The sequence below is a fragment of the Streptomyces barringtoniae genome (assembly GCF_020819595.1).
GTDB classification, from domain to species: Bacteria; Actinomycetota; Actinomycetes; order Streptomycetales; family Streptomycetaceae; genus Streptomyces; species Streptomyces barringtoniae.
In genome coordinates this window covers 459,441-517,111 of sequence record NZ_JAJHNP010000001.1, presented here as the reverse complement: position 1 = coordinate 517,111, position 57,671 = coordinate 459,441, and the positions used below count along the sequence as shown (strand labels likewise).

At 70.9% G+C, this 57,671-nt stretch carries 47 protein-coding genes and 1 pseudogene (2 of these 48 cut by a window edge); 29 read left to right on the top strand and 19 right to left on the bottom strand.

The features are described from left to right. Positions 1 to 444 carry the 3' portion of a response regulator transcription factor gene (locus LMU33_RS02145; protein ID WP_228616778.1) on the top strand. Its footprint begins 243 nt before the window's first position, so the window shows 444 of its 687 coding nt (coding positions 244–687); its start codon lies off the left edge, out of view; the stop codon is at positions 442 to 444. 9 nt (positions 445 to 453) lie between these two features. Beyond that, positions 454 to 1,857, top strand: a complete 1,404-nt coding sequence (locus LMU33_RS02140; RefSeq protein WP_228616776.1) for a sensor histidine kinase — start codon at positions 454 to 456, stop codon at positions 1,855 to 1,857. A gap of 194 nt (positions 1,858 to 2,051) precedes the next feature. On the opposite strand, the gene LMU33_RS02135 is transcribed toward LMU33_RS02140, so the two are convergent. Further along, a complete protein-coding gene (locus LMU33_RS02135) occupies positions 2,052 to 3,050 on the bottom strand; it encodes a TAXI family TRAP transporter solute-binding subunit (RefSeq protein ID WP_228616774.1) in 999 nt (332 codons plus the stop codon). 106 nt (positions 3,051 to 3,156) lie between these two features. Between LMU33_RS02135 and LMU33_RS02130 the strand changes: the two genes are divergently transcribed. Next, positions 3,157 to 3,585, top strand: a complete 429-nt coding sequence (locus LMU33_RS02130) for a pyrophosphohydrolase domain-containing protein (RefSeq protein ID WP_228616772.1) — start codon at positions 3,157 to 3,159, stop codon at positions 3,583 to 3,585. Here the strand turns inward: LMU33_RS02130 and LMU33_RS02125 are convergent. The 3 genes from LMU33_RS02125 to LMU33_RS02115 all read right to left on the bottom strand — a co-directional run bounded on the left by LMU33_RS02125 (position 3,582) and on the right by LMU33_RS02115 (position 6,088). Then, on the bottom strand, positions 3,582 to 5,021 hold the full coding sequence (locus tag LMU33_RS02125) for a hypothetical protein (protein WP_228616770.1): 1,440 nt from the start codon (positions 5,019 to 5,021) through the stop codon (positions 3,582 to 3,584). The genes LMU33_RS02130 and LMU33_RS02125 overlap by 4 nt on opposite strands. Before the next feature lie 219 nt (positions 5,022 to 5,240). Beyond that, entirely contained in the window at positions 5,241 to 5,684 is a 444-nt protein-coding gene (locus tag LMU33_RS02120) for a MarR family winged helix-turn-helix transcriptional regulator (RefSeq protein ID WP_228616768.1), read from the bottom strand. Between the two features lie 44 nt (positions 5,685 to 5,728). Further along, the gene (locus tag LMU33_RS02115; RefSeq protein ID WP_228616766.1) at positions 5,729 to 6,088 is read right to left on the bottom strand and encodes a DUF6204 family protein; all 360 of its coding nucleotides are present in this window, start codon (positions 6,086 to 6,088) and stop codon (positions 5,729 to 5,731) included. A 165-nt stretch (positions 6,089 to 6,253) separates the two neighbouring features. Here LMU33_RS02115 and LMU33_RS02110 point away from each other — a divergent pair, with 165 nt between their 5' ends. Then, a complete protein-coding gene (locus LMU33_RS02110) occupies positions 6,254 to 7,585 on the top strand; it encodes a cytochrome P450 (RefSeq protein WP_228616765.1) in 1,332 nt (443 codons plus the stop codon). 196 nt (positions 7,586 to 7,781) lie between these two features. Further along, positions 7,782 to 8,531: a PP2C family protein-serine/threonine phosphatase gene (locus tag LMU33_RS02105; protein WP_228616763.1), complete on the top strand. Its 750-nt coding sequence runs from the start codon at positions 7,782 to 7,784 to the stop codon at positions 8,529 to 8,531. 51 nt (positions 8,532 to 8,582) lie between these two features. Here LMU33_RS02105 and LMU33_RS02100 read toward each other — a convergent pair whose 3' ends face one another. Further along, complete coding sequence (locus LMU33_RS02100) at positions 8,583 to 9,257, bottom strand: protein-L-isoaspartate O-methyltransferase family protein (protein WP_228616761.1); 675 nt, start codon at positions 9,255 to 9,257, stop codon at positions 8,583 to 8,585. 34 nt (positions 9,258 to 9,291) lie between these two features. Between LMU33_RS02100 and LMU33_RS02095 the strand changes: the two genes are divergently transcribed. Beyond that, positions 9,292 to 9,582, top strand: coding sequence for a hypothetical protein (locus tag LMU33_RS02095; protein WP_228616759.1), 291 nt, complete (start codon positions 9,292 to 9,294; stop codon positions 9,580 to 9,582). 97 nt (positions 9,583 to 9,679) lie between these two features. Here the strand turns inward: LMU33_RS02095 and LMU33_RS02090 are convergent, their stop codons facing one another. After that, positions 9,680 to 10,105 (bottom strand): SRPBCC family protein, encoded by a 426-nt coding sequence (locus tag LMU33_RS02090; protein WP_228616757.1) that lies wholly within the window; start codon positions 10,103 to 10,105, stop codon positions 9,680 to 9,682. 112 nt (positions 10,106 to 10,217) lie between these two features. On the opposite strand from LMU33_RS02090, the gene miaB reads away from it, so the two are divergent. The 3 genes from miaB to LMU33_RS02075 are packed head-to-tail and all read left to right on the top strand — an operon-like array spanning position 10,218 to position 12,833. After that, on the top strand, positions 10,218 to 11,747 hold the full coding sequence (miaB, locus tag LMU33_RS02085) for a tRNA (N6-isopentenyl adenosine(37)-C2)-methylthiotransferase MiaB (RefSeq protein ID WP_228616755.1): 1,530 nt from the start codon (positions 10,218 to 10,220) through the stop codon (positions 11,745 to 11,747). 58 nt (positions 11,748 to 11,805) lie between these two features. Further along, entirely contained in the window at positions 11,806 to 12,093 is a 288-nt protein-coding gene (locus LMU33_RS02080; protein WP_228616753.1) for a hypothetical protein, read from the top strand. 26 nt (positions 12,094 to 12,119) lie between these two features. Continuing rightward, positions 12,120 to 12,833, top strand: a complete 714-nt coding sequence (locus tag LMU33_RS02075) for a class III extradiol dioxygenase subunit B-like domain-containing protein (RefSeq protein ID WP_228616751.1) — start codon at positions 12,120 to 12,122, stop codon at positions 12,831 to 12,833. Between the two features lie 187 nt (positions 12,834 to 13,020). Here the strand turns inward: LMU33_RS02075 and LMU33_RS02070 are convergent, their stop codons facing one another. Continuing rightward, entirely contained in the window at positions 13,021 to 13,305 is a 285-nt protein-coding gene (locus tag LMU33_RS02070) for an antitoxin (RefSeq protein WP_228616749.1), read from the bottom strand. Between the two features lie 24 nt (positions 13,306 to 13,329). Beyond that, positions 13,330 to 13,623 (bottom strand): hypothetical protein, encoded by a 294-nt coding sequence (locus tag LMU33_RS02065; protein ID WP_228616747.1) that lies wholly within the window; start codon positions 13,621 to 13,623, stop codon positions 13,330 to 13,332. A gap of 182 nt (positions 13,624 to 13,805) precedes the next feature. Between LMU33_RS02065 and miaA the strand changes: the two genes are divergently transcribed. From miaA to hflX, 6 genes are all read left to right on the top strand, one after another. Further along, positions 13,806 to 14,744 (top strand): tRNA (adenosine(37)-N6)-dimethylallyltransferase MiaA, encoded by a 939-nt coding sequence (miaA, locus tag LMU33_RS02060; protein WP_228616745.1) that lies wholly within the window; start codon positions 13,806 to 13,808, stop codon positions 14,742 to 14,744. Positions 14,745 to 14,851: 107 nt separating this feature from the next. Beyond that, positions 14,852 to 15,529, top strand: coding sequence for a hypothetical protein (locus LMU33_RS02055; protein WP_372477854.1), 678 nt, complete (start codon positions 14,852 to 14,854; stop codon positions 15,527 to 15,529). A 130-nt stretch (positions 15,530 to 15,659) separates the two neighbouring features. After that, positions 15,660 to 16,535 (top strand): diaminopimelate epimerase, encoded by an 876-nt coding sequence (dapF, locus tag LMU33_RS02050; RefSeq protein ID WP_228616743.1) that lies wholly within the window; start codon positions 15,660 to 15,662, stop codon positions 16,533 to 16,535. A 282-nt stretch (positions 16,536 to 16,817) separates the two neighbouring features. Next, entirely contained in the window at positions 16,818 to 19,058 is a 2,241-nt protein-coding gene (locus tag LMU33_RS02045; protein WP_228616741.1) for a RelA/SpoT family protein, read from the top strand. Between the two features lie 836 nt (positions 19,059 to 19,894). Further along, positions 19,895 to 21,463, top strand: coding sequence for a M1 family metallopeptidase (locus tag LMU33_RS02040; RefSeq protein WP_228616739.1), 1,569 nt, complete (start codon positions 19,895 to 19,897; stop codon positions 21,461 to 21,463). 166 nt (positions 21,464 to 21,629) lie between these two features. After that, a complete protein-coding gene (hflX, locus tag LMU33_RS02035; RefSeq protein ID WP_228616737.1) occupies positions 21,630 to 23,120 on the top strand; it encodes a GTPase HflX in 1,491 nt (496 codons plus the stop codon). 151 nt (positions 23,121 to 23,271) lie between these two features. On the opposite strand, the gene LMU33_RS02030 is transcribed toward hflX, so the two are convergent. Then, positions 23,272 to 24,495 (bottom strand): trypsin-like serine peptidase, encoded by a 1,224-nt coding sequence (locus LMU33_RS02030; RefSeq protein ID WP_228616735.1) that lies wholly within the window; start codon positions 24,493 to 24,495, stop codon positions 23,272 to 23,274. A gap of 405 nt (positions 24,496 to 24,900) precedes the next feature. Here LMU33_RS02030 and LMU33_RS02025 point away from each other — a divergent pair, with 405 nt between their 5' ends. The 4 genes from LMU33_RS02025 to LMU33_RS02010 all read left to right on the top strand — a co-directional run bounded on the left by LMU33_RS02025 (position 24,901) and on the right by LMU33_RS02010 (position 31,639). Then, positions 24,901 to 26,337, top strand: a complete 1,437-nt coding sequence (locus LMU33_RS02025) for a diaminobutyrate--2-oxoglutarate transaminase family protein (protein WP_228616871.1) — start codon at positions 24,901 to 24,903, stop codon at positions 26,335 to 26,337. Between the two features lie 281 nt (positions 26,338 to 26,618). Further along, on the top strand, positions 26,619 to 28,574 hold the full coding sequence (locus LMU33_RS02020; protein WP_228616733.1) for an IucA/IucC family protein: 1,956 nt from the start codon (positions 26,619 to 26,621) through the stop codon (positions 28,572 to 28,574). A gap of 67 nt (positions 28,575 to 28,641) precedes the next feature. Further along, positions 28,642 to 29,478 (top strand): GNAT family N-acetyltransferase, encoded by an 837-nt coding sequence (locus tag LMU33_RS02015; RefSeq protein ID WP_228616731.1) that lies wholly within the window; start codon positions 28,642 to 28,644, stop codon positions 29,476 to 29,478. Between the two features lie 169 nt (positions 29,479 to 29,647). Next, a complete protein-coding gene (locus LMU33_RS02010; protein ID WP_228616729.1) occupies positions 29,648 to 31,639 on the top strand; it encodes an ATP-dependent DNA helicase in 1,992 nt (663 codons plus the stop codon). A gap of 167 nt (positions 31,640 to 31,806) precedes the next feature. Here LMU33_RS02010 and lexA read toward each other — a convergent pair whose 3' ends face one another. Beyond that, entirely contained in the window at positions 31,807 to 32,586 is a 780-nt protein-coding gene (gene lexA, locus LMU33_RS02005; RefSeq protein ID WP_055710152.1) for a transcriptional repressor LexA, read from the bottom strand. 564 nt (positions 32,587 to 33,150) lie between these two features. Between lexA and nrdR the strand changes: the two genes are divergently transcribed. Next, positions 33,151 to 33,702, top strand: a complete 552-nt coding sequence (gene nrdR, locus LMU33_RS02000) for a transcriptional regulator NrdR (protein WP_228616727.1) — start codon at positions 33,151 to 33,153, stop codon at positions 33,700 to 33,702. A gap of 165 nt (positions 33,703 to 33,867) precedes the next feature. Continuing rightward, the gene (locus tag LMU33_RS01995) at positions 33,868 to 36,771 is read left to right on the top strand and encodes a vitamin B12-dependent ribonucleotide reductase (RefSeq protein WP_228616725.1); all 2,904 of its coding nucleotides are present in this window, start codon (positions 33,868 to 33,870) and stop codon (positions 36,769 to 36,771) included. Between the two features lie 59 nt (positions 36,772 to 36,830). Here LMU33_RS01995 and LMU33_RS01990 read toward each other — a convergent pair whose 3' ends face one another. Next, positions 36,831 to 37,361 carry a TerD family protein gene (locus LMU33_RS01990; RefSeq protein WP_228616724.1) on the bottom strand — a complete coding sequence of 177 codons (531 nt, stop codon included), beginning with the start codon at positions 37,359 to 37,361 and terminating at the stop codon, positions 36,831 to 36,833. 152 nt (positions 37,362 to 37,513) lie between these two features. On the opposite strand from LMU33_RS01990, the gene LMU33_RS01985 reads away from it, so the two are divergent. The 3 genes from LMU33_RS01985 to LMU33_RS01975 all read left to right on the top strand — a co-directional run bounded on the left by LMU33_RS01985 (position 37,514) and on the right by LMU33_RS01975 (position 39,847). Next, the gene (locus LMU33_RS01985) at positions 37,514 to 38,119 is read left to right on the top strand and encodes a YdbC family protein (protein ID WP_228616722.1); all 606 of its coding nucleotides are present in this window, start codon (positions 37,514 to 37,516) and stop codon (positions 38,117 to 38,119) included. A gap of 151 nt (positions 38,120 to 38,270) precedes the next feature. Then, positions 38,271 to 38,930, top strand: a complete 660-nt coding sequence (locus tag LMU33_RS01980) for a histidine phosphatase family protein (protein ID WP_228616720.1) — start codon at positions 38,271 to 38,273, stop codon at positions 38,928 to 38,930. 11 nt (positions 38,931 to 38,941) lie between these two features. After that, positions 38,942 to 39,847 carry an ADP-ribosylglycohydrolase family protein gene (locus LMU33_RS01975; RefSeq protein ID WP_228616718.1) on the top strand — a complete coding sequence of 302 codons (906 nt, stop codon included), beginning with the start codon at positions 38,942 to 38,944 and terminating at the stop codon, positions 39,845 to 39,847. A 193-nt stretch (positions 39,848 to 40,040) separates the two neighbouring features. Here LMU33_RS01975 and LMU33_RS01970 read toward each other — a convergent pair. From LMU33_RS01970 to LMU33_RS01960, 3 genes and pseudogenes are all read right to left on the bottom strand, one after another. Continuing rightward, a pseudogene (locus LMU33_RS01970) lies at positions 40,041 to 40,199 on the bottom strand (MFS transporter); the annotation flags it as partial. 78 nt (positions 40,200 to 40,277) lie between these two features. After that, a complete protein-coding gene (locus LMU33_RS01965; RefSeq protein WP_228616716.1) occupies positions 40,278 to 41,750 on the bottom strand; it encodes an MFS transporter in 1,473 nt (490 codons plus the stop codon). A 531-nt stretch (positions 41,751 to 42,281) separates the two neighbouring features. Beyond that, positions 42,282 to 42,629: a CU044_2847 family protein gene (locus tag LMU33_RS01960; protein WP_228616714.1), complete on the bottom strand. Its 348-nt coding sequence runs from the start codon at positions 42,627 to 42,629 to the stop codon at positions 42,282 to 42,284. A 466-nt stretch (positions 42,630 to 43,095) separates the two neighbouring features. On the opposite strand from LMU33_RS01960, the gene LMU33_RS01955 reads away from it, so the two are divergent. Then, positions 43,096 to 45,030 carry an HEXXH motif domain-containing protein gene (locus LMU33_RS01955; RefSeq protein WP_228616712.1) on the top strand — a complete coding sequence of 645 codons (1,935 nt, stop codon included), beginning with the start codon at positions 43,096 to 43,098 and terminating at the stop codon, positions 45,028 to 45,030. A gap of 37 nt (positions 45,031 to 45,067) precedes the next feature. Here LMU33_RS01955 and fxsT read toward each other — a convergent pair whose 3' ends face one another. The 4 genes from fxsT to LMU33_RS01935 all read right to left on the bottom strand — a co-directional run bounded on the left by fxsT (position 45,068) and on the right by LMU33_RS01935 (position 53,278). Continuing rightward, positions 45,068 to 49,462, bottom strand: a complete 4,395-nt coding sequence (gene fxsT, locus LMU33_RS41315; protein WP_228616710.1) for an FxSxx-COOH system tetratricopeptide repeat protein — start codon at positions 49,460 to 49,462, stop codon at positions 45,068 to 45,070. An 86-nt stretch (positions 49,463 to 49,548) separates the two neighbouring features. Further along, positions 49,549 to 50,832 (bottom strand): AAA family ATPase, encoded by a 1,284-nt coding sequence (locus LMU33_RS01945; protein WP_228616708.1) that lies wholly within the window; start codon positions 50,830 to 50,832, stop codon positions 49,549 to 49,551. 33 nt (positions 50,833 to 50,865) lie between these two features. After that, positions 50,866 to 52,356: a VMAP-C domain-containing protein gene (locus LMU33_RS01940; protein ID WP_228616706.1), complete on the bottom strand. Its 1,491-nt coding sequence runs from the start codon at positions 52,354 to 52,356 to the stop codon at positions 50,866 to 50,868. Next, positions 52,349 to 53,278 (bottom strand): effector-associated domain 2-containing protein, encoded by a 930-nt coding sequence (locus LMU33_RS01935; RefSeq protein WP_228616869.1) that lies wholly within the window; start codon positions 53,276 to 53,278, stop codon positions 52,349 to 52,351. Before LMU33_RS01935 ends, LMU33_RS01940 begins: the two co-directional genes overlap by 8 nt. Before the next feature lie 731 nt (positions 53,279 to 54,009). Here LMU33_RS01935 and LMU33_RS01930 point away from each other — a divergent pair. The 4 genes from LMU33_RS01930 to LMU33_RS01915 all read left to right on the top strand — a co-directional run bounded on the left by LMU33_RS01930 (position 54,010) and on the right by LMU33_RS01915 (position 56,597). Continuing rightward, positions 54,010 to 54,342 carry a hypothetical protein gene (locus LMU33_RS01930; protein ID WP_228616704.1) on the top strand — a complete coding sequence of 111 codons (333 nt, stop codon included), beginning with the start codon at positions 54,010 to 54,012 and terminating at the stop codon, positions 54,340 to 54,342. Between the two features lie 147 nt (positions 54,343 to 54,489). After that, positions 54,490 to 55,113, top strand: coding sequence for a TetR/AcrR family transcriptional regulator (locus tag LMU33_RS01925; protein WP_228616867.1), 624 nt, complete (start codon positions 54,490 to 54,492; stop codon positions 55,111 to 55,113). An 81-nt stretch (positions 55,114 to 55,194) separates the two neighbouring features. Beyond that, entirely contained in the window at positions 55,195 to 55,896 is a 702-nt protein-coding gene (rnhB, locus tag LMU33_RS01920; RefSeq protein WP_228616702.1) for a ribonuclease HII, read from the top strand. Positions 55,897 to 55,964: 68 nt separating this feature from the next. After that, on the top strand, positions 55,965 to 56,597 hold the full coding sequence (locus LMU33_RS01915) for a hypothetical protein (protein ID WP_228616700.1): 633 nt from the start codon (positions 55,965 to 55,967) through the stop codon (positions 56,595 to 56,597). A gap of 578 nt (positions 56,598 to 57,175) precedes the next feature. On the opposite strand, the gene LMU33_RS01910 is transcribed toward LMU33_RS01915, so the two are convergent. Continuing rightward, on the bottom strand, positions 57,176 to 57,671 hold the 3' portion of the coding sequence (locus LMU33_RS01910) for a hypothetical protein (protein ID WP_228616699.1). Its footprint extends 125 nt past the window's final position; the window shows 496 of its 621 coding nt (coding positions 126–621); the start codon falls outside the window, past its right edge — the gene reads right to left on this strand; the stop codon is at positions 57,176 to 57,178.

Below are 57,671 nucleotides of genomic sequence, written 5' to 3'. Positions count from 1 at the left end.
CGCTCCGACGTCCGCTCCCGCATCCACGGGCTCAACCTGGGTGCCGACGACTACGTGGTGAAGCCCTACGACACCGGGGAACTGCTCGCCCGTATCCACGCCGTCAGCCGGCGCACCGTCCACGAGGACCCGGCGACCGGCGGCGAGGGCGCCCTGCACCTCGGTCCCGTACGCATCGAACTGCCCACCAGGCAGGTCACCGTGGACGGTTCGGTTGTCCAACTGACCCGCAAGGAGTTCGACCTGCTCGCCCTGCTCGCGCAGCGCCCCGGAGTGGTCTTCCGGCGGGAGCAGATCATCAGCGAGGTCTGGCGTACCAGCTGGGAGGGCACCGGCCGCACCCTGGAGGTGCACGTCGCCTCCCTGCGCGCCAAACTGCGCATGCCCGCACTCATCGAGACCGTACGCGGCGTCGGCTACCGGCTCGTCGCCCCGGCCGCCTAGCGGGGACGGGTGCGCGCACGTCTGCTGCCGCTGCTCATCATCCTGATGGCGGCCGTCCTCCTCGCCCTCGGGCTGCCGCTCGCCATCAGCCTGGCCGCCGCGCAGCAGCAGAAGGTCGTCGTCGACCGCATCGACGACACGGCACGCTTCGCGGCACTTGCCCAGTTCGTCACCGACGGGCCCAGCGGATCGCGCCGCACCAGCACCGACGAGCGCCTGGAGGCCCTGCGCAGCGAACTCGGCAGCTACTACGGCGTCTACGGCATCCGCGCGGGCGTCTTCTACCGCAACGGCTCGGCGATGGTCAACGCCCCCGACGACTGGTTCGTACCGCGGACGGGGGAGGTGCGGGAGGCGTTCGAGGAGGCGCTGCTCAGCCGGCGCAGCCATGACCCGCGGCAGGTGTGGCCCTGGCAGCGCAGTCGGCTGATCGTGGCCTCCCCGGTGATTCGGGACGGCGACGTCGTGGCGGTCGTGGTCACCGACTCGCCCACCGGGCAGATGCGGTCGCGGACCCTGCGCGGCTGGCTGATCATCGGGGCCGGTGAGATCGCGGCGATGCTGCTCGCCGTCGGCGCGGCGCTGCGGCTGACCGGCTGGGTGCTCAGACCGGTACGCGTCCTCGACGCCACCACCCACGACATCGCCACCGGACGGCTGAAGTCGCGGGTCGCGGTCGGCGGCGGACCGCCGGAACTCAGACGGCTCGCCCGTTCGTTCAACGAGATGGCGGACAACGTCGAGGACGTGCTGGAACAGCAGCGCGCCTTCGTCGCGGACGCCTCGCACCAACTGCGCAACCCGCTCGCGGCGCTGCTGCTGCGTATCGAACTGCTCGCCCTCGAACTCCCCGAGGACAACGAGGAGATCGCCTCGGTCCGCACCGAGGGCAAGCGCCTCGCACAGGTCCTGGACGACCTGCTGGACCTGGCGCTGGCCGAACACGCCGAGGCGGACCTGGGACTGACCGACATCGGCGCCCTCGCCGAGGAGCGGATCGCCGCCTGGTCTCCGGCCGCCGAGAGCAAGGGGGTCCGGCTGACCGGTCAGTGCCCGCCCACGACCGCCTGGGCGGACCCGATCACCCTGTCCAGCGCGCTGGACGCGCTGATCGACAACGCCGTGAAGTTCACCCCCGAGGGCGGCACGGTGGAGGTCGCCGTCGCCGCCGACGGCGACAGATCCACGGTCGTCGTCACCGACACCGGGCCCGGCCTCACCGACGAGGAACTCGCGCGCGTGGGCGACCGGTTTTGGCGCAGCGGCCGTCACCAGAACATCAAGGGCTCGGGCCTCGGCCTGTCCATCGTGCACACGCTGCTCACGGCGGGCGGAGGCTCGATCGACTACGCCCACCATGAGCCGCGGGGGCTGCGGGTGACGGTGACGGTGCCCAGGCACGCGGAGCCGTGACCGGGGGCCGGGGCTGAGCCGGGGGTCGGGCACGGGGTACGGCGCGGCGGCGGGACTCGAGAGGCACGGCTCGGCGGCGGGACTCGTGGGGAACGGCCACCGGGCCCCACTGTCCGTGCCCGGCTCGGCCCGCTCGGCACGGTGCGCTTGGCATGGCCCGCCTGGCACGGCCGGTGGGAGGTCGTCCGCCCCCGCTACGGCTTCATCGAGACGTAGTAGCGGCGCGCACCCTCCTGGAGGGGCAGCGGATCGGTGTAGATGGCGGTGCGCAGATCGACCAGTTGGGCGGAGTGGACATGGGCGCCGATGTCGTCGCGGCTCTTGATGACCGTGCGGGTCACCCATTCGGTGAGCCTGGGGTCCATGTCCGCGCGGGTCATCAGGAGGTTGGACACGGCGATCGTCGGGACCTCGTTGCCCTGCTGCACGGCCGGGTAGGCCGACTCGGGGATGTTGGTGGCCCGGTAGTGGCGCGCCTCCTCGCCCTGGCCGTGCAGCTTGGTGACCAGGTCGCCCTCGATCGGCACGAACTTGAAGGCCGACTTCTGGGCCAGCGCGACAAGTCCCTTGGTGGGCAGGCCGCCCGACCAGAAGAACGCGTCGATCCTGCGCTGCTCCAGGCGGTCGGGCCCGGTGTCGATGCCGTCCGCGACCGGGGTGATGTCCTTGTGGGGGTCGATGCCGGCGGCCTTGAGCACCCGGTCGGCGATCAGCCGTACCCCGGAGTCGGGCAGCCCGGTCGCCACCCGCTTGTGCCGCAGGTCCGCCACGTTCTTGATGTCCGAGTCACTGCGCACGACGAGCTGGACGTAGTCGTCGTAGAGCCGGGCCACCCCGCGCAGCCGCCCGGCGCCGCTGCCGTGCCGCAGCTCGTACGCCTCCACCGCGTCGGCCGCCGCGATGGTGAAGTCGGCCTTGCCGGTCGCCACCCGCTGCACGTTCTCCTGCGAGCCGGCGCTGTTCAGCAGCTTCACCTTCAGGTTGGGCATGTCCTTGGCGAACTCGGCGCGCAGCCGCTCGCCGTACTCCTGGTAGACCCCACGGGGCGTGCCCGTGCTGAAGACGATCGTCCCGCTCGGCGGCGTCTCGCCCAGTGGCAGCAGCCACCACAGCAGCAGCCCGAGCACCACGGCACCGGCGGCCGCGGCCGGCAGCACCCGGCGCCTGCTGATACGGGGGAACACCTTGGACATGCGGCGATCCTGCCAGGCCGGGCGGGACGCTGACCAGGCCGGGGTCACTCCGTGGTCCGGAGGCGGACGGAGGGCTCTGTCAGTGGTGGCCGTTAGAGTCGTCGGCATGAGTACTTCGCCCGCCGACCTCGTCCGGGAGTTCCACCTCGCCTTCGGCCTGGACGCCCGCACCACGCCGACCGAGGTGGGTCCCGAACTGGCCGCGCACCGTGGGGAACTGCTCGCCGAGGAGGCCGCGGAGGTCGCCGAGGTCGCGGTCGACGGCCCGCTGGACAAGCTCGCGCACGAACTGGCGGACGTGGTCTACGTGGCGTACGGCACGGCGCTGGTCCACGGCATCGACCTCGACCAGGTGATCGCCGAGATCCACCGGGCCAACATGAGCAAGCTCGGCCCGGACGGACAGGTCGCCCGCCGGGCCGACGGCAAAGTACTCAAGGGGGAGCACTACCGGGCGCCGGACGTGTCGTCCGTCCTGCGCCGCCAGGGCTGGATACCGGCGGCGCAGGACAGTTCTGCGCAGGCGAGCGCCTAGAAGGTTCCGCCCGCCAGCTTCCACTCGCGGTTCAGGGCGCCCAGCGGAATGCTTCGCTGGATGACCGGTGTGCCGAAGACGGACAGCTGGAGCCGCAGGGTCCCGGACAGGTCGACCCCGCCGTACACGCCCCAGGCGCCCTCGGCCTTCGCCCCGCCGCCGTCGGAGGAGGCCGTGACCGTGCCGGAGGCCTCGCCGCGCAGATACGGAGCCAGGTCGGCGGTGACACCGACGGCGCCGTAGAGGCCGACCGAGGCCTCGGCCCCGAGCGCCGTCTTCACGGTCCCCGCGGTGGTGACGGAGGCGCGCACGGGCGTGCTCTTCATGTCCGACGAGCTGACCGGCGTCCAGCCCTTGGACAGACCGAAGGTGCCGCCCGCCCTGAAGTCGCCCTTGAGGTTCTGCTCGACGTCGACGGTGACCCGCCCGTCGCCGCTGATCTGGACGTAAGCGGTCAGGTCGAGGTTGACGACGACGGGCACGGGCCCGACCTGGAGGACGGGGTCGGCGTGCAGCTTGGCGAACGGGATCCGCAGCGGGGTGCCGGTGGCCGCGGCGGCGCGGCCCTTGACCGCCCAGCCGGAGGTCCAGTCGCCCGACACGCCGAGGTAGGCGGAGCCGGGCGGGGCGTCGCTGCCGGCGCCGCCGTAGGCGAAGTCGACCTGCGGGGCGACCTGGACGAAGCCGTTCACCGAGGCGGCGGCGGAGACCGGCGTGTTCTGGGCCGTCGGGATGTCGGCGCTCACGTCGAGCCGGAGGCTGCCGAGCGGCACCGTGGCACCCTTCGGCCCGGCGTGCGCGTGACCGGTCTTCGCCCAGGACACCTTCACACCGGGCAGCAGCTTGTCGACGGTGAAGGACGAGGGGTCGACCGGTACGGCGCCCTTCGCCGTCTCGTCGCCGAGCAGCGCGTTGAGGGTGGACGGTTCCGTCTGCACCTCGGTGCCGCCGTCCGTCCGGCCGATCACCTTGGTGACCTTGGCGAGCAGCCCGTCCGGTGCCCCGGGCGCGGGCGCACTGGCGATCACGTCGCCGACGGCGGCCTTGTACGGGGCGCCGGAGGGGGTGGGGGAGGCCGCGGGGGAGGAGGCAGCCGAACTCCCGTGCCGGACGGGCTTGTCGGCAAGGACGGCCCGCCGGGTGCGGCTGTCGTACGAGCCGATGGCGAGTGCCGTCCTGTGTGCCCGCGGCCCGGAGCCGGCCGGCCCCGCCGTGGCGGTCGTGGCGGTCGCGGTGGTGGCGGGCGCGGCGGCGACGGCGAGCGAGTGGTCCGTGCCGTCGGCGGGCCGGTCGGCGGCCTCGAGCTGCCGGCCGTGCCCGGCGGTCGCCGAGGGCCCGGCCTGTGCGGCGGGCGAGGAACAGGCCGCGGCGAGGAAGAGGGTGGTCACGGCGAAGGCGGGCAGCAGGGCACGTCTGTGCCGCATGCGTCTGCGCATGGTCGGTCCTGTGTGAAGTGGGGGGTGGCAGAGAGGTACCGGACGAACTGGCTACTTGGCGGTAGAACCGGCCGGTAACTCGTGAACGAGCCATGAGCATGCCATGTCTTTACGTAGGGACCCCACACAATCCGGCCACATCTCAAGGTGACCTGCGCCACGGCGAGTTCGCGTCAGGGTGAGGCTCAAAGCCGGTGATGCCAGGAGCCTCGCCCGGGCTCAGGGGCCGGCCAGGCCGGTGCCGCCGAGGCGGGTCAGGAGGGACGACAGCTGTGTGATGTCCTCGGCGTTCAGCGCGGGGGCGGCGAAGGCCTCGGTGGCGGTCTCCTCGGCCGTCGCGAGCATCTCCTTCAGCCGCCGTCGGCCCGTCCCGGTCAGCGACGCGTAGGCCACGCGCGCGTCCCGCGCATCCGCCTCGCGGGTCACCAGCCCGATCCGCTCCAGCGGCGCGAGCCCGCGCGTGACCCCGGAGGCCGTCAGACCCAGTGCCTCGGCGAGGTCGACCCGCCGCATACCGCCGCCGGGCGCCCGGCTCAGCCGCAGCAGCAGGGTGAAGTCGGCGAGGCTCACGCCGTGCAGCGCGCTCAGCCGGGAGTCGAAGCGCCGCACGAGCGCTGCCTGGGCCCGCAGCAGTCGCAGTGCCGCGTCCAGGGCGTCACTCACGGCCGCTCACCCCCGCTCATTGCCCACTCCTTGAGTACTCAAGTTTATGCCCCGCTCGAACGCGCCGCACGTCGCTGCCGCTTGCCCATCGGCGCCTGGGAGAGGTCCTCGGCGGTGGAGCGGAGGTTCTTGAAGCCGTAGCCGCGCTCGGTCAGCCAGACCTTCGCCGCCTCCTCGGCCCGTTCGGTCGCCTCAAGAATGTCCTCCTCTTCCTCCCCGGTGTCGGAGAAACGGAAGACGAAGGCCGGCCGGGCGGCGATGTCGTAGGTGAGGCTGCCCCCGGGGGTGAACGCGGCGCGCAGTACGTCGTGTTCGGCGGCGTCGGCCAGCAGTTCGGCCCGCTGGGCGTCGGTGAGGCCGTCGAAGGCGCCGCGGACGGTGATCCGGAACGTGCGAGTGCTCATTGCGCGACCTTAGGCGTGGCGGTCTCCCGGTCTCCACCGGGTTTCCGAACGTGTCGGGGCTCCCCCTGGACGGGGTGTCACCAACTGTGCCTCCTCCCGTACAGTCCGTGTCCGTGCTGCGCGATCCGTGCGACCACGTCCGGCGATCGACCAGGAGAAGAGAACGTGGACATCGAAGCCGGTCCCGGCTCCCTTCCGCGCGTTCCGGGAACGGGGCGGCCGGTGCCCGAGGCCGAGCCTGCACTCGTCGAGGGGTGGCGTTCGGCGGGCGGCGAGCTGGTGGAGCTGCTGTCGCAGGTGCGCGAGCGCTGCGGTGGCGTCGCCGCCTTCCGCCTCGGGCCGGCCCGCACCGTTCTCGTCACCGACCCGCGGGCGGTCCAGCACGTGCTCGCCCGGCACCCCGAGCGGTACGTCAAACGCTCCCACCGCGCCCGGCTGCTGATCGGCGACGGCGTCCTCGCCGCCACGGGTGCGGCATGGAAGCGGCAACGACGCTTGCTGCAGGCCCAGTTCACCGGCACCGGGATGCGGCGTTACCAACAGCGGATCGACGAGGCCGCCCGGACCACCGCCGGACGCTGGGCAGGGTACGCGCGTACCGGACAGACCCTGGACGTCGTGCGCGAGATGCGCCGCTTCGCCCTGGACGCCATCTGGCGCTCTCTCACCGGGCACGCCCTCGACGACCGCACCGAGCGTGAACTGGCGGCCGTGACCGCCGTGGCGGCCGCCCTTCCGACGCTGCCCGCGGATGTCACCGGCGCCCAGGACGCCGTCGCCGCCGATCTCGCCCGGATCGACGCCGTCGCCCGGCACGCCATCGGCATCGCCCGCGCCGGGGCGGCCGGCCCCGACGGCCCGGGCCTGCTGCACGTCCTGATCGACGCCGCCGACGAGCACCCCGAGTACACCGACCGGCTCATCCGTGACGAGTTGGTCACGCTGCTCTCGGCCGGGCACGAGACCACCGCCACCACCCTGACCTGGCTCTACCTGCTCCTAGACCAGTACCCCGCCGCCCGTGAACAGGCTCTGGCCGCGGGCGGCGAGGGCTCGGCGCAGCGCCGCCAGGCCGTCCAGGCCCTGGTCCACGAGACGCTACGGCTGTATCCGGCCGCCTGGATCCTGCCCCGCCACGCCACCGAGGACGACACCCTCGCCGGTTACACCGTAGAGGCCGGCACCGACATCCTGGTCTGCCCCTACCTCACGCACCGCGACCCCGAACTCTGGCCGGACCCCGAGCGGTTCGACCCCCGGCGCTTCACCCTCCCGGCCGGCCGGCCCGCCCACCCGGGCGCCTACCTCCCCTTCGGGATCGGCCCCCGCGCCTGCCTCGGCGTCCAGTTCGCGCTCCGGGAATCGACCGTTCTCCTCGAAAGCCTGCTGCCGCTCCACACGCTGTCCTTCCACTCCACGCCCACCCGGGCGGAGTACGGCTTCACCGTCCGTCCCGACGGCCCCGTCACGGCGTCCTTGGCACCACCGCTCCGCTGACCTGAACAGCACCTGAACCGAACCGACCGGACCTGACCTGAAGCGGTCGGCCGGCCTTCGGCCGCCCAGGGCGCGCAAGCGCTTCGACACGGCCCGGCTCGTCCGGTGAGCGCCTACCCTGGAGCCGCGGGCAGCGAGCCGACGGGCAGCGAGCCGACCGACTGCCGTGGCCCGTCCGGGAAGGCGGTGGCGTTCCATGCGGTACGTGGCTGTGAGCGCGCTGAGTCATCCCGGGCTGCTCCGCGAACGCAACGAGGACAGCCTCGTGGCCGGGCCGTGGACCCTGTGCGCCACGGTGACGGAGAGTCCGCAGACCCTGGTCTTCCCGATCGGCACGCCTCTCGTCGTCGCGGTCGCCGACGGGCTCGGCGGGCATCCCGGCGGCGACCTGGCCAGCGCGCTGGTCGCCCGCCGGATCGCGTCCGCCGGCCCCACCCTGGGCAGCGAGGACACCCTCCGCGCTGCCCTGAACGCCTGCAACCGCGCCGTGTACACGGCCGCCGGCGGAGAGGAGGAGACCGAGCTGGCCGCCATGGGCACCACCGTCGCCGGCATCGTCGTGCAGCCCGGCTCGCTGCTGGTGTTCAACGTGGGCGACAGCCGGGTCTACGCCGCTTCCCGCGACGGGCTGCGCCAGGTGAGCGTCGACGACAGCCCCCCGCTCGAACCCGGGCAGCACACCACGTCCATCGTCACCCAGTGCCTGGGCGGCAGCCCCTCCTACCGCGCCGTTCACCCCCATGTGACGACCGAATCCCTGTCTCCCGGCGCCCGCTACCTCATCTGCACCGACGGTCTGACCGATCCGCTGCCCGCCGATGTGCTGGACGACGTGATGCGGGAGCACGACGACGGCCGTGCTGCCTTCGAGCTGTGGAAGGCGGCCATCGCCGCGGGCGGTCCCGACAACATCACGCTGGCGGTCGTACGCGTCGCCGACGAATAGCTCAAGGCCGAAGGAACACCTCAAAGATCACCTCAAGACCGACGGAACACCTCAACGCACCCCCGGCTCGTCCGGCGGGAAGCCGTACCGTCCCTGCAACCGGACGAAGTAGGCCGAGGTCAGAACCCGCAACCGCACCAGCCCCGATGCCGTGCGCTCGAAGCACACCACCTGCTCGTGTCCGCCCGGCCCGATCGGCTGCACCAGGCGGCCGACCGGGCGCACCTGTGCGGTCAGCGGCGCGGGCACCTCCGGGAACGCGGCCGACACGAGGACGGCGTCGTACGGGGCCCGGTCCGGCACACCGCCGCTGCCGTCGCCGATGCGCAGCTCCACGTTCCGCACGCCCTGGCGGGCGAGATTCGCGCGCGCCCGGCGGGCTATGTCCGGCCGCATCTCGATGCTGACCACGTCCGCGGCCAGCCGGGCGAGCAGAGCGGTCTGGAAGCCCAGACCCGTACCGATCTCCAGGACGTGCTCGCACCCGTCCAGACCGAGACCCTCGATCATCATCGCCGACAGCGAGGGCTGCGTGGTGACCTGTCCCTGCCCGATGGCAACGGGTACGTCCCGGTAGGCGGCAGCCAGCTGATCGGCCGGGACGAATCCCGCCCGGGGCGTCGCCCGCACGGCCGCGAGCAGCCGCTCGTCCCCGACCCCGGCGGCCGTGAGGGCCCGCACGAGATCGTCCGGTTCTCCGGGTACGGCGTTCACGGCCTGGTTCACCCCACCACCCGGTGACGGCGCCTACGGTGGAGGCATGAGCGAGATCGTCGTCTACGAACTCGACAGGCCGGGCGCGGCCGGCTCTCCCGTCGGCTCCTCCACCAGACCGACGGGTGGGGCGGAGCGGCGCGTCCGCAAGGTGCACGCGGCACCGGTGGCGCCGGGGTCGCACACGGCCACGGGGCCGCGGACCCTCTGCGGCAAGGACACCTTCGCCATGGAGACGGCCGACTGGAAGCCCTCCGAGGAGCCGGGAGCCCCCTGGTATCCCCCGGAGCACGCCTCCCTGGTCTGCCCGGACTGCGATGCCGTGATGGAGACCTGACCGGCGTGCGGGACCGGCGCACCGGCTGCCCGGCGGTGCCGCCCCGTGCCCACCGCCTTCGCGCCGCCCACCCGCGTTCGACTCGCCCGCGCCGGACTCACCCGCCCTCGACGTACTCCTTGAAGTGCTCCAGATCGCTGCGGACGAGCCGTTCGATCGCGTTGGTCTGGGCGAAACCCCTGGGCCCGCCGAAGGTGTCGCGGACCGTGGCGGGGTCGTACTCCAGCCGTGCCTGGATCCGGGTGTGGTTCTTGTCGATCGGCTGGACCGAGAAGGAACCCGTCAGCTCGGGAGCGCTCGTGGTGAGCCACTCCATCACGTGTTCACCGCGGTCCGTCACCTCGGCCTCGACCTCGCGGGCCGGCCCACCCGTCTCGACCTCCAGATGCGCTCGGCCCCCGGCCTCCGTACGCGCGCCCCGCACTCCTTGCACGAAACGCGGATAGTTCTCCACCCGGTGCAGGGTCTCCCAGGCCCTGTCGACCGGAACGTCGACGTCGACGTGCAGCTCGAGGGTGCTCATGGCTCACCTCCACGTGCGGCTCATGACGCATGGCCACCTGCTTACAGTGTGCGCCCGGCAGGACGGGGGCGGGCCGGGACAGGGCTCCTCCGACAGCGCCTACCCTTGACGCATGACCAGCAGCAGCGACCGGAGCCCCGCAGTGGACGTTCACGCACCAAAGACGTACGAAGTGCGCACCTACGGGTGCCAGATGAACGTCCACGATTCCGAGCGGTTGGCCGGCCTGCTCGAAGACGCCGGGTACGTGCGGGCCCCCGAGGGCTCGGACGGGGACGCGGACGTGGTCGTGTTCAACACCTGCGCCGTGCGGGAGAACGCCGACAACCGGCTGTACGGCAACCTCGGCCGGCTCGCGCCGAAGAAGGTCTCGCGGCCCGGCATGCAGATCGCGGTCGGCGGCTGCCTCGCGCAGAAGGACCGCGACACCATCGTCAAGAAGGCGCCCTGGGTGGACGTCGTCTTCGGCACGCACAACATCGGCAAGCTGCCGGTCCTGCTGGAGCGCGCCCGCGTGCAGGAGGAGGCGCAGGTCGAGATCGCCGAGTCGCTGGAGGCCTTCCCGTCCACCCTGCCGACCCGGCGCGAGAGCGCCTACGCGGCCTGGGTGTCGATCTCCGTCGGCTGCAACAACACCTGCACCTTCTGCATCGTCCCCGCCCTGCGCGGCAAGGAGAAGGACCGCCGGCCCGGCGACATCCTCGCCGAGGTGGAGGCGCTGGTCGCCGAGGGTGTCTCCGAGATCACGCTGCTCGGCCAGAACGTCAACGCCTACGGCTCCGACATCGGCGACCGCGAGGCCTTCAGCAAGCTGCTGCGCGCCTGCGGGAACATCGAGGGCCTGGAGCGGGTCCGCTTCACCTCCCCGCACCCCCGTGACTTCACCGACGACGTCATCGCCGCCATGGCCGAGACCCCGAACGTGATGCCGCAGCTGCACATGCCGCTGCAGTCCGGTTCGGACACCGTCCTGAAGGCGATGCGCCGCTCCTACCGGCAGGAGAGGTACCTCGGGATCATCGAGAAGGTGCGGGCCGCCATCCCGCACGCCGCGATCACCACCGACATCATCGTGGGCTTCCCCGGCGAGACCGAGGAGGACTTCGAGCAGACGCTGCACGTGGTCCGTGAGGCCCGGTTCGCGCAGGCCTTCACCTTCCAGTACTCCAAGCGCCCGGGCACTCCGGCCGCGACCATGGACGACCAGATCCCCAAGGAGGTCGTCCAGGCCCGCTACGAGCGGCTGGTCGCCCTTCAGGAGGAGATCTCCTGGGAGGAGAACAAGAAGCAGGTCGGCCGCACGCTCGAGCTGATGGTCGCCGAGGGCGAGGGGCGCAAGGACGGCGCCACGCACCGCCTCTCCGGCCGCGCCCCCGACAACCGGCTGGTCCACTTCACCAAGCCGGAGCAGGAGGTCCGCCCGGGTGACGTGGTCACCGTAGAAGTGACGTACGCCGCCCCGCACCACCTCCTCGCCGAGGGACCCGTCCTCTCCGTGCGCCGCACGCGCGCGGGCGACGCCTGGGAGAAGCGCAACGCCGCCGAGGCCGCCAAACCGGCCGGCGTCATGCTCGGCCTGCCGAAGATCGGGGTGCCGGAGCCGCTGCCGGTCGCCACGGCAAGCGGCTGCGGCTGCGACTGACCGGGCCCAGCCCGACTGTTTGTCGACAATCCGGACACGGGGGACGGGGGACGATCCGATGCCGCGATGGGCGCTGCTGCTGGACAAGCCGCCCGGCGAGGGGCCGTACCGCAGGCAGTACGAGCTGATGGCCACGATCGACGGCACGCGCGAGGAGGCCGAGGCCCGGTTCGCGGAGCTGGTACGCCTCTACCAGCCCAGGCATCCGCGGTATCCGGTGCGCATGCGCCGGTACCGCACCGCGGACGGCTGGATGCTGGTCGGGGACGGCTCGTCCGGCGGGGTGTACACGTACCACTTCCTGTTCACCGAGCTGGAGTGGGACTCCGGTCCGATCACCTACTGACCGCCCGGCGGCGTAACCTGCCGATCATGCTTGTCGCCGCCGCAGTCTGTCCCTGCCCGCCGCTGCTCGTGCCCGAGGTGGCCGCCGGCGCCGCTCCGGAGCTGGACGCCGCGCGCTCGGCCTGCTCCGACGCGCTCGGGGTGCTCGCCGCCGCCCGCCCGGACCTCCTGGTGGTCGTCGGGCCCGCCGGGGAGAGCGGGCGCGGATCGTTTCCGCAGGGCGCGCCGGGGTCCTTCCGCGGGTTCGGGGTCGACGTGGAGGTACGCCTGGGCCCCGTCGGGGACACCGTCTCCGAGCGGGAGCTGCCGCCGTCTCTGGCCGTCGGTGCCTGGCTGCTGGAGCGGACCGGCTGGGCGGATGCCCCGATCGAGGGAGTCGGGGTCGGGGAACCGCTCGCGCCCGAGCGGTGTGCCGAAGCCGGCAGGGAGATCGGCGCCAAGGCCCGGCGGGTGGCGCTGCTGGTGATGGGAGACGCCAGCGCGTGCCGCACGGTCAAGGCGCCGGGCTACCTGGACGAGCGGGCGGCACCCTTCGACACGGAGGTCGCGCGTGCGCTGGGCGCGGCGGACCTGGCGGCCGTCCAGGCGCTGGACGCCGGGCTGGCAGCCGAACTGAAGGCCTCCGGACGGGCCCCCTGGCAGGTTCTGGCCGGTGCCGCGGAGGGCGCGAACCTCAGCGGCGCGCTGCTGTACGAGGACGCGCCGTACGGCGTGGGGTACGTGGTGGCCGCCTGGTCCTAGCGCGGCGGGCTCCGGCGCACGCGGGCCCACGTCGGCGCACGCCGGCGCATGCGGGCCTACGCGAGCCCACGTCGGCACGCGCGGAAACGGCGGACGGCCGGGAGCCGGTGTGCTCCACGACCGTCCGCCGATCCGCATGCAGTCCGCCCGTGTGCCGAACCGTTCGGACGCATGCCGTTCAGGAGGCTCAGGATGCCGGTGGCGGGCCCTCCGGACGGGTGGGGGGCGTCGGATCTCCGGTGGTCCTGGCCGGGCCGGGACCCTCCTTGTGAGCGAGGCGGTCCATCGCCTCCTTGGCCTTGCCGGTCCCCGCCTGGATCCTGTCGCTGTACTTGTGCTTGGTCCGCTCGTCCACGGCCTTCGCGGCCTTGTCGAGACCGTGCTGCACCTTGTCCCCGTGCTGCCGCGCGAGGTCCGACACCTTGTCCCTGGCCGGGCCGAGCTTGGCCTTCATGTTGTCCATCAGCCCCATGGTCCACCTTCCCTCGCGGGCCAGTTACCTGCGGGCGCCTTCGCCGGTCTCGCTGTCGGCGGCCTCCTCGGCGGACTGCTGCTTGGGGATGCCGGAGCCCTCGGACGCGTCGTCCGCGGCGGCGTCGGACTGCTCCGCCGCGTCTTCGCTCCCGTCACCGGCCGAACCCTTCGCCTCCGTCGCACCGGCCGCCTTCGCCTCCGCCGACTCTGCTTCCGCCGCCTCGGCCCCCTCCGGCTCCGCGCCGGTCTGCGCCTCGGCGGCCGACGCCTCCGAAGTCGCCTTCGACCTGCCGAGGAGTCGTGCAAAAACGCCCATATCCACTCCATACGGTACTCGTGCGGGCGAATTCCCGCGTTACCCGGTGCGTACGGTTGCGCCGCCCGGGTCACCGCCTCCCGTGATCCGGATGGCGGTATCCGCCACGGGCAACGACCTGGGACCACGCCCGTCACGTAACTCGTTCGAGGCGGCGCCAGGGGGTTTGCGAGACTGGTGCGGTGAGCAGTGCACCCTCCACCCCCCGCGTCATCGCCGTCGTCGGCCCCACCGCGGCCGGAAAGTCCGATCTCGGCGTCTTCCTGGCCCAGCAGCTCGGCGGGGAGGTCGTCAACGCGGACTCCATGCAGCTGTACCGAGGGATGGACATCGGCACCGCCAAGCTGACGCCCGAGGAACGCGGCGGCATCCCGCACCACCTGCTGGACATCTGGGACGTGACGGTCACCGCCTCCGTCGCCGAGTACCAGAAGCTGGCCCGCGCCCGGATCGACGCACTGCTCGCCGAGGGCCGCTGGCCGATCCTGGTCGGCGGCTCCGGCCTGTACGTCCGCGGGGCCGTCGACAACCTGGAGTTCCCCGGCACCGACCCCGACGTCCGGGCCCGCCTGGAGGAGGAGCTGGCGCTGCGCGGCTCCGGCGCGCTGCACGCCCGGCTGGCCGCCGCCGACCCGGAGGCCGCCCGCGCGATCCTGCCGAGCAACGGCCGCCGTATCGTCCGGGCGCTCGAAGTGATCGAGATCACCGGCCGGCCCTTCACCGCGAACCTGCCGGGCCACGACTCCGTGTACGACACCGTCCAGATCGGCGTGGACGTGGCCCGGCCGGAACTGGACGAACGGATCGCGCGCCGTGTCGACCGGATGTGGGAGGCGGGCCTCGTGGACGAGGTGCGCGCACTGGAGGCGGAGGGGTTGCGCGAGGGGCGCACGGCGTCGCGTGCGCTGGGTTACCAGCAGGTGCTCGCGGTGCTCGCCGGTGAGTGCACCGAAGCGGAAGCGCGGGCCGAGACCGTCCGTGCGACCAAGCGCTTCGCGCGCCGTCAGGATTCGTGGTTCAGGCGCGATCCCCGGGTGCACTGGTTGAGTGGGGCCGTGGCCGACCGCGGGGAACTTCCGCACCTGGCCCTGGCGTTGGTCGAACGACCGGTCACAGCCTGATCACGTCATGGCATCGGGATGCGCCGCCGGTCATCGAGGCCTCCGGCGCCGTGCCATCATCGAGCTTCGATCGACCAAGTGGAGCCTAGTTGGGAGGGCGCGTGGCGATGGAGGCCGGCCCTCGCGACACCGCACAAAGTGCCGAACACGTCACCACCGCCGGTGACGAACCGGACCCGCGTGGCGACCGTCTGACCGACGACTGCCCGGGTGGGGACCGGCTGACCGAAGGCCGCCTGGACCGTCTGGCCGACCCCCTGCTGCCCGAGAGCCGCCATCCCGAGGACCGGCTCGTTGCGGACCGGCTCGCCGACGACCGTCTCGCTGCGGACCGGCTGACCGACGACGGCCTCATCGACGACCGGCTGACAGACGACGACCTCGACGAGACGCCGGACGGTGTGACCGACGACGGGCCGGAGCCGGAGGAGATGTACCCCGGCGGTCCGGAGGTCGAGGTCGAGCTGCGCCCGCAGCGCAGGCTGCGCCTCTGGCAGCTCGCTCCCATCGTGGGCCTGTCCGCCGTCGGCTCCCTGATGTTCGCCTTCCCGCTCGCCTTCGACTTCGGCGACAGCGGCGCCGTCATCGCCATGCTCGGCCTGCTGATCTGCTCCTGCGCCGCCGGCTGGGGCATGATGGCCGCCCGCCGCGTGGGCTACACCTGGCCCGGCCTGCCGGCCCGCGGCTCGGGCCGCCGCCCGGACTGGCGGGTCGTACTCGGATACGTGCTCCTGGTGGCCGTGGTCGCGGTCCTCGCGGTCTGGCGCGTGGCCAGGCTCCGCTGAAGCGCCCCCTGAAAGGGGCGCGGGGAACCGCGCGACCGGCCACGGACGGCCGGCACTCACCCGCCGCCCGCACCCCCCGCCTCCCATCGGCCGAACCCGGCGCAGCGCTCCCGTCCCTTACGATCGAGGAATGAGCACGCGCACGCGGATCCCCTTCCTCAAGGGTCACGGCACCGAGAACGACTTCGTGATCGTCCCGGACCCGGAGAACGCTCTCGACCTGAGCCCGGCCGCCGTCGCCGCCCTGTGCGACCGCCGGGCCGGCATCGGCGGCGACGGGGTGCTGCACGTCGTGCGCTCCGCCGCCCACCCCGAGGCCGCATCGATGGCGGCCGAGGCCGAGTGGTTCATGGACTACCGCAACGGCGACGGCTCGGTCGCCGAGATGTGCGGCAACGGAGTCCGTGTGTTCGCGCGCTACCTCCAGCACGCCGGACATGTGGGCGAGGGCGACCTCGCGATCGCCACGCGCGCGGGCGTGAAGACCGTCCACATCGCGAAGGACGGGGACATCACCGCCGGCATGGGCCGCGCCCGCCTGCCGGAGGGCGAGGTCACGGTGAGCGTCGGTGAGCACAGCTGGCCCGCCCGCAACGTGAACATGGGCAACCCGCACGCGGTCGCCTTCGTCGACGACCTCGCGCAGGCCGGCAACCTGTACGACCCGCCGCCGTTCAGCCCGGCCGCCGCCTACCCCGACGGGGTCAACGTCGAGTTCGTCGTCGACCGGGGCCCCCGTCACGTCGCCATGCGCGTGCACGAGCGCGGCTCCGGCGAGACCCGCTCGTGCGGTACGGGCGCGTGTGCCGTTGCCGTGGCCGCCGCCCGGCGCGACGGCGCCGACCCGGCCGTCACCGGAACCCCGGCCACGTACACCGTCGACCTGCCCGGCGGCCGTCTGGTCATCACCGAGCGGCCCGACGGCCAGATCGAGATGACCGGACCCGCCGTGATCGTCGCCGAGGGCGAGATCGACGGCGAATGGCTGGAAAACGCCCTCCGCTGACGCCGTGTCACCGTGAGGAGGACGCCCCGCGGCTCCCGGATCAGCGGTTTCCGGTGCCAGGGGCGTTCGAAGCCTCGGACGTTTCCGGGGCAGTTGGCGCAAACGCTAAACCTCTTTTTCGTCGCTCGAATGGGTGATCCGTTTCACGCTCGGCGAGAGGCGGTCGGTCGCACGTGGTGGGCTCGATAGCATCAAGCACCGGCACGGACGGGGGAACGTCGCCATCCCTGAGCCGCGTACGCCCTGGGGCCCCGTCCGCCGGTCCACGAGCCGGAGGTGCCCATGAGTGCGGAGGCCACGAACCCTGCGACCCCTGGCCCGGTAGCGCCCACGGCGTCCGCGGCGGCGACCGCCCCCGCGGTGCCCAGGTCGGACCGCAGGAAGTCCCGGGCCCGGATCGACCTGCGCAGGCTCGGCCGGGCCGCGCTGCTCGGCTCCGCCGTTCGCGGCAAGCTGCCCGACGCCATCGGCCATGTCGTGGAGGCGCACCGCGCCCATCACCCCGACGCGGACCTCGATCCGCTGCGCCGCGCCTACGTCCTCGCGGAGTCCTCGCACCGCGGCCAGATGCGCAAGAGCGGCGAGCCGTACATCACCCATCCGCTCGCCGTGACCCTGATCCTCGCCGAACTCGGCGCCGAGACCACGACCTTGACGGCTTCCCTGCTGCACGACACCGTCGAGGACACCGATGTGACGCTTGATCAGGTGCGGGAACAGTTCGGTGAGGAGGTTCGTTATCTGGTCGACGGCGTCACGAAACTGGAGAAGGTCGACTACGGAGCCGCCGCCGAACCGGAGACCTTCCGCAAGATGCTCGTCGCCACCGGCAGCGACGTGCGCGTGATGTCGATCAAACTCGCCGACCGTCTGCACAACATGCGCACGCTCGGCGTGATGCGCCCGGAGAAGCAGGCGCGGATCGCCAAGGTCACCCGCGACGTCCTCATCCCGCTCGCCGAACGCCTCGGCGTGCAGGCCCTGAAGACCGAGATGGAGGACCTGGTCTTCGCCATCCTGCACCCCGAGGAGTACGAGCACACACGCGAACTCATCGCGTGGAACGCCGCCCGCTCCGACGACCCCCTCGCCGAGGTCGCCGACGAGATGCGCGGGGTGCTGCGCGAGGCCGGCATCCAGGCCGAAGTCCTCATCCGGCCCCGGCACTTCGTCTCCGTGCACCGCGTGGCCCGCAAACGCGGACGGCTGCGCGGCACCGACTTCGGCCGCCTGCTGGTGCTGGTGAACGAGGACGCCGACTGTTACGGCGTCCTCGGCGAACTCCACACCTGTATGACGCCGGTCGTCTCGGAGTTCAAGGACTTCATCGCCGTACCGAAGTTCAACCTGTACCAGTCGCTGCACACCGCCGTCGCCCGCTCCGACGGCCAGGTCGTCGAAGTCCTCATCCGCACCCACCAGATGCACAAGGTCGCCGAAGCCGGCGTCGTCGCCCTCGGCAACCCCTACGCCCCCGCCTCCGACACCTCCACCTCCGACGCCCCCGCCGACGGTGAGCGTGCCGACCCCACCCGTCCCGGCTGGCTCTCCCGGCTCCTCGACTGGCAGCAGGCCGCCCCCGACCCCGACACCTTCTGGTCGACCCTGCGCGAGGACCTGGCCCAGGACCGCGAGATCACCGTCTTCCGCCCCGACGGCGGCACGCTCGGCCTGCCCGAGGGCGCCACGTGCGTGGACGCCGCGTACGCCCAGTACGGCGAGGACGCGCACGCCTGCATCGGCGCCCGCGTCAACGGCCGCCTGGCCACCCTCAGCACCGTCCTGAAGGACGGCGACACCGTCCAGCTCCTCATGGGCCAGGACCCGGCCTCCGAGCCCTCCCGCGAATGGCTGGAGCACGCCCACACCCCGGCCGCCCGCATCGCCATCCAGCGCTGGCTGGCGACGCACCCCGGCGGCGGCACCGGCACGGACGACATGACGGGCACCCGCGCCGAAGCCGCCGAGGGCACCGCCCCCGCGCGGCGCGCCGACCCGGCCCCAGGTACCGCCGCACCCCACCCGGCGGACGCGGCATCCGCCGAGGGCGGCTCCGCGGCCCGGTCCCGCGGCGCCGACGTCCTCGCGGACCGGCCAGGGGCCTCCGTACGGCTCGCCCGGTGCTGTACGCCCGTGCCGCCCGACGAGATCACCGGCTTCGCGGTACGCGGCGGAGTGGTCACCGTCCACCGGGTGGAGTGCGCCGCGGTGGCGCACATGAAGAGCAGGGGGCGCGTGGAGATCGGCGTGCGCTGGGGGGACACCACCGAGTGCCGGGTCACCCTGGTCGCTGAATCGTTCGGCCGCCCCCATCTGCTCGCCGACCTCACCGAGGCGATCTCCTCGGCGGGCGTCGACATCGTCTCGGCGACCGTGGAACCGCCCACCCAGCAGCGGGTACGCCACACGTACACCCTCCTGCTCCCCGACGCGGCCCGCCTCCCGGCCCTGATGCGCGCCATGCGGGACGTCCCGGGCGTGTACGACGTGGCCCGCGCCCAGCACCAGGCCCCGGCCACCTGAGGTCCCGGGAAGCGAGGGGGAGCGCCGGGCACGCTGAGGAGCGCCGGGCAGGCTTGGGAGCGCGGGGCACGGCCGAGGAGCCCGGGCAACGGCCGGGGAGCGCTGGGCAGGGCTGGGGAGTGCTGGGCACGGCCGAGGAGCGGGGGAGGCTGGGGAGTGCCGGGCAGGGCTGGGGAGTGCTGGGCACGGCCGAGGAGCCCCGGGCAGGGCTAAGGGGCGCCGGGCACGCTGAGGAGCGCCGGGCTTGGGAGCGCCGGGCACGGCCGGGGAGCGCCGGGCAGGGCGGAGGAGCCCCAGGCACGGCCGAGGAGCGGGCAGGGTTGGGAGCGTCGGCACGGCCGAGGAGCCCCGGGCAGGACTGAGGGGCGCCGGGCACGCTGAGGAGCGCCGGGCTTGGGAGCGCCGGGCAGGTGCTGAGGAGCGCCAGGCACGGCCGAGGGGAGCCCCCGGCAGGGCTGAGGGCAGCCTCGGGCAGGGCTGAGGGGTGCCGGGCAGGGCCGAGGAGCCCCGGACACGGCCAAGGAGCGGGCAGGCTTGGGAGCGCCGGGCACGGCCGAGGACCCGGGCAGGGCTGAGGGGAGCCTCGGGCAGGGCTGAGGGGCGCCGGGCACGGCCGAGGAGCCACGGACACGGCTGGGGAGCCCCGGGCAGGGTCGAGGAGCCAGGGCAAGGGCCGAGGAGGCCCGGACACGGCTGGGGAGCGGCGTACACGACCGAGAGGCGCCGGCGCTCGGCGGGGGCGGCTTGGATCAGAAGGACCTCGGAACCGAACCCGATCGGGTGGGCCGGGCGCGAGTCGCCGTCGCAGCACGGGAACGCACTGGTAGCGGTGGTCCATGCTGCTCACCCCCCGCGTCGGCCTCCGCGCCTCCTCCGAGTCCCGGACCCGGTCAAGGACCCGGTCCGGGACACCCCGGACCCAGCCACGGGTCTCCCGGCACCGGAAGGCGGCCCTGCTCGCCTCCGCCGTCTCCGTCTGCCTCCTCGCCGCGACGGCCCCGGCCGAGCCCCTCGGCGTCGGCGACCGGCTCTACCCGTACCTGGGCAACCCGGGCTACGACGTGGCGTCGTACGACCTGTCCTTCACCTATCCCGGCACCAACGACAAGCCGCTCCAGGCCGTCACCACCATCGACGCCCGGACCACCGCCGACCTGGACCGGATCAACCTCGACTTCGCGCACGGCACCGTGCAGTCCGTCGAGGTCGACGGGCATCCCGCGGCCTTCACCAGCGCCGGCGAGGACCTGGTCGTCACGCCGCAACACGGCCTCGCGCAGGGCAGCTGGACCAGGATCACCGTGAAGCACACCAGCGATCCCGTCTTCGCCAAGGACCAGGACGGCGGCTGGGTGCGCACCTCCGACGGCCTCGCCATGGCCAACCAGGCCGACGCGGCCCACCTGGTCTTTCCCTGCAACGACCACCCGTCCGACAAGGCGATGTTCACCTTCCACATCACCGCCCCGAACGGCTACACCGTCGTCGCCAACGGTCTGCCCGCCGGAGCGGACCGGGCCGCCCGCAGCACCACCTGGACCTTCCGCACCCAGCACCCCATGGCCACCGAACTCGCCCAGGTGTCCATCGGCCGGTCCGCGGTGCTGCACCGCGAGGGACCGCACGGGCTGCCGATGCGCGACGTCGTGCCCCGCGCCGACGCCAAGGCCCTCGAACCCTGGCTCGCCAAGACGCCCGGCCAGATCGCCTGGATGGAGAGCAAGGTCGGGAAGTTCCCCCTCGAGACGTACGGCGTGCTCATGGCACAGGCCTCCACCGGGTTCGAACTGGAGACGCAGACCCTCTCCCTCTTCGAGAAGAACCTGTTCACCGAGCCCGCCTACCCCAAGTGGTACGTCGAGTCGATCATGGTGCACGAGCTGTCCCACCAGTGGTTCGGCGACAGCGTCAGCCCGCGCAGCTGGTCCGACGTCTGGCTGAACGAGGGGCATGCCTCCTGGTACGAGGCGCTGTACGCCGAGGAGACCGCGCACCGCTCCATGGAGGACCGGATGAAGGCCGCCTACGGCGCCTCCGACCGCTGGCGCGAGGCCGGTGGCCCGCCCGCCCGGCCCAAGCCGCCCGCCCCCGAGCAGAAGATCAGCATCTTCCGGCCCAACGTGTACGACGGCGCCGCGCTCGTCCTCTACGCCCTGCGCCAGAAGATCGGACGGCCGGCCTTCGAGCAGCTGGAGCGGACCTGGGTCCGCGAACACCGGGACTCCACCGCCTCCACCGCCGACTACGTCCAGCTGGCCTCGGCGGTCTCCGGCCAGGACCTGAGCGGCTTCTTCAACGGCTGGCTGTACGGCGAGAAGACCCCGCCGATGCCCGGCCACCCCGACTGGAAGCAGCTGGCACCGGACAAGTCCGCCGGGCACAAGGCAAAGCGGAGCGCGCGATAACACGGTGACGAGACGGGCCGCCTCGTGCGACCATCATCGGGTCGGCGCGAGCCGGGGCACGGAATTTCCCGGGGTACTCGTACGTTGACCCGATTGACCCGATGAGCGGTCCCGCAGGACCGCCCCCACCGACGCCGTAAAGGCATCCCATCGACGTAAGGATCCAATGACCTCCTCTTCTTCCCCTTCCCAGGACACCAAGCGCCTCGCGTACGACTTTCCCGAGGGTCTTCGGGCCGATGCCCTGATGGAAGAGGACGTCGCCTGGAGCCACGAGATCGACGGCGAGCGGGACGGCGACCAGTTCGACCGCTCCGAGCGCGCGGCCCTGCGCCGTGTGGCGGGTCTGTCCACCGAGCTGGAGGACGTCACCGAGGTCGAGTACCGACAGCTCCGCCTGGAGCGGGTCGTGCTCGTCGGCGTGTGGACCACCGGCACCGCTCAGGACGCCGACAACTCGCTCGCGGAGCTGGCCGCCCTCGCGGAGACCGCGGGCGCGCTCGTGCTCGACGGCGTGATCCAGCGCCGCGACAAGCCCGACGCGGCCACCTACATCGGCTCCGGCAAGGCCCTGGAGCTGCGCGACATCGTCCTCGAAACGGGCGCCGACACGGTCATCTGCGACGGTGAGCTGAGCCCCGGCCAGCTGATCCAGCTGGAGGACGTCGTCAAGGTCAAGGTCATCGACCGTACGGCCCTGATCCTGGACATCTTCGCCCAGCACGCCAAGTCCCGAGAGGGCAAGGCGCAGGTTGCGCTCGCGCAGATGCAGTACATGCTGCCGAGGCTCCGCGGCTGGGGTCAGTCGCTGTCCCGGCAGATGGGTGGCGGTCGCGGCGGTCTCGCCACGCGTGGCCCCGGTGAGACCAAGATCGAGACGGACCGGCGACGGATCCGCGAGAAGATGGCGAAGATGCGCCGGGAGATCGCGGACATGAAGACCGGCCGCGAGATCAAGCGCCAGGAGCGCCGGCGCAACAAGGTGCCGTCCGTCGCCATCGCGGGCTACACCAACGCCGGCAAGTCCTCCCTGCTCAACCGCCTCACGGGCGCAGGCGTCCTGGTCGAGAACGCCCTGTTCGCGACCCTGGACCCGACCGTCCGCCGGGCGGAGACCCCGAGCGGCCGGCTGTACACGCTGGCGGACACCGTCGGCTTCGTCCGGCACCTGCCGCACCACCTGGTCGAGGCGTTCCGCTCCACCATGGAGGAGGTCGGCGACTCCGACCTGATCCTGCACGTGGTGGACGGCTCGCACCCGAACCCCGAGGAGCAGCTCGCCGCCGTGCGCGAGGTGATCCGGGACGTCGGCGCCACCGACGTGCCCGAGATCGTCGTGATCAACAAGGCGGACGCGGCCGACCCGCTGGTCCTCCAGCGGCTGCTCAGGGTGGAGAAGCGCTCCATCGCCGTCTCGGCCCGCACCGGCCGGGGCATCGAGGAACTGCTCGCCCTGATCGACAACGATCTGCCGCGCCCCTCGGTCGAGATCGAGGTCCTCGTGCCGTACACGCACGGCAAGCTCGTCGCCCGCGCCCACACCGAGGGCGAGGTGATCTCCGAGGAGCACACCGCGGAGGGCACCCTGCTCAAGGTCCGGGTGCACGAGGAACTGGCGGCGGACCTGGCGCCGTACGCACCGGTGTCCGCGGCCTGATCCAAGGCCATGTGAAAGGCCCGCTCCCTTGTCAGGGGGCGGGCCTTTCGCGCCTCGTCAGGGGCGCGGGGAACTGCGCGCATCAACCACGGTGGCCGTCAGCCGCCCGCGCGCACTCACCCCTGCGGCGAAATGGCGAAGCCAACCGCCGTCACTGCCCGGCGAACTTCTTGCTCACCGACTGATACACGCCCTTGGCCACGTCACCGAACCGCGGCCCGGCCAGCCAGCCCGACGTCACCGGGCCGATCGACGTGTTGGACACCAGCGCCGGCTTACCGTCGGAACCCGTCTCCACCCAGCCACCGCCGGAGGAACCGGCGGTCATCGTGCAGCCGATCCGGTACATCGTCGGGGCCGACTGCTCGATGGACAGCCGGCCCGGCTTGTCCTTGCACTGGTAGAGCGCCTGACCGTCGAACGGAGCCGCCTCCGGGTAGCCGGACGCCGTGATGCTGTCGACCTTCGGCACCGCCGGAGCGTTGAAGTTCACCGGCAGCGCCCCGCCGACGGTCTCCTCCAGCGACTTGCCGCCGTTGCCCTGCTCCGGCGTCACATGGATCACCGCGAAGTCGTACGGGGCACCGTTGCCGCCGGTCTCACCGCCCTGGTCGATCCACTGCTGCGAGGTCCGCGCCGCGTCGGCCCACCAGACGCCGTACGGGGCGATCTCGGACCGGCTGGCGTTCTGCAGCTGGGCCACCGACTTGCCGGAGTTGTTGTACGACGGCACGAAGGCCATGTTGCGGTACCAGCCGCCCTTCTTGCCGGCGTGCACACAGTGACCCGCCGTCCAGACCAGGTTGGACTTGCCCGGGTGCGCGGGGTCCTCCACGACCGTGCCCGAGCACACCATGTGGCCCTCGGGGGAGTCGAAGAACACCTTGCCCGAGGCGGCCGCGTTGGTGTGGTACGGCGGCGCGACCGCCTTGGCCTTCACCGGCTGCGGGGTCGGGTCCGTCACGCCCTGGTCACCGGAGATGTCGTTGTCGTTGACACCCTTGTTCGGGTCGTTGGCGTGGCGCATCCGGTTGGGATCCCACAGGCCCTTGATGATCGGGTTGATGAAGTCGTTGGCCTCGCGCAGCCAGTCCTGCTTGTTCCAGTTCTCCCAGGCGCCGTTCTTCCACTTGTCGATGTCGATCCCGTGTTCCTTGAGCTTCTGCTTGAGGTCGTCCGGGATCCTGATCTTTCCGTCGCCGCTGCCGGCCGCGGTCGCGGAGGCGGTCGGCTGGCCGTCGGCCTTGTCGTCGCCGTTGCAGGCGGTGGCGGTCAGTGCCAGCGCCGAAGCGAGGGCGACGGCCGCCAGTGCGGAGGAGGTGCGGCGGGGGCCCCTCCCTCGCCGAACGGTGGACGACGGCCGTATGGATCGCATGTTGTGACTCCCCCTGCTGTGAAGGTACTCGGCGCTTCGGCCGTGCCACCGGCCGTGAACTCATGAGGAGTTCACGCCGGTCCCACGACCGTCTAGGAACGGCACCACACACTATGCGCTCGCTGTGGGGGACTTCCGACGGAACGGCAACGGTTCGGCTACAAGCCGTCTGACCAGGCCAGTCATCCCTGGATCGCCCGATTTGACGCCCACTCACCGCTGCTGCCTTCCGGGTTGCCGCACATGCTGTCGTCCCGTCGTGGCAATGATCTTGCGCAAACCCGTAACCCGCCGAACGGACCACGGTTGTAGCGGTGGGGGGCCAGCTGCCTGTACCCGGTCCCCGTGGATCAACTCGCCTCTGGACAGCGGGGAGGACAGCGAGCCGTGGCCGTTACGGAGTCGATGGCTGGAGGCCGGCACGGGGAAGCGTGTGCGGTGCACGAGGGGATCCTCAGACGCCAGTCGGCGCGTGAGTCCTCCGCCCGCACCTATGCCCGGGCCCTGCCCATCGTCCCGGTCCGGGCACGAGGGCTCACCATCGAGGGTGCCGACGGCCGCCGCTACCTGGACTGTCTCTCGGGCGCCGGCACACTCGCCCTCGGGCACAACCATCCGGTCGTCCTGGAGGCCATCCGCAGGGTTCTCGACTCCGGTGCCCCTCTCTCCGTCCTGGACCTGGCGACCCCCGTGAAGGACGCCTTCATCACCGAGCTGTTCCGCACCCTCCCGCCCGGACTCGCCGACCGCGCCCGCGTCCAGTTCTGCGGTCCGGCCGGTACCGACGCCGTCGAAGCCGCTCTCAAACTGGTCCGGGCCGCGACCGGCCGCACCGGCATCCTCGCCTTCACCGGCGCCTACCACGGCATGACCGCCGGCGCCCTGGCCGCCTCCGGCGGAGCCCGGGACGTCCAGGTCACCCGCCTGCCCTATCCGCAGGACTACCGCTGCCCCTTCGGCGTCGGCGGACCGCGCGGCGTCGAACTCGCCGCCCGCTGGACCGAGTCCCTCCTCGATGATCCCAAGTCGGGCGTGCCCCAGCCCGCCGGGATGATCCTCGAACCCGTCCAGGGCGAGGGCGGGGTGATTCCCGCCCCGGACGACTGGCTGCGCCGTATGCGCCGGACCACGGCGGACCGGTCCATCCCGCTGATCGCCGACGAGATCCAGACCGGAGTGGGCAGGACGGGCACCTTCTGGGCCGTCGAACACAGCGGCATCACCCCCGACGTCATGGTCCTGTCCAAGGCCATCGGCGGCAGCCTTCCGCTGGCCGTGATCGTCTACCGTGACGATCTCGACGTCTGGCAACCCGGCGCCCACGCCGGAACCTTCCGAGGCAACCAACTCGCCATGGCCGCGGGCACCGCGACCCTCACCTACGTCCGGGAGAACGGCCTCGCCGAACGAGCGGCCGACCTCGGCTCCCGCATGCTGACCCAACTCGCGGAACTGGCCGACACGTTCGCGTGTGTGGGTGAGGTGCGGGGGCGCGGGCTGATGATCGGGGTCGAGCTGGTGGATCCGGCGGGCGCCGGACCCGAGCCCGTCGACCACCATCCCGCGGCCACGGATCCGGAGCCCAGCCACGCCCCGCACCCGGCCGCGCCCGAACTCGCCGCCGCCGTACAACGGGAGTGCCTCCAACGCGGCTTGATCGTCGAACTCGGCGGCCGTCACTCGGCCGTGGTCCGGCTGCTTCCCCCGCTCACGATCAGCGACGAGCAGGCGGCGGCCGTTCTGGACCGCCTGTCGGACGCGGTGGCCGCGGTCGCCCGCGGTCACGAAGAGCAGGGCCCACACCGCGACAGACACCACGGCCCCGGCCACCGCACGGGCTGAGGCCCACACCCACATCGCCCGGCCCTCGAAGCCGGCACCAGCCTTCCGACCCCTGCCTTTCCACATCCAACCGCACCTCCTGCCAAGGACGTCAGGCCGAAACGGCCTCCCATGACACACCCACAGCCCTCTCGCCCACACCCGCTCTGCCCGCCGACCCGGCCCTTCGACCCGGCCGAGCCGACCGCCGACGCCGCCGAGGCAACCGTCGGCCACGAAGGAACGGCGCCTCGGCGACGGCACGCGCCCAGCACCACCCCAGCCAGCCACGAGGAGCCGTCATGAACGCCAGTCCCACTCCCGACGGCAGCTCCGGCGCTCCCGACGAACAGGGAGACCCCGCCGCCCCGGCCTCTTCCGTGCCGCTCGCCGAGTCCGTTCCCCTGCAGAAGAGGCGCACCGCGGATCTCACCCGAGTGACCGAGCCCGGCGCAGACCTGCTGGAACATCCCGACCCGCACATCGCGGCCCAGGCCGCCGCCGTGGAGAACCTGCTGCGCTGCTGGGTACGCGAGACCGCCCTCGCAGCCCCCACCGGCAGCACCCTTGGCATCCCCCTTCCGGCCAGCGGCACCTCCCTGCTCGTGCCCGTCCGCTACTGGTCGCCGACCGGCACGCACCGCTTCGGTCCACCACGTCTGACCAGCGCCTCCGCCGCCGCCCCGGCCGTCGACGCCGTCACCTTGGCGGCGCTGCTCGCCCGGGAGACACCCGGTGACACCGGCAGCCCTTCCCGCGCCCAGTCCTCCGGCGCAGCCGCCCCGCACGACGGCGGCGATCTCACGGCCAGGGTGGCCGACTCCCTGCGCCGCACCGCGACCTTCATCCACGACCGGCGCGAGCACCCCACCGACGCCACCGACCTCTTCCTCTCCGCCGAACAGTCCCTCCTCCTCGGCCACCCCCTGCACCCGACCCCCAAGAGCCGGGAAGGACTGACCGAGGCAGAAGCCCGCCTCTACTCACCGGAGCTGCGCGGCTCCTTTCCCCTGCACTGGATGGCTGTCGCCCCCTCTCTCCTGGCGACCGACTCGGCCTGGACCGAACGCGGTCGTCCCGTCCCCGCCGACCACCTCACCCGGCGCCTCGCCGAGACCGACCTCCCTCTGCCCGACGGCCACGCCGCCCTTCCCCTGCACCCGTGGCAGGCCCGCGAGCTGCGCCACCGTGAACCCGTCGCCGCCCTGCTCGACTCCGGTCTCCTCCGGGACCTCGGTCCCCTCGGCGCCGGCTGGCACCCCACCTCCTCGCTGCGCACGGTCCACCGATCCGGCGCCCCCGCGATGCTCAAGCTGTCGCTGGGCCTGCGCATCACCAACTCGCGCCGGGAGAACCTGCGCAAGGAACTCCAGCGAGGAGTCGAAGTGCACCGGCTGCTGCGCACCGGCCTGTCCAAGCAATGGCAGGCGGTACACCCCGGCTTCGACATCGTCCGCGACCCGGCCTGGCTCGCCGTCGACGCCCCGGACGGCCGGCCCGTGCCCGGACTCGACGTGGTGATCAGGCACAACCCGTTCAGCCCGACCGACAACGTCGCCTGTGTCGCCGGACTCGTCTCGCCCCGGCCCGATCCCGAACCCGGCGGCAATTCCTCGATCCGGCAGGCGGCCCGGCCCATGCGCTCCCGGCTGGGCCGGCTCGTGGCGAGGCTCGCCGCAGGCACCGGGCGGCCCGTCGGAGCCGTTGCCGCGGAGTGGTTCCTGCGCTACCTGGAGCAGGTCGTCCGCCCCGTGCTCTGGCTGGACAGCGAGGCCGGCATCGCCCTCGAAGCACACCAGCAGAACACCCTGCTTCTCCTCGACGGGCATGGCTGGCCCGCCGGCGGCTACTACCGCGACAACCAGGGCTACTACTTCCGCGAGTCCCGGCGAGCCGAACTGGACGCCCGGATGCCCGGTATCGGTGAGCGCACCGACACCTTCGTCTCCGACGAGGTCACCGACGAGCGCTTCGCCTACTACCTCGCCATCAACAACGTGCTGGGCCTGATCGGTGCGTTCGGCTCGCAACACCTGGCCGACGAGCGGCTCCTCCTCGCGGCCTTCCGCCGCTTCCTCACCGATGTCGCCTCAGGACCCAACGCCCTGCGCACCTTCCTGCCCCGCCACCTCCTCGACTCACCCGTGCTGCGCTGCAAGGCCAACCTGCTGACCCGGCTGCACGGCCTCGACGAACTCGTCGGCCCGGTCGACACCCAGTCCGTCTACGTCACCATCGCCAACCCCCTCCGTTCCTGAATGCATCGCACCTTCTCCCCGCCTTCCGAGGACCATGACCCCCCTCGTCTCCTGAGAGGAGCGCACCATGCCTCCCACCGACGCGAACACCGGCCCCACCTCTGCTCATCCGGGAGCCCCCGCCGACCCGGGCGCCCCTGCCCACGTGGGGGTGCCCCCGCGCGAGCGAAGCCGGGTGTGGGGGAGCACCGTCGGCCCCCGAGCGGACAGCACGGGTGCCTGGAGGGACCCTTTCACCGGGTTCGCCATCGAGGACGACGAGGGGGACTGCGAGGACACGCTGGACCTGCATCTGCCCGCCGAGTACCTCGCGCTCTTCGCCGGCGGCACCTCATACCTCCTGGACCAACTTCACACGTGGGGCCCCGTGGCCACTCGTTTCGGCTCCTTCCAACTTGCTCCTGTCCGCCTCGATGAAGACCTGCCGCTCGTCCATCGCTGGATGAACGACCCCGCCGTCGCGCAGTTCTGGGAGCTGGCTGGGCCCCAGAACCGGACGGAGGACCACCTGCGCGCCCAACTGGACGGTGACGGACGCAGCGTGCCGTGCCTCGGCCTGCTGGACGGCACACCGATGAGCTACTGGGAGATCTACCGGGCGGACCTGGATCCGCTGGCCCGCCGCTACCCGGCCCGTCCCCATGACACCGGGATCCACCTCCTCGTCGGCGCAGCGGCGGATCGAGGGCGTGGGCTGGGATCCGCCCTGCTCCGGGCCGTGGCCGACCTGATCCTCGACCGACGCCCCGCGTGCGCACGGGTCGTAGCGGAACCCGCTCTTCGCAACACCCCCTCCGTCGCAGCGTTCCTGAGCGCCGGATTCCGGTACGCGGACGAGGTCGACCTGCCCGGCAAGCGAGCCGCCCTCATGATCCGGGACCGAGTCCTGCGCGATGTGATGTAGCGCTGTGTGACTGCGCGCTCACATGTAGTACGAAGGGCGGGGAGCCGGAGTTCCCCCGTTCCCAGAAATCTTCGAAGTCCATTTCCCCCAGGAGCCCGGCCGTGATCCCGCCCTCCCTCACCCGCTTGACCGCCCGTTTGTCAGTGCCGGGCCGTAGGGTGGTCGGGCTATGACGAAGCCCTCCCTCCCCGAACTCCTGCATGCCGCTGTCACAGCCGTCGGCGGCACGGAGCGCCCCGGCCAGGTGACCATGGCCGAAGCGGTCGCCGAGGCGATCGACGACGGATCCCACCTGCTGGTCCAGGCCGGCACCGGCACCGGAAAGTCGCTCGGCTATCTCGTGCCCGCGCTCGCACACGGGGAAAGAGTGGTCGTGGCGACGGCCACCCTGGCGCTCCAGCGCCAGCTCGTGGAGCGTGACCTGCCACGCACGGTCGAGGCCCTGCAGCCGCTGCTGCGCCGCCGCCCGGAGTTCGCGATGCTCAAGGGCCGGTCGAACTATCTCTGCCTGCACCGCCTGCACGAGGGCATGCCGCAGGACGAGGAGGACGGCCTCTTCGACCAGTTCGAGGCCGCCGCGCCCACCAGCAAGCTGGGCCAGGACCTCCTGCGGCTGCGCGACTGGTCGGACGAGACGGAGACCGGCGACCGGGACGACCTCACTCCGGGCGTGTCGGACCGCGCCTGGGCGCAGGTGTCGGTGTCGTCGCGGGAGTGCCTGGGCGCGTCGAAATGCGCGTACGGCGCCGAGTGCTTCGCTGAGATGTCCCGCGAGCGCGCCAAGCTCGCCGAGGTCGTGGTCACGAACCACGCGCTGCTGGCCATCGACGCCATCGAGGGCGCGCCGGTGCTGCCGCAGCACGAGGTGCTGATCGTGGACGAGGCCCACGAACTCGTCTCGCGGGTCACCGGCGTCGCGACCGGCGAACTCACGCCCGGCCAGGTCAACCGCGCGGTGCGCCGCGCCGCCAAGCTGGTGAACGAGAAGGCCGCCGATCAGCTGCAGACCGCGGCCGAGGGCTTCGAGCGGCTGATGGAGCTGGCCCTGCCGGGCCGTCTGGAGGAGATCCCGGAAGACCTCGGCTATGCCCTGATGGCGCTGCGGGACGCCGCCCGGACGGTCATCTCCGGGATCGGCGCGACGCGCGACAAGTCGGTGCAGGACGAGGACGCGGTCCGCAAGCAGGCGCTGGCCTCGGTGGAGACGGTGCACGACGTGGCGGAGCGGGTCCTGAACGGCTCGGAGTGGGACGTCGTCTGGTACGAGCGGCACGACCGCTTCGGTGCGTCCCTGCGGGTCGCCCCCATGTCGGTCTCGGGCCTGCTCAGGGAGAAGCTCTTCGCCGACCGCGCCGTCGTCCTCACCTCCGCGACCCTCAAGCTGGGCGGCGATTTCAACGGCGTCGGGGCGTCCCTGGGCCTCGGCCCCGAGGGCGCGGCGGGCGAGGACCTGCCGAAGTGGAAGGGCGTCGATGTCGGCTCGCCCTTCGACTACCCGAGGCAGGGCATCCTCTATGTCGCCAGGCATCTCTCGCGCCCCGCGCGGGACGGTGAGCGTTCCGACATGCTCGACGAGCTGACGGAACTCATCCAGGCGGCCGGCGGCCGCACCCTCGGGCTGTTCTCGTCCATGCGGGCCGCGCAGCTCGCGGCGGAGGAGCTGCGCTCCCGGATGCCCGAGTTCCCGATCCTCCTCCAGGGCGAGGAGACCCTCGGTGAGCTGATCAAGAACTTCGCGGCCGACCCGAAGACCTGCCTGTTCGGCACCCTGTCCCTGTGGCAGGGCGTCGACGTGCCGGGCCCGAGCTGTCAGCTGGTCGTCATGGACAAGATCCCGTTCCCTCGTCCCGACGATCCGCTGATGAGTGCCCGGCAGAAGGCGGTGGAGGACGCGGGCGGCAACGGCTTCATGGCGGTGGCCGCCACCCATGCGGCCCTGCTCATGGCCCAGGGCGCCGGCCGGCTCGTCCGCGCGTCGGGGGACCGGGGCGTGGTCGCCGTACTCGACCAGAGGCTGGCCACCGCACGGTACGGCGGCTATCTCAAGGCGTCACTGCCCGACTTCTGGTACACCACGGACCGCAACCAGGTGCGCAAGTCGCTGGCGGCGATCGACGCGGCGGCGAAGGCGGCGGAAGCGCAGCCGGCCGAGGCGAAGTGATCGCGGGGGTAGCCTGACCGGCGCCGGTCAGGCTACCCCCGCGATACGAGAGCACCGGGCAGCCCCCTGGACGCAGCAGGGGGCACAGCAGGACCCCGGAACCGGCGCAGGGGTTCCGGGGCCCGGTCAGGGAGCGGGCCGGCCGTACGGCCTGCCCGCCGCAGGCGTCACACGCGCCGCAGCACCGCGACGACCTTGCCCAGGATGGTCGCGTCGTCGCCGGGGATCGGCTCGTAGGCCGCGTTGTGCGGGAGGAGCCAGACGTGGCCGTCCTCGCGCTTGAAGCGCTTGACGGTGGCTTCGCCGTCGAGCATCGCCGCCACGATGTCGCCGTTCTCGGCGACCGGCTGCCGGCGGACGGTGACCCAGTCGCCGTCGCAGATCGCGGCCTCGATCATGGAGTCGCCGACGACCTTGAGGACGAACAGTTCACCATCGCCGACGAGCTGGCGGGGGAGAGGGAAGACGTCCTCGACGGACTCCTCCGCGAGGATGGGGCCACCGGCGGCGATGCGGCCGACCAGCGGGACGTACGACGCGGCGGGCTTGCCGGCGGTGTCCGTGGGCTGCACGGTCACGGCCTGGTCCGACCCCCGGACCTCGTACGCGCGCGGGCGGTGCGGGTCGCGGCGCAGGAAGCCCTTGCGCTCCAGCGCCATCAGCTGATGCGCGACCGATGAGGTGCTCGAGAGGCCGACGGCCTGGCCGATCTCGCGCATCGACGGCGGGTAACCGCGCCGCTGGACGGAGTCCCGGATGACTTCGATCACGCGGCGCTGGCGGTCGGTCAGTCCGGAGCTGTCCGCCCGGATGCCTGGAGGTCGGCCCGGCAGGGAGCGCTTGTGCCCCTCGGGATTCGTGGCTTCGTTCATCACGTGTACCGGCTCGACTCGTCCCTGGGAGCGGTCCTGGGCGGTGATGGTGGCACTGTCTGCGGTGGTGGTCACGTCGGCCCCTCTCGATGGTCTCCCTGCTGGACAACGGTAGTTGCTTTCGAAAGGTTGCGCCAAACACACGTTCGAGTGAAAAAGTGCGATTCACCTGACGCGATCACGAGTCTGGGTGTATTGCTGACGCGGCACCTGGCGGGCAAAAGCGCCCATTGTTGTACTCTTCCCCGCTGAGGTCGCCGACCTTGTGGGCCGCCGCCCCAGTCTGCCATCCGGAACCTGCTCGTCCGGGCTCCGGGGCCCTTCTGTGCCGGAGTCCCACGCGTCCTCCGTGCGGCGCCCACGGTATCTCCGTAAGTCGCACAGCGATACGCCTGTGCGCCCGCGTGTCTCTGGCGGACCCTGCGGCTCGGGCCTCCGCTTTCGTTCCTCGCGACACGCGAGTTGGGCTTGATGTATGAGCCAATCCCCACATCTAGTGGTTGGATGGCTACACCGGCCCAGAAGTTGTGGTCCCCCGGGTCTGAGGCGGCTCCGCGATCGCCTATGCTTAGGGCTGCTTCGCGGGGCTCATGTGGCTCGGTGAGGTTCTTGAGTCTGCTGTGAGGAGGGTTGGAGATCATGCACTGCCCCTTCTGCAGGCACCCCGACAGCCGCGTGGTCGACAGTCGTACGACCGACGACGGCACGTCGATCCGAAGGCGCCGCCAGTGTCCTGACTGCTCCCGTCGTTTCACGACCGTGGAGACGTGCTCGCTCATGGTGATCAAGCGGTCGGGGGTCACCGAGCCTTTCAGCCGTACCAAGGTCATCAACGGTGTGCGCAAGGCATGCCAGGGGCGGCCTGTCACCGAGGACGCGCTCGCCCAGCTCGGCCAGCGGGTCGAGGAGGCGGTGCGGGCCACCGGGAGCGCCGAGCTGACCACCCATGACGTCGGGCTGGCCATACTCGGCCCGTTGCAGGAGCTCGACCTCGTCGCCTATCTGCGATTCGCCTCCGTCTACCGGGCGTTCGACTCGCTCGAGGACTTCGAGGCCGCCATCGCGGAGCTGAGGGAGGCGACGCGAGGCCCCGCCGCGGACGAGGAAGACGCGGGGACGGGGAGCCGGCAAGACGATCGCGGGCCCGGAGGGACCACTCAGGTTCCCGTGCCCGCCAACGCCGCCGACTGACCGGCGGGCCGGAAACCGGGAGGAGAGCCGGGTTCCGGCCGGAAGGCGGCGACCGAAGACCTGTTGCGGGTGGCAGCTGAGGGTGCCCGCAACACACGACAGAACACTGTGCCACGGGAACAAACGTGGCACTTCAGGGCGTTTTTGCCTGTACAGGGAGGCGGCATGACAGAGACGGCGAGCGGTCCGGCACGAGGTTCCCGAGCCAAGGGCACCAAGGCGGGTAACAAGGGACTGCACATCGAGCGCATCCACACCACCCCCGGCGTACACCCGTACGACGAGGTTTCGTGGGAGCGTCGTGACGTCGTCATGACCAACTGGCGCGACGGCTCGGTCAATTTCGAGCAGCGTGGCGTCGAGTTCCCCGACTTCTGGTCGGTGAACGCGGTCAACATCGTCACCAGCAAGTACTTCCGCGGTGCCGTCGGCACCCCGCAGCGCGAGACCAGCCTCAAGCAGCTGATCGACCGCATCGTGAAGACGTACCGGAAGGCCGGCGAGGACCACAAGTACTTCGCCTCGCCCGCCGACGCCGAGATCTTCGAGCACGAGCTGGCCCACGCCCTCCTGCACCAGATCTTCAGCTTCAACAGCCCCGTCTGGTTCAACGTGGGCACCCCGCAGCCCCAGCAGGTCTCCGCCTGCTTCATCCTGTCCGTCGACGACTCCATGGAGTCGATCCTCGACTGGTACAAGGAAGAGGGCATGATCTTCAAGGGCGGCTCCGGTGCCGGCCTGAACCTCTCCCGCATCCGCTCCTCCAAGGAGCTGCTGTCCTCCGGCGGCAACGCCTCCGGTCCGGTCTCCTTCATGCGCGGCGCCGACGCCTCCGCCGGCACCATCAAGTCCGGTGGTGCCACCCGCCGCGCCGCCAAGATGGTCGTGCTCGACGTCGACCACCCCGACATCGAGGACTTCATCGAGACCAAGGTCAAGGAAGAGGAGAAGATCCGCGTCCTGCGTGACGCGGGCTTCGACATGGACCTGGGCGGCGACGACATCACCTCCGTCCAGTACCAGAACGCCAACAACTCGGTCCGGGTGAACGACGAGTTCATGAAGGCGGTCGAGGAGGGCGACAAGTTCGGCCTGCGCGCCCGTATGACCGGTGAGGTCATCGAGGAGGTCGACGCCAAGACGCTCTTCCGCAAGATCGCCGAGGCCGCGTGGGCCTGCGCCGACCCGGGCATCCAGTACGACGACACCATCAACAACTGGCACACCTGCCCCGAGTCCGGCCGGATCACCGCGTCGAACCCGTGCAGCGAGTACATGCACCTGGACAACACGTCCTGCAACCTGGCCTCGCTGAACCTGATGAAGTTCCTCAAGGACGACGGCAAGGGCAGCCAGTCCTTCGAGACCGAGCGCTTCCAGAAGGTCGTCGAGCTGGTCATCACCGCGATGGACATCTCGATCTGCTTCGCGGACTTCCCGACCCAGAAGATCGGCGAGAACACGCGCGCGTTCCGCCAGCTCGGCATCGGCTACGCCAACCTCGGCGCCCTGCTGATGGCCACCGGCCACGCCTACGACTCCGACGGCGGCCGCGCCCTCGCCGGCGCCATCACCTCCCTGATGACGGGTACGGCCTACCGCCGCTCCGCCGAACTCGCCGCGGTCGTCGGCACGTACGACGGCTACGCCCGCAACGCCGATGCCCACAAGCGCGTCATGGCGCAGCACGCCGACGCCAACGGCAAGGCCGTCCGCATGGACGACCTGGACACCCCGGTCTGGGCCGCCGCCACTGAGGCCTGGCAGGACGTCGTCCGTCTCGGTGAGAAGAACGGTTTCCGTAACTCCCAGGCGTCCGTCCTCGCCCCGACCGGCACCATCGGTCTGGCGATGTCCTGCGACACCACCGGTGTCGAGCCCGACCTGGCGCTCGTGAAGTTCAAGAAGCTGGTCGGCGGCGGCTCGATGCAGATCGTCAACGGCACCGTCCCGCAGGCCCTGCGCCGCCTGGGCTACCAGGAGGAGCAGATCGAGGCGATCGTCGCCCACATCGCCGACCACGGCAACGTGATCGACGCCCCCGGCCTGAAGCACCAGCACTACGAGGTGTTCGACTGCGCCATGGGCGAGCGCGCCATCTCCCCGATGGGCCACGTCCGCATGATGGCCGCGATCCAGCCGTGGATCTCCGGCGCCATCTCCAAGACGGTCAACATGCCGGAGACGGCGACCGTCGAGGAGGTCGAGGAGATCTACTTCGAGGCCTGGAAGCTGGGCGTCAAGGCGCTCGCGATCTACCGCGACAACTGCAAGGTCGGCCAGCCGCTCTCCGCCAAGAAGAAGGACTCCGCGGACGAGAAGAAGGCCGAGGAGCCCGCGGCGGTCGAGCCCCGGGTGGTCGAGAAGGTCGTCGAGTACCGCCCGGTCCGCAAGCGTCTCCCCAAGGGCCGCCCGGGGATCACCACGTCCTTCACGGTCGGTGGCGCCGAGGGCTACATGACCGCCAACTCCTACCCGGACGACGGTCTCGGCGAGGTCTTCCTGAAGATGTCCAAGCAGGGCTCGACCCTCGCGGGCATGATGGACGCCTTCTCCATCGCGGTCTCCGTCGGCCTCCAGTACGGCGTGCCGCTGGAGACGTACGTCTCGAAGTTCACCAACATGCGCTTCGAGCCGGCCGGTATGACGGACGACCCGGACGTGCGGATGGCGCAGTCGATCGTCGACTACATCTTCCGCCGCCTGGCGCTGGACTTCCTGCCCTTCGAGACCCGCTCCGCGCTCGGCATCCACTCGGCCGAGGAGCGTCAGCGGCACCTGGAGACCGGTTCGTACGAGCAGTCCATGGATGACGACGAGGTCGACGTCGAGGGCCTCGCCCAGTCCGCGCCGCGCGCGCAGGAGCTGAAGGCGGTCGCCACGCCCAAGGCCGAGTCCGAGGCGGCCAAGCCCGCCCCGAAGCAGGCCCACACCAGCGCCGAGCTGGTGGAGATGCAGCTGGGCATCCAGGCCGACGCCCCGCTCTGCTTCTCCTGCGGTACGAAGATGCAGCGGGCCGGTTCCTGCTACATCTGCGAGGGCTGCGGCTCGACCAGCGGCTGCAGCTGACGACGCGCGGTTCCTGAAGTGAAGTAAGGGGCGCCGGCTACGGTCGGCGTCCCTTACCGCTACCGGGCTCTGCCCATGACCCGGGTGAAGGTCGCCGGGTCCTCCTCGAAGCCGTGCACGCCGGGGCGGAAGGTCCACTCCCCGGCGGCGTCACGGACGAATTCCGCGATGGTGGCAGCCGTCGCCCCGAGGACCGAGCCGAAGTCGTCCTGGGCGAGCACGGTGTAGCGCTCCACCCGGATGCGCATGGCCGGATTCAGCACGTTGACGAACGTCCTGTGGCCGGACTGCTGTTGGATGACGACACCGACCACCACGCGCGCGTACCGGCCGTCGAGCCGGTCCAGTTCCAGCGTCATGACCTCGTCCCAGCCGAAGCCCCTGCCGTCGGTGCTGTCCCGGTTGAGGAAGATCGTGCCGTCCGGTGAACGGCTGTCGAAGTGCACCAGATAGGCCGGGGCCCCGTACGGGTCGCCCGACAGGAACGTCGCGGCGACCAGGTCGAGATCGGTCGGCGGCTGGCCCGCAGGACTGGGGTCCCACTTGAGCCCCACCTCGACCTTGCCGATTCCCTTGCTGAAGCCGGTCAACAGGCTTCCCCTTCCCCCGGTGGTTGCCTCACTCCCCAACTCGGGTGCAGTCAGGGCTCCTTGTCCATCGTGCCACGCGCGCGTGGCGCATGCGCGGGCGATCTGCGCCGGAGCGTGACCGACGCCACGTCCGCTGGCCTTACGATGGCGCGGTGCTGGTCAAGTGGATTCGCTGCACCGTGGTGGACCGCCGCGGTTTCGAGCGGGGGCAGCGGAAATGGGCGGGGCTTCTGGGGGAGCCGGGTTTCCGGGGGCAGGGTGGAGGCTGGAGCCGGCAGCGGCCGGGGATGGCGCACATCTTCGCCTTCTGGGAGAGCCGTGCCTTCTACGACTCCTTCATGGCCCGCTCGCACGACCGCCTGGCGGCCGCCCAGTCCGGCACGTTCAAGGACGCGCAGGTCAAGTTGTTCGAGTACCGCTTCGACGTGAAGACGGGCTTCGAGCCGCGGTTCACCGACTCCGATCTGATCCGGGTGGCCCTGTGCCGGATCCACGAGGAGCGGGTCGAGCACTTCACGCTCATGCAGGAGAAGGTCTGGAACCCGGCGATGGCCGGTTCACCCGGCATGATCCGCGGGATGTTCGCCGAGGCGCCCGGGCAGGAGTTCCTGGTCCTGTCGATGTGGCGGTCGGCGGCCGAGCACGGCAAGTACCGCACCGAGCGCGTGGAGCGCCTGGCGCTGCGTGCCCAGACCGAGGCCGACGTCGCGGCGCTCTCCGGTGACATCGTGGAGCTGGAGCCGTCCTGGACGGTCTGAGACCCCAGTCGTACGTTTGAATAGCAAACTTACCTCCCAGGGTGCGGCTCAGTGCGTCGGGGACGGCTCCGGAGGCGGGATTCGTGTGACCTACGCCGTATGGAGCCCGTACGGGTGCTCGACTCCCTCTGGCTCGATCTAGGGTTCTGGCATGGCACGACCACGGCGCATCGTCCTTGTCCGGCACGGCGAGTCCACGGGCAACGTCGACGACTCCGTGTACGAGCGCGAGCCCGACCACGCTCTCGGGCTGACCGAGCGCGGCCGGCGGCAGGCGGAGGAGACCGGCAAGGAGATCCGGGAGCTCTTCGGCCCTGAGCGCGTGAGCGTGTACGTCTCCCCGTACCGGCGGACGCACGAGACACTCCGCGCCTTCCACCTCGACCCCGACCTCATACGGGTCCGGGAGGAGCCCAGGCTGCGCGAACAGGACTGGGGCAACTGGCAGGACCGCGACGACGTGCGCCTGCAGAAGAGCTACCGCGACGCGTACGGCCACTTCTTCTTCCGGTTCCCGCAGGGCGAGTCCGGCGCGGACGTGTACGACCGGGTCGGCGGCTTCCTGGAGAGCCTGTTCCGCAGCTTCGAGGACCCGGACCACCCGCCGAACGTCCTCCTGGTGACCCATGGCCTCGCGATGCGGCTGTTCTGCATGCGCTGGTTCCACTGGACGGTCGCGGAATTCGAGTCACTGTCGAACCCCGGGAACGCCGAGATGCGGATGCTCGTTCTCGGGGACAACGGCAAGTACACGCTCGACCGGCCTTTCGAGCGCTGGCGGGAACCGGTGCCGTACTGGGTGAACGGATAGGGTGGCGAGCGATGACCGCTGACTCCTCTTCCTCCGGGCGCCTGGAGCGCGCCCTGGCAAGCCTGCGCGGACTGGCCGTGGGGGACGCCCTGGGCTCCCAGTTCTTCGTCCCGGCGAACTACCCCCTGCTGAAGCGGCGGGAGCTGCCCGCAGGGCCCTGGCAGTGGACGGACGACACCGAGATGGCCTGCTCCGTGGTCGCCGTCCTGGCCGCCCACGGGCGCGTCGACCAGGACTCACTGGCCCGCTCCTTCGCCGAGCACCACGACTTCGACCGGGGCTACGGCCCCGCCGTCAACCGGCTGCTGAGACTCGTCCGGGAGGGCGAGGACTGGCGTGAACTGGCGGCCGCACTGTTCAACGGACAGGGCTCCTGGGGCAACGGAGCGGCGATGCGGATCGCCCCGCTGGGCGCCTGGTACGCGGACGACCCGGAGCAGGCGACCCACCAGGCGGAGATCTCGGCCTATCCCACCCACCAGCACCGTGAGGCCGTCGTCGGCGCCATGGCCGTGGCCGCCGCGGCGGCCCTGGCCGGCTCGCCGGACGGTCCGCCCAGCCCCGAGGCGCTCCTCGACGGCGTCATCGCCCTGGTGCCGAAGAGCGCCGTCGGCCAGGGACTCCGGCGCGCCCGGGACATGCTCGACTACGGCGACGCGGGCACCGTCGCGGCGGTGCTGGGCTGCGGACGCCGTACGACCGCCCACGACACCGTTCCCTTCGCCCTCTGGTCCGCCGCGCGGAGTCTGGGTGACTTCGAGGCGGCCTTCTGGACGACGGCCGGAGTCGGCGGCGACGTGGACACGACCTGCGCGATCGTGGGCGGAGTGCTCGCCTCCGGCAAGGCGGGGACGCCGCCCGCCGGGTGGGTGGAACGCTCCGAAGCCCTGCCGGACTGGGTGCCGACCGGGCCCTGACGGGTCCGACGGCCCCTGCCGGAGCCGTCATCCGGATGTGATCTCGCGACCCACGCCGGGTACCCTTCGCGCCCCGGCGGGCGGGCCGGGGGATCGGAAACTCTCCGTGTCCGCCGGGAACTCTACGTGACCCTCGCCCGTTCCTCTCAGGGCGGAGGCGAGCAGTACCAGGGCCGCGCCGAACGAGCGAAGGTGAGGCCGTACCCGTGATGTCGAAGCGCCGAGGATGCGACTCGGACTCGTTGATGTACGGCGGCGCGACCGAGGGAATCAGCACGCCGATGGCGCCGCCGCCCGCGGACACGGCGGCGAACACACCGAAGGCCCGGTGGCGTTCCGGCCCTTCGGGGAAGGCGGCCTCCGTAGGCCGGCGTACCCGCCGCGGGCGGGGAGAGCGGTTACGGACGCCGCGGTCGGGGGACGCGCGGGCTCACACGACCGGGGCGCCTCCGGCGCCGCTGAGGGCTTGCAAGTCGCTCTTGCGGACGCGTATGACGACCGCAGCGACGACGAACGCGAGGACCGCCATGGCGGCGGCCGGGATGAAGGCAGTGGAGATCCCGTGGGCGAGGACTTCGTGGCTCCACGGGGCCGGCAGCTGGTGGGACTTGGCGAACGCGGCCTTCTGCTCCGGCGTGGCCCGCGCCATGAACGACGAGACCTGCTTGGTCCCCTCGTCGCGGCTGGCCGAGCCGAAGACGGTGGTGAGGATGGACAGACCGAGCGAACCGCCCACCTGCTGTGTCGCGTTGAGAAGGGCGGAGGCTGCGCCCGCCTCGTGGGGGGCGACGCCGGATACGGCGGTCACGGTGACGGTGACGAAGTTGAGTCCCATGCCGAAGCCGAAGACGAGCATCGGGCCGAGCACCCCGCCGACGTAGGAGCTGCCCGAGTCGACCAGGGACTGCCAGGCCAGGCCGATGGCGACGAGGACGGTTCCGGTCATCAGGAACGGCTTGGGGCCGAGCACCGGCAGCAGCCGCTGTGATACCCCCGCGCCCACCGCGATGACCACGGTGACGGGCAGGAAGGCCAGTCCGGCGCGGGTGGGGGAGTAGCCCAGCACGTTCTGCACGAACAGCACGATGTAGAAGAACATGCCGAACATCGCCGCCGCGAGGCTGATCATGATCACGTACGTGCCCGAGCGGTTGCGGTCGGCGAACATCCGCAGGGGAGTGATCGGTTCCTTGGCGCGGCTTTCGACGAACATGAAGGCGGCGAGCAGTACCACGGCCGCGCCGAACGCGCCGAGCGTCAGCGAGTCCCGCCAGCCGTCGGATGCCGCCCTGATGAACCCGTAGACCAGCGCGACCATGCCGAGCGTGGAGGTGAGCGCGCCGGTCAGGTCGAAGCGGCCGGGGTGGCGCTCGGACTCGTTGATGTAGCGCGGCGCGAGTGCCGCGATGAGGATGCCGATGGGTACGTTGACGAAGAGCACCCAGCGCCAGTCGAGCCAGTCGGTGAGCAGTCCGCCGGCCAGGAGTCCGATGGCGCCGCCTCCCGCGGAGACGGCCGCGAAGATGCCGAATGCCCTGTTGCGTTCGGGGCCTTCGGGAAACGTGGTGGTGATGAGGGCGAGCGAGGTGGGTGATGCGATGGCGCCGCCCATTCCCTGCAGGACTCGTGCGGCCAGCAGCTGCCAGGGTTCCTGGGCGAGTCCGCCGAGCAGCGAGGCGAAGGTGAACAGCAGGATGCCGGCGATGAAGACCCTGCGGCGCCCGAGGATGTCCCCGACTCGCCCGCCGAGCAGCAGCAGGCCGCCGAAGGTGAGGGTGTAGGCGCTGACCACCCACGTCAGGTTGGTCGTGGAGAAGTTCAGCGCGGTCTGGATGTGGGGCAGGGCAATGTTGACGATCGTGGAATCGAGCACCACCATCAGCTGGCACGCGGCGATGACCATGAGCGCGATACCCGGGTGTGACGGGCGTGAGGCCGGACCCGGTGGCGCGGGCACGGGTGACTGCGTCTGTATCTGATCGTGCGTCACAGGAGGTCCCCCAGAGACGAATTAGTGAACGTATGCGTTCACTACTCGGGACGATAGCGAGTCGGCCTTCGTGAACACAAGCGTTCCCTAAGGGCTGGACCTTGAAGTGGCGCCGGGGGGTTGAGGAGATCGGCGGGACCGCTGCCCGAGCCGCTGCCACGGCGGTGACGTTCGGCGCCCCGCCCTCGACGCCTGGCCGCGGGTTCGAGTCCCCGGCAGCCCGGTCAGGGCTCTCGTGCGTCTGGGGCCCGCGTCTACCCTCGGTGGCCTGGGAGTTCTCGGCCGGTTGTGCACCGGGGCGGGGTGCTACTGGGTGTGTCCGCGGGGTGTGAACGGTGCGCTGGTACGAACCCTCGGCGGGTCTCCGGAGAGGTGGGAACGGGGCGTGCTCTGTGCGTGCGCGCCGCCCACCCGTGCACAGCGCGAGGCGCACACGGCGACGCGCTACCTGGTGGTGTCGGCTCGGTCGTCCGCGTCCTTCCGGCGCCATGTCACCTGTACCTGGATGTGGCCCTGTGCCCCCGTGCGGGCCAGGACGGCACCGACCTCCGCGTCGAGTTGGATCCCGAATTCGACGGTGACCTCGTCCGGGCGCTGGGGCAGACTGCTCATCCGCCGCAGGGTGGACGCTGCCGCGGTGCGCACGCCTTCCAGTGCCGCCTCGAACGAGCCGGCGGCACGAGCCACGACGTCAGAGGCGCTGGTCGCCGGGACGACGCCGCTCTCGAGGTAATCCATCTGCGCGACGACGGATCCGCCGTCCTCCAACTCGAACCGCAGCAATTCGCCCATGGTCTGTGCCCCCCGGCGGTTTCGACCTGCGTCGCGTCCTTCACGGCACACTCGCGTACCTGTCGGCAGACAGTAGCGGAGGAGGCGCCAGGGTGTGAGGTGATGCCTGAAATCCCGGAGCGGACTGCCCAGTTCCAGCCTATGTGGCTTCTGAGTGCCCTTCCGGTGCCGCAATCAACGGTCCACTATGAGAGGGGACCTGGGAATGCGATGCAACTGACCTCGGCACACGGACAGGGGGCAACGGGACGTGACGACTTCTGCGACCGAGTTGGAGACTGATGTTGTGGATCTCAGCCATTGCGGGCTCCAGGACGTGATGACCTGCCATGACCCACTGGTCGTGGATGCCTTGCACACGTTGGTGCGGCACTTGGGCGAGAGGTCGGCGGCCCAGAGCAACAGCGGTGGCGGTGGCAGTCCGTACTTTGCCGCTGGATGCGACACCGACGATCTGTAAAGCCGGATGTCCGAGCCGCCCTCCGGTACCGAGATCACGCTGAACAGACATCGCATACCGGCGTCCGACCTCGACGACTTGGCCGTGGGACGCCTGACGCCAGGCACTGTCCACCGGATGCGTGCCGTGGAACGCAGTCGTCGCATGCTCATGGTGCGCGCTGTGGCAGAGACCGCGCGGGAGTCCGCCATGGGCCTCGGCGCCGCGCTGCCGCCGGTACAGGCTGCCCTGGATCTCCTGCTCCGGGTGGAGCGGATTCGCCCAGACGTGGTCGCCGATCTTTTGGAGCACCCCGGCACGGGCATCTGGGCCGTACGCGTCCTGGAACGTCTGCGTGGCGGTGACAAGATTCCGGGCGAGGACCAGGGCGGGGCCCCGCTCTGGATGGAACTCGGCTACCTGCACTGCCTCGCCGCCGCGGCGGCGCTGCGCTCGGGAACCGAGGGAACGATTCGCTTACCGGTGCGCGAGGGCGGTGTGGCGCTGCCGACGCTGGGCCGGATCCGCGTACCCGCGGCGACGGCACGCGACGGCGAGGTCCCGGCACATACCGTCGCCACGCTCCGCATCCTCCGTGCCGGAGCCGGCCCGGCGGTGCTGACGATCGGAAGATCAAGGGTGAGCCTGCCCACTGATCCGAGCCGGGCGTCCGACGACTGGCAGCCGGTGCGCAGGACCGCGTGGGGACAGGGGAAGAACGCTGCCTCGCTGGTTCTGGAGGACTGCGATCCGTATCGCGACTTCCGCGCGCGGGCACTGCCGTCGTCCAGTGTCTCGCTGAGCCCGGAACAGGCTGAGCGTTGGCAGCAACTGCTCAGTGAGGCAGAGACGCTACTGGATGCCCGACACCCGCGGGCTGCTGAGCTGCTGGCCTCGGCCCTGCGGGTCCTCGTCCCGCTGCCGCCCGAGCCCCGGTTCCGCACCGCCAGTGCCTCGTACAACGAAGCTGTCGGCAGCGCGATGATCTCACTGCCGCCGGATGCCGTCGAACTTGCCGTGACCATGGTGCACGAGGCCCGGCACTCCGTCCTCAACGGCCTGTTGCACCAGCTTCCGCTGTGCGAGGAGGACGCCTCGGGCAGCGAGAGCCCGCTGTTCTATGCTCCGTGGCGCAGTGATCCACGCCCGTTGTCCGGTGTGCTGCACGGTGCGTACGCCTTCGCGGGCGTGACGGAGTTCTGGCGCGTCGAGCGCCGGGCACTGAGCGGTGCGGCAGCCGACCTCGCCCACTTCGAGTACGCCGTATGGCGCACTGCGGTGGGGGAGACACTGGTGATCTTGCGTTCGTCCTCCGGGCTGACAGAGGCGGGCCGGCAGTTCGTCGAGCGGATGGCCGAAGAAGTGGAGGGCCGGCCGGACGAGCCCGTTCCGTGGTGGCCTCGGCACCTGGCCCGCGCGGAAGTGGCAGATCTACGGGCCATCTGGCGGGCCCGGCACACGCTGCCGGATCCAGGTCAGGTGCGGGCGCTCACAGAGGCATGGCTGCACGGGGCGGACCCGCGCACGGCGCCCGGTGTCCGCTCCCGGCTGCTCCCCGACCCGCGCGCGGGCTCTCCCGATGCGCGCGGCGAGCTGAGGCGCCTACGGCTGGCGGCACCCGAAACGTTGCTCGCCCGGGCGCGCGCTGTGAGCGATGACGCATCCCGGCCGCGCGCCCTGGCGGCTGCCGACGTCGCCCTGCTCCGCGGTGAACCCGACCGTGCCGTGAGCGGCTACGTGAAGACGCTCGTCGCATACCCCGAACTACCTTCGGCCTGGGCGGGGCTGGGGCTGGCGCTGGCAGAGTCCGGCCAACCCGCTGCCGCGCAAGCGCTGCTGCGCCGTCCGGAGGTGGTCCGGGCAGTGCACCGGCAGGCACATGAGTGGTGTGGGCGGTCGCCCGATCCTGTCGAGGTGGCCGACTGGATCGGGCGGAATCCCGCGGTGCGCGACGAATCCTGACGCGGACCGGCGAACAGGCAGGAGCCGGCCCGCGCCGTTACAGAGGCATCGGGTCGATGTCGCAGTTGGCGAGCTTGTTGTCGGCCGCAGCGCGAGTGGCCGGATGGTCGGTGCCGAGTACTCGTTCGAAGCGCCCCAGCGTGTCTGCCCGCAGAGCGTCGGCCTCATCGGACCGGCCCAACAGGTCAAGGCCCAGCGTGAGGTTGACGCTCGTGGCAAGGGTTGCCGGGTGGTCCTCGCCGAGCCGCCGCCGACTCTGCTCCAGGGTGCGGGTGCTGAGATCGACGGACGCCTGGACCTCACCCAGCTCGTAGAGGTCGGCTGCGAGATTGGTGGCACAGGCCAGGACGTTCGGATGATCGGGACCCAGCCTTGCACCGAGGGCCGAGACGATCTGCTCGTTCAATCGGCGGGCCTCCTCGGTGCGTCCCAGAAGCCTGAGGCAGACCGCATGGTTGACCTGTGCGCCAAGGGCGTGCGGATGCTCATGACCGAACAGGCGCTCGTATCCCTTGCATCCTTGATCGCTCAGATCGAGGGCCGACTGGAGATCGCCGCTGTGCCGTACGTCGACGGCGTGGGCCAGGAGGGCGGCCAGGGTGTCGGGATAGTTGTCGCCGTAGCGGTTGCGGAACAGCGTCAGCGCCTTGGCGGAGAGCTCCAGGGCCCGTTCGTGGCGGCCGGCTCGCCGTTCCGCGACCGCCAGGCCGCGGTAGCTTCCGATGGTGTTCGGATTGGTCGGCCCGAAATTGTACTCGTAGCGTCCGGACACTTCCTGCTGCTGGTCACGGGCTTCGACGTACTCGCCGGCCTCCTGGCGGTCGACGGCCACGCCGGCAAGGGTTGCCAGGGTGGACAGCGCATCCTCGCCCAGCTCTTCGACCTTGCGGCGATGGGTGTCCTGGTCCAGCTCCAGCGCTTCACGGAAATCACCGGTGAGGCGGAGGTTCAGCGCGACCCGGTGGGCAACGATCAGGGTGGACACGTCGTTGGGCCCGAAGAGGCGCCTGCTGGTCTCGAACGTTTCCCGGTCGAGTTCGGAGGCAGCGGTGAAGTCGCCGCGCATGCGCAGATCCCAGGCGAGCATGCTGGTGATTTCCAGCGTCATCTCGTGCTCGGGGCCCAGCGTGGCGGCCATCGCCCGGCGGGTTCGCTGGTCGAGCTCGTACGCCGTCTGGTAGTGACCCAGGATGCGCAGCGCGTCGCCGTAGAGCTTGGCCGCCAGCAGCACGTGCTCGTGATTCTCGCCGTCGACACGCTTCCACGTCTCATACGCCTGCTGCGCCAGGTCGCGAGACCCTTCGTGGTCCCCCCACGAGAACATGTACTGGATCTCGTTGAGGATCAGCTGGCGCACCCAGGGATCGGTGGACTCCACAGCACGGCTGCTGAGTACGTGGGGCAGCAGCTCGCCGTACTGCTGCCACTGGCGTGGGTCGCTCGGCGCGCCGGGATCGCCCTTGGCGAGCAGGCGGTGCGCGCCGTTGCGCATCTGGTCCTTGACCGCGTCGGGCATCTGGTTGATGAGCACGCGCTGGACCAGCCGGTGCAGCTGGACGGTGTTGGTGCTGTGGTTGATCCTGGCCAGCGCGTACCGGTTGATCTCGCGGATGGCGCGGCCCAGCCGGATGGGGTCGCTCAGTGCGGCGGCGAGTTCCGGGGGAACCGGCGCGTCGCGGACGCCGGTCAGCAGACGCCGTGAGATCGGTTCCGGGGCGAAGAACGCGCACACCTGGAGAAGCTGCAGTGCCGCCAGGTGGTTCTTCTGCAGTCGCTCCAGCGAGACGTTCCATGCTGCGGCGACGGACAGCGGGTAGTCCGGAGGAGGGGCGCTGCGCATCAGCTCGGCTGCCTGCTGCTCGAACAGCCGCAGGTATTCGTCCGCGGGCATCCCGGTCTCGGCGAGCCACACAGCGGCCTGCTCGATACCGAGGGGCAGGTCGCCGAGGGTCTCGGCCAGGTGGTCGGCAGTGGTGTCGTCGAGGTTCGGAGCGCGCAACTGCAGCAGCTGGCGGCTTTCCTCTCGGGCGAAGACGTCGACTTCCAAAGGTCGTGCCGCGGTCGCCCATTGAGCGTTGCGAGAGGTCACGAGAATGCGTCCTGGGCCATTGGTGGGAAAGAACTCGCGAACGGTTTCGGGATCCTCCGCGTTGTCGAACACGAGAAGCCAGTTCTTGTACGGCTCGCCGATTCGGAGGGCCTCTATGACCGCGGGTACGGCCGTGTTGGCCTCACCGGTGCCGACTTCCAGGCCGAGCCGCCTGGCCAGCTCCACCAGTACCTGCCGGATCTGCTGGGACTGCTCGGACGGGATCCACCAGACCACCTGGTATTCATTCATGTGGCGATAGGTGTATTCGACGGCGAGTTGCGACTTTCCGACACCGCCCATGCCCTGCAAGGCTTCGGGCAGGACGGCGGTGGTTCCCTCCTGCAGCCGACGGTGCAGGTCCTCCAGCAGTTGGCCACGTCCGGTGAAAGCGCGGTTCCGTGGGGGTACGTTGCCCCAGACGGGCGGAGGTTTCTGTGTCCCGTCGCCCCTCGCCCTTGCGGGAGCCGACTGCACGCCACTCACGGACACGTTCCCTCCATCGTCATCAGGCGGACCGGTTTCACCCGCTCCCGTGGGGGCATGATCACTCCCACTGTCGAAGGGGGCGGTTTCCGAAACGGCAAAATCACTACTCTGTGTATCACGATCATCGCGCATGGTGCTGGCTGAAGCCCTGGGGGTGGCGGGGGCCGGAGATTCTGACCGTGAGCGAGCCGATTCCTCCTCGGTCAGCAGCCGGCCGAGGAGGACCGCCGCGGCGGTCGAATGCTGCCCGTCAAGGGCGGTCAGTGCGGGCAGCGCAGGGGTGAGCCACGCTCGCACCCCTTCGAGGGGCAGACTCGTCGCGCGGCTCGGGTCCGCCACGAGGTCGCGTACTTGGCGCAAGGCGCCGCCCGCGGAACCGGGCGTGATCCTCGCGAGATGGTCGAACGCCACTTTGATGGCGAGTGCGGTCTCTCTGCGAGTGCCCTCGGCCAGAAGCGCTTGGCGTAATCCGGCGACGAAATCCAGTTCGACCCGCGCCGGTGCCGGAACGTCGGGGTCGGCCCGGGTGGGCTGTAGCAGTCCGCTCAGCAACAACTCGGCGAGGTGCCACGGGCGGGCCTCGGGAAGCAGCCTCTTCTGCAGCACCTGCAGCACCGTCAGGTTGAGGGGAATCGCCGCGCTGAGCTGAGCCAAATGATAAGCGGTGGGGCTGAGCTGGGCCCGCAGCCGGCGCATCAGGTCGGGCGGTGGGACGAGCGACAGCGGTGACCGTGAGAGTCCGCCGCCCGGCGTCCTCGCGGATACCGTGATGGTCTTCATCATGTACTCGGCGGCCTTGTCATGGCGGACGAATCCGGCCCACGCGCCCAAGGCCTCCGGAGTCAGCTCCACAACCGGTACATGCAGTGACCGGGCCGGTGAGCCGTCCGAGTCCGCGTCTTCCCCCCAGAACGCGAAGTCGTCCGGCCGATGCGACCACAGGCGGTTCGCGGTGGCCGGACCAGGGCTGCGCAGCCAGGTCCGGCGCGGTACCAGGGCCATGCGCGACCACAGATACTCGGGAAGGACACTCACCACCGCCACGGGCATCCGGGCCGCCCAGCGGGCCAGCCGACGCTGCGCCCTCCCGTCCCTCCAATGGCTCGCGTACATGTCGGTCAGCACCAGGATCGTCTGACGGCCGGGAGAGCGGGGCAGGACGGGTGCGCCGTCCCCGGACTCCGTACCGCCGCCGGGACGCCAGGGGCACACCCGTACGTCGCGGAACGCCCCCGAGCCGCGCAGCGCAGCCTCGAACTGCGCGACTGTTCGCGACCACAAGGCCATGGAGTCTCCGGTGTCGACCACCAAGGTCATGGTCAGCCAGCGCTCCTGGGCCGGCCGGAACAGCGGCACCCACGCACCCCGCTCCGCCCGCGACTCGGCGGTGGCCTCCTCGTCCAGCACCTGCACGGTGCGCGAGCGCAGCCGGATCCGCATCGGCAGGAACGCCTTCTCGATCAATCGGGAACGCTCAAGCGCCGGTCCGCGGTGGACGTCGGTCGACGGGTGCCAGCCGCCCGCAACCGGAACCGGCTCAAGCACGTGGGCCGGCGAGCCGGGCACGTCGATGCGCGTCGCCCACTCCTGGGGTGCGGCGACGTCATGGCCCTCCGGAGACCGGCCCGGTTCCTCGTCGCCGGCGTCGCCGACGGCCTCCCGCGCCTCCTGCCGCGACCCAGCGACACCGGAGGAGGCGGGGGAGGCGGGGCCGAGGGCGCGGACGTCGTCGGCGCCCGGAGGCTGCTCAGTGGACGCCTCGTTCCCTGCCGCGCCCGCCCTGGCCGTCTTCGCCGCTTGGGCGCGCAGGCCGAGCTGAACGGCCAGCCAGACGACCTCGCCTGCCTCGTGCACGGTCAGATCGGGACATGTCTTCTCGTGCGAGGCGATACTCGGCGCAGTACCGTCACTCGCCCTACCGTCGTGGAAGGGCGGCAAGGTCATGCAGAACCAACTTCGTCAAGCCTCCGCCACAACGAGTGCAGCAGCCGGTTCCAAGAGGCCTCGTCCGGGCCTTTCGGCGAGACCCGCAGGAACTCTGCGTTCAGCAGCTGATCGGCAGCCAGAGTGCCGCCCGCCAGGGCACGGGAGAGGAAGTCCCGGATCATCGTGGCGCGTTCGCTCCCCTCCCCGCTGGTGAACTGCGCCGCCAGCATCGCCATGAGCCGGTCGGCGTCGGGCGGGGGCATTTCCAGGGTGAGGCAGCGGCGCAGGAAGGCAGGAGGCAGGGACCGCTCGCCGTTACTGGTGATCACCACGAAGGGAAAGGCGCGGCAGCGGATCCGTCCGCTGCGCACCACAAAAGTGTCGTCGGGATCATCGGTGTGCACCGTGACCTCGGGCATCCTCGAGCGCACCCGGGAGAGTTCGGGGATGTGGAACTCGCCGTCCTCGAACGCTCCGAGTAGATCATTGGCGAGATCGGTGTCGGCCTTGTCGAACTCGTCGATCAGCAGTACCCGTGGTGTGTCCCGCGGCACCAACGCCGTGCCGAGTGGGCCCAGTTGCACGAAGTCGCCCAGTCCTTGGAGGCTGTCCGCCCCGTCGGCTCGCGGACTGCCGTCCGCCGCCGGCGCCTTGTCGGATAACCGGCCCTCCGTCGCGGCTGGGCCGTGCAGCGCGCCGAGCGCCGCGGCTTCCTGCACCCGGCCGATCGCGTCGTAGGCGTACAACCCCTCTTTGAGGGTGGACCTGCTCGTGATCGTCCAGCGCAGGACGCGCCCGAGATCAAGTTCGCGGCTGACACGATGGGCGAGGCTGGACTTTCCGATTCCCGGCGGGCCGGTGACGATCAGCGGCCTGCGCAGGAACAGCGCCGCGTTGACCATGTCGGCCTCGTCGGACGATGTGCGGACCGCGGCGTCGAATGCGCCGAGGCGGCGGTGGATCTCGGCGTCGTCCCGGGGCGCCGGACCCGGGATCACGGGGCCGCCGTCGAAGTCGCGCCACGGGGGCGGCGGAGGCAACAGGTCGGCGAGCGGGGTGGCGGACACTCCTCCCGCGCCGCGGTAGATCCACCAGTCGTTGGCATCACCTGAGGGCACGGATGCGTCATCAGGCACGCGCGGCTCGCGCGATACGTCGCCGCTCATAGCCACCCCCTCTCCCGGAACCCGGGCCGGGTTCACTGGGCGACCGCCACCGGGTCCGGCACGGCCCGGTGTCGATCGATTGTCGTGCCGGCCAGCCACGCAGATGTCGTGACCGGCGATCAGGTCGGTCACACCCTAGTGGGTTGTGCAGCGCCTCGGTCGTTCTCAGGAAATCGGCTCCGGTGATTCCGGAAGCCTGTTCGGATCGTCCCACAGCACGGCAATACAAGGGCTGACGGAGCCCTCGTCGCTATGGTCCCGCGTACGGGGAGCGGAGCGCAAGCGCGTCAACCGGCCCAGAACCTCGCTCAATTGGCCCTCCAGCGCACCCTCGGCCACGGCGTGCGCATGTTCCGTCAGAGGTCCCGACCGACTCCACAGCAACAGCGGCAGACCTGCCTGCAGGCCCATCAGCAACTCACTCCTGCCGTGTCGCTGGTCGGGCGGAGATGCCAAGGTCATCAGGACAACGTCGGGATCGTCCGCGAGACGCGCGTAGAGCTGTTCGTGTTGTGCTCCGTCGCCCTCTTCGCAGCGGTACGACCGTGCACTCCCCGTGGCGGCGGACAGCACGTCCCAGCGCTCGTTCCACACCCGGTGCAACTGCAGTGCGTCGATGCGCTCCAGGCTCCGTACGACCACCTTGTAGTCATGGCCGAGGGGCGGCCCACCGAACTCACTGTCCCAAACCTTCTCCTTGCCGAAGGCCCCATGCCGGGACCATGCCTCGACCGGCTCGTTCAGCAGCGGCAAAGGGAGTATGAACTCGAGTACGAGTCCGCCTCGATGCGCTCGAAGACGGACCTCCTCGCGGTCGAGAAGGGTCGCCACCTGGCGCCGAACCTCGGACGCCGGCACGGAACGCTCCTCGCGCCGACGTGGTGCCCAGGCCTGGCCGCTGTTGGCCCAGCAGGTGAGGTCGATCCGATCGGGTGAACCGGTGGACGGAGCCAGACGGATGAGCAGGTAGGCCGGATGCGCGGGCTCAGTGCGCCACCTGCCCGTGTGGGTGCGGGAATCGTCCAGGATCCACTGTGCCTCCCGGTGGTCCTGGACGGTACTGCGGACCCGACGGCTCACCCAGGATCGGATCGCGTCCCCGCGCTCGGGAGTGAGGACGACGGCGAGCTCCTGCAGGAATCGCACGGTGCGCGGAGTTCCCTCGGCCGGGCGGTTGGTGTGCCCGAGCAGTTGGTAGGCGTCCCAGGCGGTGTGGACGATGTCGGGCAGCGGGCCGAAGTGGTCGCCGGCGGCCGAGCGATAGACGGCGGCGAGCTCCGGCACGGTGGTGCGGTCGAGCCCTGCAAGCAGCGAACTCAGCTCGTTCTGGTCGGGCTCGTCGAGCAGTGGCGCGACGACGGGGTGTGCCAGCGCCACAGCATGCCGGGAGGGCAGGTCGTAGTCGGCCAGGTGTTGTACGGCTTCGGTCAGGTGGCGCCACCCGTCGGTCACGGATCCGAAGGCGCGCACCATCGCCACGATGTGGATCTTCTTTTCGTCGAACTCGGGTACCGAAAGGCGTAGCCGTAGCCGCTCCATGGCATCGACCACGCAGATGCGGCGGGCCTCCAGGTCGTCCAGCACCGACACCTTCATGAGAGCGTCCGCCAGCCGGGCCGCGGACTGCGAGTCTCGGGGCCGTGCGGAGTCAGTCATCGCTGCCCAAGCGGTCCGGCCAGCTCTTCCTCGCCTCTTTCACAAAGTCCTTCACCGCGGTGGTGTCCCCCTCCATCCACTGCACCGCCGCGACCAGGGCCGCAGGGCCCGACGCGAACTCTGCGCACCTGCGCACGATCTGATAGAGCTGTACCCTCGGGCTGCTCTGCCGCGCGATGCCTGAGACGATCTCGGACGGCAGCTGGGTCAGCAACTGGTGCCCTGCGTCGATCCGGAAGGATTCGATCGCCAGCAAGCGATCCACCAGGGCCCGCACGGCACCGGGAGACAGGGGCTGGTAGGCGTGAGCCTGCCGGGGTGTGGCGGAGGCGGGGACGGGCGCGGCGATCGCGTAGGGGGTCCCGTCGAGGACGTCCAGCGGGATCATCCAGGCAACTCGTGACGCGGCGGCGGCATCCGACGGCCGATCCGCGAGCACGGCGGCGAGTATGCCCATGACCAGTCCGCGCCGGAGATCCCACACGCCTGCGCCGCTGAAGCCCCGCGTGACAGGAGCACCGACGGGGTCGAGACCGTCGATCTGCCACCACGCGGGATGCGTACCGCCGGCCCCCACCACCTGCCCACGTGCCCAGATTCCGTCGGGTGCGCCGACTGGATGCCCGTACGCCGAGACTGCCGCGCCGGTACCCGTGTCGCATTTTCCGAGCGGCGCGGGCACCGCGCCCGCCGGGGGAGGGTGCTCCAGCCGCAGCACCGCCGCGTCGCCCGCAGGAGGCGAGCGCAGCCAGCCGTCTTCGGCCACGTGGGCCGGGATCGACTCGGGCGTGCCCCGCGCTGCGGACGGGAAATCCAGCAGGACCGTCCCCTCCGGTGCCGGTCCCGCGTGGGGCCCGGGCAGCCGTAGCGCCGCCTCTACAACGTGCGCGCACGTGAGGACGGTTCCATGTGTCAGGAGCACCCCGGCCCCGACGACGCCCCTGCCCCTGTGGTCTCGTACGCGGGCCCGCCATGCGCCGACGCCCGGCGAGGCGGAGGCTCCGACGCCCCGTAACCCCACGTGTCCCCCTCGTGTGCCCGTACGGAAAATCAGGGTAAGCCGAAGCGAAGCGCTTGTGTACGGGGGAGACGGGGCCGGATTGGCTGCAGGCGGCGTTTGTCCGCCAGGCTCCGACGACCACCACGAGAGCTCGACATACCGCTGCACGGTGTGGTGGTCGGCCCCGGCCGGCTCGGCCGCCGCACGGCTACTGCCTGTGAGGTCGTGTGCTTCCAGGATCTCCCGTGGTGCAGGACGCGGCCGGACACAAGGGCCGGCTGACCGGGACACCCGGCGGCCGGCGTCCACTACGTCGGACGGCTCCAGACCATCACAGGAAGGCGCAGGTACGTCTCCTCGGGCAAGCAGCCCCGCCACGCGGGAGGCCGGGTGTGCGGCCGCAGCCGGATCGACGCGGAGCGGATCGAGCCGCAGGTGTGGCAGCGCAACAGCCGGCTCCTCGAGGACCCGGACACGTTGATCGATCTGGCTCGGAACGGGCCCATGTCAATCCAGGCCGCGCAGCAAGGGCTGGATCAGGGCGCCGCGACCCAGGGTGACCCGGGCCGCCGGCCCCATGAATGCCGAACTCGGTCAGCTGCGCCGACTCCGAGAGAAGGTCGTCGCGTGGCAGCGCCAGAAGGAGGCCGCCCATGAGCCGCTGGACCGGTGGACCGCTGGACTGCTGGAACGCGGACGGTATCCGGGAGCGCATGGTGCGGACCCTGACGGAGTGCGTGGCGATTCCAGCCGTTCCGGTGCGCGAACCATCGAAAGAGGCGCCGTTGCCTGACATGCTGGCCGAGGGCGTGGTCGATCCTCGCTTGTTTCACACGGACGATGGCAATGACAGGGACGGCGAAACGCGCGATGGAACGGTCGCGTCGAGGACCACCATGAGTTGGCAGGCCGTGATGACGGTGAGTGCGATGCCGGGATGCCCCTCCCCGCGGGCCACGCCCGGTTTTGGTTCCTGGAGCAGCTGAGAGGTCGTCACTATGGGTCCCCCGTAAAGGCGTTAGTGAACGATTGCGTTCACTCAAGCTGTGCGCCGCCTCGCGTCCCCCCGTTGCTGCAGCGTGGTGCACCCTTCCCCGGAATCCCCGCTTCCCTTGCATGTTGGAGAGACACAGATGGTTACCTCGCGCTGGTCGGCCGCTCCCGATCGGGCGGCTTCCCCTCGTCGGCGCGGCGTGGTGCTGGAACGCGCGATCCTCGAAGCCGCGCTGGAGCAGCTCGGTGAGGTCGGCTGGAAAGGGCTGACCATGGAAGGGGTCGCCGCCGGTGCCCAGACCGGCAAGGCCGCGGTGTATCGCCGCTGGCCCTCCAAGGCGGACCTTGTCGCGGACGCCCTGGTGGCCGGACTGCCCCGGGTGGAGGCGGCTCCGGACCTCGGCGGTGTGCGCGAGGACCTCCTCGCCCTGTGCCGGCAGGTGCGTCGGATCATGTACTCGCCTCCCGGTGTGGCGCTGCGGGCGGTGATTCACGAGTGCGATCAGATCCAGGCGGAGCGCTTCCAGGGCGTGATCGTCGGAGGAGTGGTGGAGCCGACCGTCAAGCTCCTGGGTGAGGTCATCACCCGAGGGATCGAGCGGGGGGAAGTGCGTCCGGACGCGGCCAACGGCTACGTCTTCGATGCCATCCCGGCCATGATGATGTACCGCTCGAAAATGTGCGCCAGCGAATGGAGTGATCGGGATCTCGAGGAGATGATCGACCAGCTGATGCTCCCGCTGCTGCGGCCCTACGGAAGCTGATCCCGCACGTCGGTGACCCCTGCGGCGGTGAGGCGACCGGGGTGTCGGCCCACGACCCAGGCGGCGTACGCTAAGGGCGCGATGCCGTACGAACCTCCTACCCACACCGTCGAGCGCTCCCTGCGCGCCACGACCGGAGCGAAGGTCATTGCCGGTCTCGACGAGGTGGGGCGCGGCGCCTGGGCCGGACCTGTCACCGTCTGTGCCGCGATCACCGGACTCCGCCGCCCGCCCGAGGGGCTGACCGATTCCAAGCTGCTCACGATCAGGCGGCGCACGGAACTGGCGGAGGTCCTGCGGACGTGGGTGACGGCCTATGCGCTGGGGCATGCTTCCCCCGAGGAGATCGACGACCTGGGGATGACGGCAGCACTGCGGCTCGCCGCGGTCCGCGCCCTGGACTCCCTGCCCCTCCGTCCCGACGCCGTGATCCTCGACGGGAAGCACGACTACCTCGGTGCCCCCTGGAGGGTGCGCACGGTGATCAAGGGAGATCGGTCGTGTGTGGCCGTCGCGGCGGCGTCGGTGATCGCCAAGGTTCAGCGCGACAAAATGATGGCCGAACTGGGTGTCGACCATGCAGACTTCGGATTTGCGGACAACGCCGGGTATCCGTCGCCCGTGCACAAGGCCGCACTGGAGGTGCGGGGGCCCACCCCGCTCCACCGCTTGTCGTGGGCGTATCTTGATGCGTTGCCTCAGTGGCGGCACCTCAAGAAGGTCCGCAGCTGGGCGGACGGAAGCGTTCCGGAAATCGAGGGTCAGCTCGGCTTCGATTTCTGACGGTTCTGCTCGCACTGATGTGCCACCCGGCCACCCGCACCGCACCAACGTTTGATAAATATCAGCTCATGCCTCTCATTCCCGAGGAGCCTCAGATTCACGAGAGTGCCCAGGGTCCCCGCGCCACTCCGGCCAGCGGCCGTACCGCGCCGACCCCCCGTCCCGTACCCGGCCCCCGCCCCGCGGCTCCGTCCCGCCCCGGTCGTCCCGGCCCTCCGCGGCCGGCGCCTCCGGTGCAGCGCACGCCGCGTGACGGGGCTCCGGCCAAGCCGGGCCCGTCCGGCCCGGTCGCTCCCGCCGCCTCGGCGGCCACCCCGCAGATCCAGCTGATCCCGGCCTCGGCCGAGGGCGCGCTCGACGCCGCCGAGGAGGCGGTGGACCTGCTGCTGGACTCCGGCCGTGCCCCCGGCGACGTCCTCGTGATCACCACGGGGCCCCAGCACCCGTGGGCGGAGCACGAGCTGTCCTTCGGTGAAGCTTCCTACTGGGCGCAGCACGACGCCGGTGACGACGTCTTCTATGCGGACGCCGCCATCGCCTCCCGCGCCGCGTCCCGCCCCGTGGTCGTCGTGGCCGTCAACGGAGGCCCTGCTTCCGCTGCTGCCTCGGCCCTTCCGCTGGCCCACACCCGGGCCGGTGCCCTGCTGATCGTCTGCGGCGACCCGCAGCAGATCAACTCGGTGCTGGGCGCGGGCGTCTGAGCCTCGTCCGGCACCTCGGGGCGCCGGGGTGACAAAGGAACCGCCCCGGCGGAATCCGCACGGCGTGGCCTTTGGCATGCCCGCACGACCGCCGGACCTCCGCTCGTGGACGGCTTCCCGGCGGTATGCCGAGACACCAGGCGCGGGGCAGCGGCTGCAGGGCGAAGGTTGGACCCCGGCTTGCGCTGCTTGCCCTGCCGAGGCCGGACAGTGAGGCTGCCGCCCGTAGAGCCATGGCCGCAGGCGCTTGGGGTGAGGCTCCCGTACGGCTCGCTCGTACGGCTCGTACGGCTCGTAAGGCTCGCACGGCTGTAGGGCTCGTAACGGCTGCCGAATGTGGCGAGCCTCCGGCTTGCTCGGCCCAGCACGACCGTGTGCCCCTGGGCAAGGTATGGCTCTTACGGCGCTTCGATCACGGGCGACCCTTGCGTTCCTCGAAGCACGGCCGGGTCCGGCCCGGCCGGCGTGGCGTGGGCGACCTGGAGGCCGAGCGATGTGTGGTCGGCCGTCCGTGCGGGCCAGGCGGTGGCCGGAAGGCGGTCGGGCGCAGAACCCGGCGTCCTGCCGTGCCGTGCCCTTCAGCGAGCCGCCGCGCGGCGCAGCACCTCGGAGACGGGGCCGCCGGTGCGCGGTGCGAGCGGCGGGGTCTCGGACGTGGCGAAGGGTTCGGGTGCGGAGTCCGCGTTGGGGCGGCGGCCACCGCGTCCTTCGCCGAGCACCTGCCAGCCCTCGTGGGTCAGCGTGATGTACGCCCCGCACCGCAGCCCGTGCAGGGTGCAGGCGTCACGCAGGCCCCACATCCAGGCGCCGTCTTCCTCCGTCCAACGCGCGTCCCCCTCACGGCAGTAGACGAGGATGGCCGTGCGCACCGGGGTCCGGCGTCTCAGGTCGTGCGGAATCACCCGGCGCAGCTGCGCGAGCAGCGTGTTGCGGAACATCCAGCCGTCGGCCGGGGCCGGCCGCCGCGTGAAGGACGCGCTGGCGCACAACCGCTCGTCCGGATCGAGCACTGCCACGATCGCCGTGGAGAGCCTCGGCCGATGGCGGGCGTGCAGCCCGCTGACGACCTCACGG

Coding starts and splice junctions, on each gene's coding strand:
- LMU33_RS02080 (WP_228616753.1), top strand. CDS start 11,806: ATGCCGCGATGGGCGCTGCTGCTGGACAAGCCGCCCGGCGAGGGGCCG.
- miaB (WP_228616755.1), top strand. CDS start 10,218: ATGACCAGCAGCAGCGACCGGAGCCCCGCAGTGGACGTTCACGCACCA.
- LMU33_RS01925 (WP_228616867.1), top strand. CDS start 54,490: ATGGTTACCTCGCGCTGGTCGGCCGCTCCCGATCGGGCGGCTTCCCCT.
- LMU33_RS02020 (WP_228616733.1), top strand. CDS start 26,619: ATGAACGCCAGTCCCACTCCCGACGGCAGCTCCGGCGCTCCCGACGAA.
- LMU33_RS02040 (WP_228616739.1), top strand. CDS start 19,895: ATGCTGCTCACCCCCCGCGTCGGCCTCCGCGCCTCCTCCGAGTCCCGG.
- dapF (WP_228616743.1), top strand. CDS start 15,660: ATGAGCACGCGCACGCGGATCCCCTTCCTCAAGGGTCACGGCACCGAG.
- LMU33_RS02070 (WP_228616749.1), bottom strand. CDS start 13,305: ATGGGGCTGATGGACAACATGAAGGCCAAGCTCGGCCCGGCCAGGGAC.
- LMU33_RS01940 (WP_228616706.1), bottom strand. CDS start 52,356: ATGACTGACTCCGCACGGCCCCGAGACTCGCAGTCCGCGGCCCGGCTG.
- LMU33_RS02115 (WP_228616766.1), bottom strand. CDS start 6,088: ATGAGCACTCGCACGTTCCGGATCACCGTCCGCGGCGCCTTCGACGGC.
- LMU33_RS01965 (WP_228616716.1), bottom strand. CDS start 41,750: ATGGTCATCGCCGCGTGCCAGCTGATGGTGGTGCTCGATTCCACGATC.
- nrdR (WP_228616727.1), top strand. CDS start 33,151: ATGCACTGCCCCTTCTGCAGGCACCCCGACAGCCGCGTGGTCGACAGT.
- LMU33_RS02090 (WP_228616757.1), bottom strand. CDS start 10,105: ATGAGCACCCTCGAGCTGCACGTCGACGTCGACGTTCCGGTCGACAGG.
- LMU33_RS01960 (WP_228616714.1), bottom strand. CDS start 42,629: ATGGGCGAATTGCTGCGGTTCGAGTTGGAGGACGGCGGATCCGTCGTC.
- LMU33_RS02065 (WP_228616747.1), bottom strand. CDS start 13,623: ATGGGCGTTTTTGCACGACTCCTCGGCAGGTCGAAGGCGACTTCGGAG.
- LMU33_RS02075 (WP_228616751.1), top strand. CDS start 12,120: ATGCTTGTCGCCGCCGCAGTCTGTCCCTGCCCGCCGCTGCTCGTGCCC.
- LMU33_RS02105 (WP_228616763.1), top strand. CDS start 7,782: ATGCGGTACGTGGCTGTGAGCGCGCTGAGTCATCCCGGGCTGCTCCGC.
- LMU33_RS02045 (WP_228616741.1), top strand. CDS start 16,818: ATGAGTGCGGAGGCCACGAACCCTGCGACCCCTGGCCCGGTAGCGCCC.
- LMU33_RS02025 (WP_228616871.1), top strand. CDS start 24,901: ATGGCTGGAGGCCGGCACGGGGAAGCGTGTGCGGTGCACGAGGGGATC.
- LMU33_RS02125 (WP_228616770.1), bottom strand. CDS start 5,021: ATGCGCAGACGCATGCGGCACAGACGTGCCCTGCTGCCCGCCTTCGCC.
- LMU33_RS01955 (WP_228616712.1), top strand. CDS start 43,096: ATGTCCGAGCCGCCCTCCGGTACCGAGATCACGCTGAACAGACATCGC.
- LMU33_RS01980 (WP_228616720.1), top strand. CDS start 38,271: ATGGCACGACCACGGCGCATCGTCCTTGTCCGGCACGGCGAGTCCACG.
- LMU33_RS02130 (WP_228616772.1), top strand. CDS start 3,157: ATGAGTACTTCGCCCGCCGACCTCGTCCGGGAGTTCCACCTCGCCTTC.
- LMU33_RS01975 (WP_228616718.1), top strand. CDS start 38,942: ATGACCGCTGACTCCTCTTCCTCCGGGCGCCTGGAGCGCGCCCTGGCA.
- LMU33_RS01995 (WP_228616725.1), top strand. CDS start 33,868: ATGACAGAGACGGCGAGCGGTCCGGCACGAGGTTCCCGAGCCAAGGGC.
- LMU33_RS02055 (WP_372477854.1), top strand. CDS start 14,852: ATGGAGGCCGGCCCTCGCGACACCGCACAAAGTGCCGAACACGTCACC.
- LMU33_RS02010 (WP_228616729.1), top strand. CDS start 29,648: ATGACGAAGCCCTCCCTCCCCGAACTCCTGCATGCCGCTGTCACAGCC.
- LMU33_RS02015 (WP_228616731.1), top strand. CDS start 28,642: ATGCCTCCCACCGACGCGAACACCGGCCCCACCTCTGCTCATCCGGGA.
- hflX (WP_228616737.1), top strand. CDS start 21,630: ATGACCTCCTCTTCTTCCCCTTCCCAGGACACCAAGCGCCTCGCGTAC.
- LMU33_RS02095 (WP_228616759.1), top strand. CDS start 9,292: ATGAGCGAGATCGTCGTCTACGAACTCGACAGGCCGGGCGCGGCCGGC.
- rnhB (WP_228616702.1), top strand. CDS start 55,195: ATGCCGTACGAACCTCCTACCCACACCGTCGAGCGCTCCCTGCGCGCC.
- LMU33_RS02030 (WP_228616735.1), bottom strand. CDS start 24,495: ATGCGATCCATACGGCCGTCGTCCACCGTTCGGCGAGGGAGGGGCCCC.
- LMU33_RS01930 (WP_228616704.1), top strand. CDS start 54,010: ATGAGCCGCTGGACCGGTGGACCGCTGGACTGCTGGAACGCGGACGGT.
- LMU33_RS02135 (WP_228616774.1), bottom strand. CDS start 3,050: ATGTCCAAGGTGTTCCCCCGTATCAGCAGGCGCCGGGTGCTGCCGGCC.
- LMU33_RS01915 (WP_228616700.1), top strand. CDS start 55,965: ATGCCTCTCATTCCCGAGGAGCCTCAGATTCACGAGAGTGCCCAGGGT.